Here is a 50527-nt window from a genome sequence, read left to right as displayed (position 1 = left end):
TGGGTATATAACTTTTTGTTACTAACTAATTTGCGTAAACAATAAACACCCATCTATAGTTTGTCAACTTTTGTTACTAACCACTCATTTTTATAAGGTTTTTTTGTCTAGAATTCGAACAAGCATTGTGAATAAGTCAGAGTCATCCGTAAATTTATGCTCAAACCGTATTAAAAACACTACCGAAAACGTTTCTAACAACTCGTTACTTACCCATTGATTGACCACTTGTTATGCGCTAGATTACTTACAAATCAATATTAGGACCCAACCATGATCGTATCTGTCGACATTATTCCATTCAGGCTATCTGGCTGTGCCGATAAGGGATTGGAAGTGTTGTTGATTAAACGTTCAAATCCAAATCGGCCATACCATGGAGTCTGGGCACTACCGGGCGGATTTGTCTTTGATAAAGACTTAACCAGTGAAGGCGGACGCCCGGCCGATGAAAACTTTGAAGCGGCGCGTCGCCGAATTTGCCGTGAGAAAATCCATACCTACCCTCGCCATTTTAGCGAAGCGTTTATCGACGGTGATCCAAAGCGCGATCCAGAAGACTGGAGCTTAAACATTACGCACTACGCCTTAGTCGATCGTAACAATGTAGAGCAAATAAATAATGCAGGTGTACCGGAATGCCAACTTAAATGGTTTTCGCTACAGGCTATTCTCAATGGAGAAGAAACCCTCGCATTTGATCATCAAAAAACCATTGAAAAAGCGTGGCAAAAGCTTCGTGCATCCATTGAATACACATCGGTTCTTTTGTTTGCATTAGACAAAGAGTTTTTGGTTGCGGACATCATTTCTGCTTATCAAGAGTTTGGTATTGATATCAGCCGAATGACGATTAAGCGCCGCTTGATAGATTCAGGCGTACTAAAACCCACTAATAAAGTCGCTTCAACCAACAAAGGCAAAGGTGGAAAACCCGCAATGGTATATACGCTGACTAGCGACGAAGTAACCTTTTTTCAAAACTGTTTGCGTGGATAAACGCAGACAATCAGACAGACAAGGAGTCTGCCATGACTGTTCGAGTAAACTATCAAACTACAGCAGTGATCGACGTTGATCCAGAGAAAGGCTTTAGTGAGTTATGTCCAAATGAACTGCCCGTTGCAGGTGCGTTGGAAATCGTACCGGAGCTTTTGAACAATCATGCCAAAGGCCGATTAAAACTGGTCAGTCGTGACTTACACCCACCAAAAGCAAAGTGGGATGCAGAATCGCCAGCCAACATGCTTGAGCCCGTTGGTTTACCGAATGTGGATATAAAGTGGAACCGTCACTGTGTGCTTGGCACAACAGGTTCTGAGCTGCTAGATGGTTTACCACCCGTGTTGGACTACGATTTTCAAGTTAATAAAGGCATGGATCCTGATGCGCACCCTTACGGTATTTTTTTCCATGATATTGCCGACACCAAAACGACAGGTGCGCATGAATTTCTAAAGTTCAACGGGATTGATACCTTAGTTATCGGTGGCCTTGCCTTAGACTTTTGCGTGAAAAAATCCGTCATGCAAGCGCTGGAACTTGGCTACAATGTGGTAGTTAATCTTGCTTCAACTCGTGCGGTGCTGCCTGATAATGTAGAGAATGTGCTGACAGAGCTCAGAGATAATGGCGCATTATTTGTCGAGAAAGCGGACGACATCATCGTAGAAAAGTTCGCCTAGAAACGATAGTAACCGAGAAGGATTTCACCATGCATCAACATGAAAAATTGAATTACGTTGAATTTGGTTCCACTAATGTCAGTGCGACCAAACAATTTTTTGAGCGTGCTTTTGACTGGAGCTTTACCGATTATGGTCCAGAATATTCTGCATTTTCAGGACAAGGGTTGGATGGCGGATTCTTCAAATCTGAGTTTATAAACCAAACCGCAAATGGTGGCGCACTTTTAGTATTTTATAGCTCAGACATTCAGGCCACTCAGACAAAAGTAGAGCAGCATGGTGGAAAAATTATCCGCCCTATTTTCGAATTCCCCGGCGGCTGTCGATTCCACTTCACTGAACCGAGTGGAAATGAATTCGCAGTATGGTCAGAGAGCCATTAAGTCATCACAAATCAACAACACACCATCAACGTGAGCCCAAGCTAGCCAGATCCGGAACTGGCATTACATTTCTGGTTGACCTCATCCTTGGTTTAATTCACTGTTAGCGCAACAATTAATCGATGAGGCGCTAGACCTCGACCAAGGATGTCAAATGACTGCCGTCAGTTTTTTTCGCTTACTCTGCCTCGCTGCTATTTGGGGTGGCTCGTTTCTGTTTATGCGAGTCGCCGCCAACACATTCGGGCCGGCTTACTTAATCGAATTTCGAGTTACATTTGCCGCCGTCGCTTTGTTATTGATCGCCGTATATTTGAAGAAGAAACTCACGTTAACTGCGCATACTAAACACTTCTTTATTATTGGCTTATTCAATAGCGCAGTTCCATTTTTACTCTTTGCGTACGCAGCCCAGACACTGAATGCATCAACTTTAGCAATATTGAACTCAACCGCCCCAATATGGGGAGCACTAGTTGGCTTTGTTTGGTACCGCAGCCCACTCACAGCGAAATCTGTTCTCGGTATGCTAATAGGCATAGGAGGCGTTGCAGTCTTGGTCGGCTTAGATACTTCAACCATAGGTGAAGAAGCCATGCTCCCTATTGCCGCCAGTTTGATGGCTTCTTTCAGCTATGGCATTGCTACCAACTACACTAAAAATGCGCCACAAGTACCAGCTTTTGACAATGCTCACGGCAGTATGTGGGCGGCGGTTATTTGGGTACTGCCGCTGCTACCATTCTTACCAATGCGTGCAGAACCAAGTCATTTCGAATGGAGCTCTGTTGTCACGCTCGGCGTTGTATGCACAGGGTTCGCTTATTTGCTCTATTTCCGCTTAGTTTCTGATATCGGCCCAGCGTCAGCACTGACTGTCACTTTTCTTGTTCCTGTTTTTGGTATCTTATGGGGCTACTTGGTGCTAGATGAGCCCGTCGGCTCTAACACCATCATAGGAACAATTCTAGTGCTTAGCGGCACTATGCTAGTCACCGGTTTCTCCCCAACAGCAATGCTCGCGAAGCGAAAACGAAGCGTGGCTTAATCAGCCTAATATAACTTCCACACCTCGCTTTTTGATTTGTTCAAGGTCGCTTTTCGGAGCGGCTTTGTCAGTCAGCAGCACTGATATTTCGTCAGTCTTACCAATTGATGAGGGATAAATTTGCCCAAATTTACTAGAATCCGTTAGAACAATATTGCGCCTTTTTTTCGCAATGATGGTTTCTGCAATCTCAGCGCGCATCATGTCGCGGCTAGTAAAGCCAGTGTCTTGATGGAAGCCGTCAATACCCAAGAAGGCCGTGCTGAAATGAATGTTCTCAATACACAACTTAGTCAGCGGTCCGACCAAGCTCTCGCCTTGGTGCTGATACACGCCACCAAGCAAGATAATGTTGGCAGAAGTGTTACGGATGAGATGGGCGATATACGCCGATGGCGTAATAATGGTCACATCGCCGCGCTCAGCCAATGTCCGAGCCAACAACGCATTCGCACTGCCTCCTTCAATCAGCACTGTCTCATTCGGTGCGACCAAATCCGCAGCTTGGTTTGCGAGCGATTGTTTAATATCGAAACGTACTTCTAGGCGGGCATCAATGTCATCACTTTGCAACGCGGTAGCTGCGCCGTGAACGCGCTTTAGGTAGCCCTGTTGCTCCAGAAAGTTCAAATCCTGTCTGATGGTCACACCCGACACGCCAATGATGTCAGAAAGCTCTGTGACTTGAACGCGTTTACGGTCGTTCACTAATTGCAGGATTTCATTTTGTCTTGGGTTCACAGGTTCGCTCCTTATTGATGAGCTTACAGTATACTCACCTGATGTTTCATATGAAAAGAACTTGAAAGTAAAAAGGAAAAAACGCGTGGTCTGATTAGCCAAGCTGTACCTTGCGAATATCGCTCCCATCAACAGATAATAGGGCAACGAAAATGGGATGGAAGAAGAGGGGTTAACTCCCTACATCCCAACAACGATAGAGACTAGGATCAAAGTAATGGAAGAAATTTACTTCGCAGGCGGCTGCCTTTGGGGCGTGCAAGAATTTATGCGCCACCTTCCGGGCGTAATCAACACAGAAGCCGGGCGAGCAAATGGCACAACGGATAACACTCAATCCGAATACGATGGCTACGCAGAGTGCGTGAAAACCCAGTTCGATGCTGAGCAAGTTTCGGTTGAAACTTTAATGGGGTATTTGTTTGAGATAATCGACCCTTACAGCGTTAACAAGCAAGGTGAAGACGTAGGTGAGAAGTACCGTACTGGTGTTTATAGCCAAAACGAACAGCATCTCACCATCGCGAAAGCGTTTATCGCAGCACGACCGGACGCCGACAAGATCGCCGTAGAAGTACTGCCACTCACAAATTATGTGCCAAGTGATGATGAGCACCAAGACAGACTCACAAACTTTCCGAATGATTACTGCCACATCCCATTAGATTTACTACATAAATACAGGGATAACTCGTAACCATTCAGTCAGCATCGCTTTAAAAGGCAAGATGCATATCAGTTTAAATCGATGCCTTCCACTAATGACAATGTCATTTCTGCCGCCGATATTTCCTTACAACCCGACGAGTTTTGTCCGCACCACAACGGTGTGAATTCATCTCGGTTTTGCTTTTCCATAAGCGCTCTTAGTTGAGCCATTTCAATGGAGGCGTATGGGAATTTCGGCGCAAACTTACTGATGTAGCCTAGCTCCGACATCGCGCGATTCACAATGCCTCTCGCTGGTCGGCCCGAGAAAACATTGGTCACAGCGGTATGTTGCGCGCGTTCACTGGCAATGGCATATCGATGTAAAGACGATGTTTTCGCCTCATCACACAACAAATAGGCGCTGCCAACTTGAACGGCACTAGCTCCTAATCTCAACGCGGCTTCCACCCCACTTCTATCAGCGATTCCGCCTGCAGCAATAACAGGCAAATTCACCCGTTTGGCGATTTGTGGTAATAACGCAATCAAACTTAATTGAGTAGTTAAATCATCCGATAAAAACATACCTCGGTGTCCACCAGCCTCCAAGCCTTGGGCGATAATACCGTCAACGCCTTTTGCTTCTAGCCAAAGTGCTTCGTCCACCGTAGTCGCTGACGAAAGGATCTTCCCTCCCCACCCTCTAATTCGAGCTAACAGATCATCGTCTGGCAAACCAAAGTGGAAACTGATCACTGGCGGTGCAAATGGTTCAATCGCGTCAGCAATATCATGATTGAAAGGCATCCTTGTCGGAGCGTTTGGCTGAGCCTGAACGGTTGCATCAACCTCGGAAAAATACGGTTGCAGCGTTTGTTGCCACTTTTCGTGCTTGTTGGCGTCATACTCCGGCATTTCATGGCAAAAGAAATTGAGGTTAAACGGTCGGTTAGTTGCCTGCTTGATAAGTTGAAGTTCTTTTACGATGGCGTCTTTGTTCAGCATTCCACAAGGTAACGAGCCAAGCCCGCCAACATTACTGACGGCTATGGTCATTTGGCTGTCTTGCACACCGGCCATTGGCGCTTGAATAATCGGTAACTCTGTTCCCAAAAGTGTATTAAATACCTTATTTATCATGACCTTTCCTTGAAAACTTAACCTTTACCTGTGATGGATCTGCGCCATCGTTATCCAGACTAGACTTTCACATGATTAACCACTTATAAAGTTAAAGTGATGCATTTGTGCGCTATGCACTTTTGATAGAAATGACAAAGGGAGCCTATGGCTCCCTTAATATGCTGAATAACAAGAATCAGAGTGACTATCGTACGACATCTGATTCAAGCTCTAGCTCTGCTACAGACAGCATGGCAAACTCTTCCTCGGCGGTTGCTGCCACCAATTTGTTGCGGCTGTATAACCCATAATAAACACCACCGATAAGAAACAATCCCATTGTCATGAAAAAGGCCGAGGGATCAAAAGCATAAACACCTGTCATTGCGATCAAAGAAAGCACCAGAGAAATACTCGAAGTAATTATCCCACCAGGCGTTTTATATGGACGAGTTAATTCCGGCTGTTTAATTCGCAATAAAATATGGCTCAAGGACATTAATGCGTACGATACAGTCGCACCGACAACAGCCATCGCCAAGATTAAGTCCCCCTCACCCGTAAGTGAAACCAAGAACCCAAAAACGCCCGGAACCAAAAGCGCACGAGAAGGCACTTTTTTGTCACTGGTTAATGACAAAGTTTGCGGTAAATAACCCGCGCGGGAAAGCGCAAACACCAAGCGACTGTAACCATAAATGATTGAAAAGAAAGAAGCGATAAGGCCAGCCAATCCAAGTAAGTTCACGGCCATTGCTACCGTTGAATTGCCCGTAAGCTTTAGGGCGTCAACTAATGGCACCGCGCTATCGCCTATGACCTTTGAGCCAACCGCACCAGCCAAAAGGACGACTACGATAGTTGCGGTTAGCAATAAAAACAGCATCGCACCAATGATGCCTTTGGGAACATCTTTTGCCGGATTTTTTGCCTCCTCTGCCGCTAAAGGCACACCTTCAACCGCAAGAAACAACCACATTGCAAATGGCAACGCAGCCCATACGCCATACCACCCAAACGGCAAGATTTCTGTTGCCTGAGCCGTCGCCGGAGCAATATCGAATAAGTTGTTAACATCAAAATGACCAATAAGCACAGCAGCAGTAATGAGAATAGCTAGCACAGCCAAACCGCTGATGACCATCATTACTTTGAGAGCTTCGCCAACCCCTGCCATATGAATAGCGATAAAGACGGCGTAGAAAAGTGCGTAAACAACAGGGCCATCGATACCAACCAATTCATTCACTGCTGAGCCAATAAAAATCACTATCGCAGCAGGCGCGAGCGCATATTCAATCAAAACCGATAAGCCAGTGAAAAAGCCACCTGTCGGCCCCATCGCCTGTCTTGCGAAGCTGTAACCACCACCCGCAGCAGGAATAGCCGCAGACATTTCAGCTAAAGACAATACTAGCGTGAAATACATTACTGCCATCGCGATAGCAGCAATAAGAAAGCCTCCCCATCCTGCTTGAGCTATGCCAAAGTTCCAACCGGCGAAGTCACCAGATATAACATACGAGACACCTAAGCCAGCAAGTAAAATCCAACCTGCGGTGCCTCTTTTTAGCTGCCTTTTGGCCAAGTACTCCTGATGTTTAGACATAGTAAATCCTTCTACTTTGATGAAATTAAAAAGTTGTCGCTGTGTTTATCTTCAACGCTTGCGCCACTTGGCTCATTGATATCGGAGCGATCTTTCAGATTCACTCCTGACAGTTGTAATTTTCGAGCCTCTTTGAGCAAGTAAAATGCGCGTTCACAGGCATCGTCATAGTTGAGCCCCTGGGGACGCACATTGGAAATGCAGTTTCTTTGGGAATCTTTAGAGCCTCGTTTAGCCCCCCAAGTGAGATACATACCCATGCTATCCGGAGAAGTTAGACCGGGTCTCTCTCCAATTAAAACCAGCACGGCCTTGGCGTTAAAACATTCACCAACATCATCCCCTACCGCTACTCTTCCTTGCTTTACAATTGTGATAGGTGCGAATTTCCATTGATGTCCATCATCAGCGCTTAAAAGAGAAATCAATCGAGTAACAACAGGCACGGCATGGTTTTGAATTGCGACGGAAGAAAGTCCATCAGCAATAACAATCGCAAGATCAATGTCAGTGTTATGCTCATTTGCTATCAAGTTGAGCGTTTGCCAAGAAGATTCATCGAGCTGCCTTCCCAAATCGGGCCTTTGCAGGTACATAAGCCGGTCACTCACTTGACTGCTCACTACCACTGGAGGTTCTAAGGTATTTTCAAGAATCGAGTAAGAGTCCGACAAACCAGCAACGAGAGACTCAATATTCAAACTGCAATGCACTGCATCCATAGCTTGGGCATGATCCAGCTGAAATGAGAGTAACTCGTTGGTTGGTACACTGTTTCCGCTGCGACCCAGAGCGATCCGAGCAGAGGTGAAGTCGCGTAACTTGCCCCAAGGGTTGTGTGTGACAACTCCAGACTCATCTTGTGGGGACTGAGCAATGGTGATTACTTTACCCATGAGAATACCCCTTATTCAGTTGGTTAATTGCTCCCGAAAACGAGCGAGAGATTTGCTCACTTAACCGAACGTCTTGCACGCTCTCGAAAATCTGCATCTCCATTAACCATTTTTCAAACTCTGGTGCTGGCTTCAAACCGAGTACTTTTCTTGCGTAAAGGGCATCGTGAAATGAGGTAGTTTGATAGTTGAGCATGATGTCATCAGACCCTGGAATACCCATGATGAACGAGCACTCGGCCACACCTAATAGTGTCAGCAAGTTATCCATGTCATTCTGATCGGCATAGGCATGATTGGTGTAACAGATATCGCAACCCATAGGTAAACCAAGCAACTTCCCACAGAAATGATCTTCAAGCCCAGCACGAATGATCTGTTTGCCATCAAACAGATACTCAGGGCCAATAAACCCAACGACAGTATTAACCAACAAAGGATCGAACTGTTTCGCGACAGCATAAGCGCGGGCTTCACAAGTCTGCTGATCGACCCCATGAAATGCATTCGCAGACAGCGCTGTACCTTGTCCGGTTTCAAAATACATCACATTGTTTCCTACGCTACCTCGATTCAAAGACAACGCGGCTTCGTGGGCCTCTTTCAAAATCGACAAGTCGATTCCGAAGGTATCATTCGTCCCTTGCGTGCCGCCTATCGACTGAAAAACGAGATCGACTGGTGCACCCATTTCAATGGCTTCGATCGTGTTCGTGACATGAGTTAACACACAAGACTGAGTCGGTATTTGATAGTGTTGAATCACCTCATCCATTAAGTTCATTAACTTAATAGCTTGAGGTACATTATCTGTTGCCGGATTGATACCGATAACCGCATCGCCATTTCCGTACATCAGACCATCAAAAATGGTCGCTGCGATACCGTTGAGAGAATCAATGGGATGATTCGGCTGTAAGCGAGTAGACAGGCGACTCGGCAAACCTATCGTATTCCGAAAAGCCGTGACAACTTGGCATTTTTTAGCAACGAGAATCAAATCCTGGTTGCGCATAATCTTACTGACTGCGGCCACCATTTCTGGTGTTAAACCTTGACGAATTTTAGCCAACGTTTCACCATCGGCTTCTTCACTCAGCAGCCAATTTCGAAAATCTCCAACCGTTAAGTGCTCAATCGGCTTAAAGGCTTCAAGGTCATGCGTATCGATAATTAGGCGAGTGATATCGTCGCTTTCGTATGGAATAACCGCCTCGTTAAGAAACGTTTTAAGTGGTAACTCAGACAGCGCCATTTGTGCGACTACACGTTCTGCCGCTGACTGAGCACAAACCCCGGCTAACGCATCGCCTGAGCGCTCCGGTGTCGCTTTCGCCATCAAGTCAGCTAATGACTTAAAGGTATAGACTTTACTTCCTTGTTGCCGACGATAAGTTGCCGTCATTGCTCTTCCTCTTCACTATTTGGTTCGCTTTTTGCTGAACTATCAATAAGCTTTAAGAAAGTATTGCCAAATGTGTTCCGTAGCGTTATCAAAAACTGGCAACATTTATAAACCAATAATAAACAATGAGTTATGTAAATACTGCTCCAACATGACTCACAAAAAAGGAATGAGCATCACAAGGATGAGTAACCAAATGCCCCAAACTGCACCAATGCTGTGCATCCATCACACTAAGGATGCAAACCAACAAGCTGCGAGTCTGATAAACTGGCAACAGGAATATGACCAACTCAGCGATGGTCGATTTTTAGGTCAAATTCGAGAACGACGATTTCCCAATTTCCATGTATTTCGTGAAGACAGTAACCGCTCGCTAAGACAGCAATGCAGGGTTGAAGAGGGAGGTATTTGGTTGGGTTTGAGTGCGGAAAATAAGCCGCTACACCTAAATCACAGTCAGTTTAATTCAAGCCAACTTTTGCTTAGGCAAGGTGGCGCTGATTTTGAGTTAATGACACCGGAGCAGTTTTCTATCTATGGAATAGTGCTCGACAAAAACTTCGTTCACATCATAGAAAATCAACTTGAGCTTGGGAGTATCCAAAACAACACATTACACTTAAGGGGTTTGACGGAAAAACACATTCAACAACTTAAATACTACTTAGGCATGTTACTTGGTTCCGCCAAACCAAGATGGTCTGAAACCACACATCAAGCAATCTTAAAAGATATTGTGCTGGAGCTGTTCTCACTCAGTTCACTGCACACGAGCCATCCGATATCAATCTCTCATCGTCAACACGTGATGCACCGTATAAAACAACAGCTACAGGATCTAGACTACCGTACACCGATAACCGTCAGTGAACTGTGTGATGCAGTACACGTCAGTCGTCGCACACTACAGTACACCTTTGAACATTGCTGTAATACTTCCCCAAAGCAGTTCATACATCGAATGCGCCTGAATCAAGTACGTAGAGTGCTACAAAGCCCTGAAGATAATCGAACAATTGCAGAAATCGCTTTTGACTTTGGTTTTTTCCATCTCGGGCAGTTCAGTCAAAGCTACAAGCGGCTATTTGGTGAGACACCAACTGAAACGAGAAAATGGGAGTCCAGCAAATAAGATGACAGGCAGTATATTCTTTCAGATCCTGCGTTGGGGCCATGTTATGCAGTCGCAATGATTTGCTGAAACTTAGCATGAAGCTCTTCAAGTGCCGCTTCAACATCCGGTTCTGCACGGCTCAAGTGCGAGATTAACGTCATAAAATAGCAGTCAAAAATCAGCGGTATTTTTCCCTCAAGGACGGAGCTTCCGTTTACAGATTGAAACAAAGCTTGGTTAAACGACTGATAATAATCCAAATCCCAAATCACCTCTTTCAACAAAGCTCGGCTCAGCTCAACGTTCGCAAAATAGTAGCGATAGTATTTCTCCGTCAGCGCCAAACCAATGTCGATATCGGTTTTACCTTCCACACTGACTAGCGTTTCTTGGCTGATCTGTTGCAGTTGCGCCAGCATCCCTTCGCGCAAAATCGACAGTTTAGTCGGGAAATGGCTAAACACTGTGCCATCGGCTACTCCTGCTTCTCTCGCTATCTGCCTTGTGGTCGTCATGTCATAGCCATTTTGAGCAAAAGATGCCCATGCGGCTTTTAGAATTTTATCTCTGGTTTGTTGTCGCTTCGTCATTGATGTGTCTGCTTAATGAGCCTGAAAGGATCATACCTTGCGTGGTTGAGATTGACAAATTGAGCGCGCTCATTTATAAAATTGAGCATGCTCATTTTATATAAAAACAAAAGGAATCGCTCATGTACGTATTAAACAAACTAGGCCAAGGATTGATTTTCTTCCCGACCATCTTCTGCTTTTCGTATATTTTAAGACCGATATTAATGGTCATCCTTATTCCAGGAGGACTCGCACTTTTGGCGTTAATCGGTGGCGCAGAAGTCAGAGCAGAACTCAAAGCCATGCTGCTTGAGGAGTTTTTTGGCGTTAGCCCATCGCACACCACCTCGAAAAAGGCGTGAGTGCGCTACAAACGTTGGCAAGGCTAAGTAAAAAAGAAAACGCGCAGATATCGAGATCTCAATACCTGCGCGTAGATGTGGTGAAAATAAGACTGGCGTTAGTCAGTATTCATGTTCTGACCAATTCGCCATAAAACGCCGCTAGGGTCAAACAAACAACATTCGCGCATGCCCCAAGGTTGCTCGACCAGCTCAGTCAAACGCGAACCAAATTCCTCATGACCCACTTTGGATAAGTGCTGATGCCAACTTTCTGCGTCTTCTACCAGCAAGTGCATCATGAAGTTATTGCCGTGTTCTGGCTCATAAAAATTCTGTAAAAGAAACGCGCAGCTACCTTGAGAGAAGTATGCTACATCACCGAAGTCCGACGCCATTTCAAAGCCAATCGCCTCATAAAAGCGTTTTGATAGCGCGTAATCTTTCGCCGGAACAAATGATTTGATTTCAACAATATTGAGGTTTTCCATTTCCAATTTCCTAAGCCTTTTTCCATAAAACTGACTGACGTAATCTCGCTCTATGCCTTCTATTCGCCTTGCGTAATCTGCTGTGATGACAGTGGCACACACTCTGCCATTTGCGTTTGTAACCACGTGATAAATTTATGTTCGAGTTCTGTACGCTTTTTATCTTGACTCAATAAAACGTAATTGCAACTTGATGGAGAAAACCCAAATGGTGCGACCAAATTACCACGCTTAATATCGTCCATGACAAAAGGATACGATCCCATTGCGACGCCTAAGCCATCCACTGCGGCTTGTATGCAAAAATAAAAATGCGCGAATGATTGCTGAGTGTTGCCGTTGAAAGTTTCACAACGTGTTGATTGCTGCCAATCCGCCCAAGCATTCGGTCTGGTTTGGCTATTCAACAATCGAGCTGCTTTCAAATTGTCTTTAATGGATTGCCAATACTCAGGAGAAAATACCGGCCCCACCCACTCTTCCACAAGAATGGTTTTGTCGTAATCGTGATGCTGCGCAAAATCGTCTCGACGAATCGCCATCGAAAGCCCAGTTGATCCTAATGTTACCGGGCCACCAGCCGTCGACAAACGAACATCAGCACGGTGTTCATCATTAAACGCGGCCAACCTTGGCATCAACCAGCGCATGGTTAATGTCGGTTCACAAGACACTTCAAGATGCTGATGCTTCTCTTGAATAAGCGTATTCACGCCTGTTTCTAGCGTTTGGAATGCCGTTTCTGTGTATGTCTTGAGTAATTCGCCTTCTGCCGTCAACACGACTTTCCTGCCCTCTTTGAAGAACAAAGGTTGAGACAGATATTGCTCAAGTTGCTTGATCTGCTTACTCACGGCTCCGTGGGTAATGTTCAGTTTGTCAGCCGCTTCAGTGTAGCTTGAAGAACTCGCCGCAACGTGGAAGACATAAAAAGATTTCAGGTGACGCATCTGTGAGTTTTTCTCACCAATATGGGAATGTTTTTCGATTATAGTCAGTAATAAAGACGCCTACAATTCCGCTACATCCCAGACTTCATCATTCAAACAGGAAATCGATATGGAATTTGTAACTCTTGCGTTATTAGGTGTGCTTATTGTCATTAGCCCTGGCGCAGACTTTGTTTTGGTATTAAGAAATAGCTTAAATCAAGGACGAAAAGCAGGCGTATACAGTGCGATTGGTATCAGCATGGCGATCAGCATCCACATCGCTTACTCCATGCTAGGGATCAGTTACTTAATTTCACAAAATGAATGGTTGTTTAATCTCGTGCGCTATCTTGGGGCCGCTTATCTTGTCTACCTTGGGATTAAAGGAATATTCTCCTCGCAGCCTGCGTCAAACTCAGAAACCATTCAACAGAGCGAGTATTCAATGTGGCGATTTTTCATGCAGGGATTTCTGTGTAATTTACTCAATCCCAAGACGATGCTGTTTTTTCTGAGTATTTTTAGCCAAGTGATTTCTCCCGACTCTAGTCAGCAACACATCGCCTTGTTTTACGGGATTTATATGATTGCGCTGCATGGTATTTGGTTTTCTATCGTTGCTGTTTTATTCACGTCATCCCAGCTACAAGCTTTCTTGTTGAAGATTAAGCATCGACTCAATCAAGCATGTGGGGCGGGATTAATCATTTTCGGCGCAATGCTGGGCTTAAAGGTGTAGTGCGCTTGCGGTCCGATTACCCCAGTTCAAATTGATCATTGAACAAGTGGCAGTAATCAAATAAAAATCTACATTATCAATACTTTAAATTAGAAAAAAACAGCCAACGTGCGCTGGCTGTTTCGATACAGTTAATGGATGACCCGAGCGTCCCCTTTAAATAACTGAGACAGATCGATAGTGAATATCGTCACTGTCGGACGTTTAGGCAGAGCATTTTCGATCGAAAACTCTGGCCCAGCTGGAACGAGGGGGAAGTGAATAGCAGTCGGCCACGTTGACGAAGCTTCATTACCGCCCGGCTCAGATATTGAGAAAGAAAACGCAGGTAAACGGGTCATAACACTTACCTCAAATGACTGATTAGCGGGCTCAAGCGAGCCCGCTTAGGTTTTGCAATGTTATTGTTATTTTAACGCTTACTTAATCACTAACGGTTGATGACGTTAGATATCAAGTTCTTTGTCTTCAACGTGGTTGGTGATCATCGCTTCAGTGGTGATCATCAAGCCAGCAACAGACGCAGCGAATTGAAGCGCTGAGCGTGTTACTTTCGCAGGGTCCAAGATGCCCATTTCGATCATGTTGCCGTATTCACCTGTTGCAGCGTTGTAACCGTAATCGGCATCACCCGCTTTGACAGCGTTCGCCACAACAGAAGCTTCGTCACCTGCGTTAGTTGCGATTTGACGAAGAGGCTCTTCCATTGCACGTAGCGCAACTCGGATACCCACGTTTTGGTCATCATTGTCGCCTTTTAGATCCGCCAATTCTTTCGCGATCTTAGTTAGGGCAACACCACCACCAGCAACAATACCTTCTTCAACCGCTGCGCGGGTAGCGTGTAGCGCATCGTCCACGCGGTCTTTCTTCTCTTTCATCTCAACTTCGGTTGCAGCGCCGATCTTGATCACCGCTACGCCGCCAGAAAGCTTCGCAACACGTTGTTGAAGCTTGTCTTTATCGTATTGAGAGGTGGTTGTTTCGATTTGTTTTTCAATCGAAGCCACACGATCAGCAATCGCGCTTGCTTCTGCTGCGCCACCCACAATGGTTGTTGTGTCTTTGGTGATGGTCACTTTCTTCGCACTACCTAGTTGCTCTAACGTTGCTTTTTCGAGCTCTAGGCCGATTTCTTCAGAGATGACCGTACCAGCAGTTAGTACCGCAATGTCTTCCATCATCGCTTTACGGTTGTCACCAAAGCCAGGCGCTTTCACCGCGGTCGCACGCACGATGCCGCGCATGTTGTTCACAACCAATGTCGCTAGCGCTTCACCTTCGATGTCTTCAGCAATGATCAATAGCGAGCGAGAAGATTTCGCTACTTCTTCTAGTACAGGCAATAGCTCGCGGATGCTGCTGACTTTTTTGTCCACCAATAGGATGTAAGGGTTGTCTAGCTCGACGCTGCCATTTTCTTGGTTAGTGATGAAGTATGGCGACAAGTAACCGCGGTCGAATTGCATACCTTCAACCACAGACAATTCGTTGTTTAGACCTTGGCCTTCTTCAACCGTAATCACGCCATTGCGACCCACTTTCTCCATCGCTTCTGCAATGATTTCACCGATCGCGCGATCGCTGTTTGCAGAAATGCTACCCACTTGGGTGATAGATTCTTTGTCGCTGCATGGCTTAGACATTTCACGTAGTTTCTCAACCGCCGCTTCAGTGGCCTTGTCGATACCACGTTTTAGGTCCATTGGGTTCATGCCAGAGGCTACCGCTTTAAGACCTTCATTGATGAAAGATTGCGCCAGTACGGTAGCGGTCGTTGTACCGTCCCCCGCTTCATCATTCGCTTTGGACGCCACTTGTTTCACCATTTGTGCGCCCATGTTTTCGAACTTATCTTTCAGTTCGATTTCTTTCGCTACAGACACGCCATCTTTGGTGATGGTTGGCGCGCCGTAAGATTTATCAAGCACAACGTTGCGGCCTTTCGGGCCTAGTGTCACTTTTACTGCGTCCGCCAGTAAGTTCACACCTTTCAGCATTTTTTGACGTGCGTCATTAGCAAATAATACGTCTTTTGCAGCCATGGTTATCTCCTCAAAAAACTACTACAAAAATAATTACTCAACGATTGCTAACACATCAGATTCGGACAGAATTAAGTATTCTGCGCCGTCAATTTTCTCGGTTTTCACGCCGTAACCGTCATTGAAAATGATTTGGTCGCCCACTTTGACTTCCATCGCAGCGCGTTCGCCATTTTCAAGACGTTTACCTAAACCAACAGCTATGACTTTCCCGCGGTTTGATTTTTTCACCGACTGAGAAGTTAAAACGATTCCCCCTTCAGATTTATTTTCCACCTCTTGTCTTTCAACAATTAGCTTGTCATTTAAAGGACGAATTTTCATTTTTAAGTGCCTCCTACTTGGAACCAAAAATAAAAGACAAAATAAACATCAAGATGGATTTGCGAGTCGACAGCTCGCTTTCGATGAAAATAATAAGGTCGAAAAATGAGAGTTCAAGAGGTGAATTTGATAAAAATTTTTTATTAAATTAAATAAAATTTTCTATCGAATTATCGCATTCACAACTACTTAGCATCTCTTTATGATGGAAAATATGCTCAATCAAATCTAGAGTGGTTACGTACTCTTAAAAAGGATAATCAAACAATGAAAAAGGCCGTATCTCTATTTCTTGCAACGTTGTGCGTTGGCTTCCTCTCACCCAACGTGTCGGCTTCTGAACGCGCTGAACAAGGGTGGCAATTGATTGACAAGGGCGCGATGATTGTCGATGTGCGTACGCCGCAAGAGTTTTCTGAAGAGCATTTGGATAATGCCGTCAACTTCCCTTTATCTGAACTTGATAAACATTTTCAAGACGTCGATAAAGATCAAGCTATCGTGTTGTACTGTCGCAGTGGTAACCGCTCTGGCAAAGCGTATCAATACTTACAATCACAAGGCTTTACGAATCTGCACAATGCAGGTGGCTTAGAAGAACTACAAGACGCCAAATAGTCGTCTCCGTTCTAATATACAAAGTAAAAGCACAGAGCGTGTCGCAAGCGTATTGTAACGCGCTCTGTTTCTAAATACTTATCTACAACAACTCTACTATCTGGGCCCTGCATCAAATTGAGTCAGGTTGTCCGATATCTCGATCCATGGCGCTTTCGATGCGACAAAAATATGGAAATCAGGCTTGTGAGAAGGTGTGTCATCCAAGATACCAAGGCGAATATTGACGATCCCATTGTTCTTTTTCGAATACAGGCTCGATCCGCAGTGGCGACAAAAGCATAGCATGGTATTTTCGCTTTTCTGATAAGTTTGAATATCTTCTTTCCCTTGGATAATAAGCAGTTTATCCAACGCAATACCACCGGCAGATGAATAGTCAGAACCTGTGAACTTGCGGCATTCAGAGCAATGGCAATTTCCCATGTACTTAAATTCATCTGCCACTTCCAACTTTACCTTGCCGCACAGACATGAGCCTTTTAGTACTTCCATTTGAATTCCTTTTTGTTATGAATCTAATTGAATTAGATGGCTATCTCGACACCATGCCATTGCAATACGAAAAATTAAAGACAGGCAATACAGGTTTTCAAAAATGAAACGAAAATGTAAAACATTCCATTCAGAGGGAAGTGCGCTCGACACGTGAAAAATCGAGCTATTTTAGATACAAAAACACCAAGCAATAACGCTTGGTGTTTCCCTCACAGAATGTCGCCTCAGAAAAGGCGCTTTCCGCTGTGCTTAAAAAATGCAGTGTTTAGTAAAGCTGGTCGCTTCGTTTGCAGTCCAGTCACCTTTCGGCTTATCTTTCAGGTTTTCACACCATTGCTCGCTGCCGACACCATCTTGCAGAACACAATGCTTTGCAAAGTCTACCGCGTTGTCTGCTGTCCATTCTGTTTTTGGCTTATCGCGCATGTCGTTACACCAGCCTTCAGTGCCCACTTCATCACTACAAGCGGTCAAAGCAGAAGCCGCCAACATCAGCATGACTAGTTTTTTCATAAATTTAAGGTTCCAGTTGCAAACAATAGTAAAATTAAACTCAATCTCTTCAACACATGCCCATTCAAGTGTCTGAATAAAGGCGTCACTAGCTGAAGTGACTTTTGTATCAACTATAACGAAATTATCAGTCTACGTGTTAAGACACCGAAAAATTATTGAGCGACACTGTGTAAAGCGCGCCATTCTAAAAGCTATAGGCAGCGCGCTTTTGTTAGCTCACCAACCTTAAAAGAGCCAGTACCAAAGCACGCTAAACGCAGCTCTAATGCCATTTGTTCAAAGTGATCGACGACAGATTGCGTGCTGATCGTCGCAGCTTTTAATACTGCACCTGCTTGCCCAATGAGATTAGCACCCAGATGAATGGCTTTCGCCGCTTCAAGCCCATTACGAACACCTCCCGAGGCGATCAAGGGTAATGTAGGATGCAGTGCGCGGATTTGAGCCAAACATGTTGCTGTAGGGACACCCCAATCGCGGAAAAGCTCGGCTGCACGCTGCATTTTCGGATTATCTTGGCAATACCCTTCAACCGCACTCCAGCTTGTGCCACCCGCGCCCGCAACGTCAATTGCATCCACACCAGCATCAATTAATCGCTGCGCAACGTGTCCGCTAATACCAAAACCGACTTCTTTGATAATGATAGGAACCTTCACGCGAGATTTAAGCATCTCAATTGCCTGGAAAACACCAACCCAATTGTGGTCGCCATTTTTCTGAAACGCTTCCTGCATTGGATTAACGTGCACAAACAAGGCATCGGCTTGAATCGCCTCAACCGCACGTTGCGCATTATCGAGTTTACCTTTATCGAGCAATTGAGCGGCTCCAAGATTGGAATACAACGGTACTTCTTTCGCCAACTCACGAATGGTTTTACCCAAGCCCGAATGCTGACTTTCTTCTAAGCTAATCCGTTGCGAGCCCACACCCATGGCAATACCTAATTCACTTGCTGCTTCAGCTAGACGACAATTGATCGTTTCTGCGTCTTTTGCTCCGCCAGTCATCGAGCTAATCAAAAACGGTAGCGCTAATTGATGACCAAGAAACTCTGTCGATAAATCGATCGCGTGAAAGTCACATTCTGGCAGCGCACAGTGTTCAAACTCGACAGACTCAAAACCCGCCGTTTTATGCTTCATGCTCATATCATGATGTAAAACAGCATCTAGGTGTAAATCTTTTCGGTTAGTTTGCGGAGCCATAATGTCACCCTAAAGTAAAACAGTCGCGCAGTATTGCGATCCTTATCAGTAACGTCAATGCGAATTTTGTGAATTTGCCGGATTACTTTTCCGAAACGAGTAATGAATCTCGACTGCCCCTGACATTATAAGAAAAGAAACTCGCTTTCCGTTTTAAACAAGCCGGCAAGTTTCTCTTCAAATTGAGATAATCAGCGTACGATACCCATGATGAAAATGGATCACATTGCTCTGTAGTTTACTTTACGCTGTCCGACAGAATTAGCGACACAACAGTGCTTGTCGTCGTTGGTTCAAACTGTTCGGGATCATCACAGAATTGAATTTTTCCTTTTTCTTCTACATGGAACAGCGGTACAACTGAACTACCTTTGTGATGCGCTAAATAGTCTTGATACGTGAAGTTATCGCTCAATTTCGTGTGTTTAACCTCGGCACCACGACTTAACATACTGGCTAGCTGGGTATAGCTTACATTGCCGCCCATCAGCAATTTACCATGGTACTCCTGAGCCACGGAGTGCTTCTCGCTGCCATTGCCGTTGGTTTTCACTTTTTGTAAGCAGTGAACTTTATCTTCCCCAAACTCGTCGACGAATTGCATGCAAGCCATAATGTTGAAATGCTGATCGGGCGTTAATGCAACCACTTGTCCAACTCCTATCAAGTTCAAGTTGTCGTCCGCGTGACTAGAAATAGGGTTGCCGTAATAGTAATCCAGTCCCAACATACGAACCTGACTGATGTACTCCCAGTTTGAGTCAGTCATTAATACGCGACGGTCATAACGCGACAACGCCTGCCCTATTTCTCTTGCTACTCGGTTAGCACCAATCAACAAGAAGCCGCGTGGTGCTGGCTCTGCAACGCCCAACGTCAGCGCTACAGGACGTGCCGTCGCACTTTGTAACACGACCGTTCCTATAATCACCATGAAGGTCATAGGGACCAGTAAAATCGCTTCATCAATGCCGTATTCGGTCAATTTGATCGCGAAAAGAGACGAAATCGAAGCAGCAACAATACCGCGCGGTGCAACCCAAGACAAAAACAGCTTATCTTTGAGACGCAAGTTGCTGCGGAAGGTTGAAAGAAAAATCGATAACGGACGCGACACTAACTGCATAAATACAAACAACAATAACGCACCGCTACCTAGCGCAGCAAAATCATCCAGACTGATTCGAGCCGCAAGGAAGATGAACAATCCGGTGATCAGTAAAATGGTTAAATGCTCTTTAAAGTGCAGAATTTGCTGAATATTGATGTCTTTAGCGTTTGCGAGCCACATACCCATTACGGTGACGGTTAGTAACCCAGCTTCAGACTCAATGTGGTTAGAGACCGAAAATACACCTAGAACCACCATCAAAACCGCAAATGGCTGCAAATATTCCGGTAGCCAAGAGCGACGCATGATCGTCGCAACTGCATAGCCTGAGGCCGCACCTAGCATGACGCCGACAGCAATGATCGTCCCAAACACTTCGACGCTATTTATCGCGCTGTGAGATACGATAAACTCGTAAACCATCACAACAAAAAGCGCACCGAGCGGGTCAATCAAAATCCCTTCCCATCGCAAAATGTTAGCAAGCGTACTGTTAGGTCTTACGGTTCGTAGAAGTGGCACGATGACCGTCGGCCCTGTTACTACGGTTAAGCTGCCGAACAACATGGCAAGCTCCCAAGTAAAGCCGAGGAAATAGTGTGTTGCGATACTGGTCGCTGCCCACGAAATGATCGCCCCGATGGAAACAATGCTCCATACCGAACCACTCACGCCACGAATTTCTTTAAAGTTTAAGGTCAAACTGCCTTCAAATAAAATCACTGCCACCGCTAAAGAAACCAACGGAAAGAGCAAATTACCTAATATCTCATCAGGATTTAACCACTGCATAAATGGCCCGACGATCAGCCCTGCCAACAACAAAAATAAAATCGCTGGCAAACGCAATCGCCAAGCTAACCATTGGCAACCTAAACCAATAACCCCAACCGCTGACAGCACCAGCGCTTCATTACCCACTTGCATCAATAATTACCTGTTTTTGTCTTTTTTCGCGTGAATGCGCTATACCCGAATACATTCAGCCTTACGGTCAAATAGAAACAACCGAACGTGCAAATCAAACGACTGACCTTCGATGACATCGCTATGAAACGCACATGTTTGAAGTCATTTGGCGATCGCATCAGAATTATGAATATAGTTGACCCCCAATGACTTAACGACTCATTTTTGTTCATCAGGTCTTAAAGTGGCACACAAGTGTGCGACTTTGTCGAATCTAAAGAAAGCGCGGAACCTAGCACTATATGAGGCTAAGGCATAGAGCATGAACTAAGCTTTAGCGTAAGTGCTCAAAGTTAAGAATCGTGGGTCACGCGACGTACGCAAGGAGAAATGGATTGTACGTAATACTAGCACTGTTCATGGCGTGTCTCGCCATCCTCATCGGAGTGAAAGCCGCCAACCGAGCTGCACTTTTAGAAAAAGAACTAGCCAAACTTCGTGAGGAAGTCACATCACTACGAGCCAGTGTCCATGGGGGCTCAAACCCACAAGCGCACCAACAATCCAGCATCGAAAAAGACACACCATCTGTAGCGACGTCACCTCACATAGAATCACCACAGAAAAATGTCTCATCCTCTGGGGAACATGATCCAGCTGCCAACCTAGACTTGGACCAGAGCGCTGCGAATCAAGGGTACGCCCAGACAAGAGAAGTGCAACTGGATGTTTTTAGTCAAGAAAATGAGTCATTCCTTCAGAGTAAAGTTCAGAGCCTGCTTAGCAACATTCAAGAAAATTGGTTGGTTTGGGTAGGCGCATTGGCCATGCTGATCGGTGGAGGTTATCTCGTACAGGTGATTGGTAGTCACATCCAGTTTTCGCCATTTATGCGAGTGTCCTTTGCCTTTGTGATCTCATTACTTATGGTGCTTGTTGGCGAGTGGTTTCACCGTAAAGAACAACAGAATCCGCAACGGGCAGCACGAGCCCAAGGCTTTACGTATGTTCCTGCTGCTGTTACCGGTACGGGATTAACGGGCATTTACTGCACCGTCATTTTTGCCTTTGTGGTTTATCAAATGCTAACGCCGAGTATCTCGTTGTTCATCTTGGCTTCAGCGGCATTTTTCAGTTTAGCATTATCATTGCGACAAGGGCCGTTAATGGCCGTGCTTGGCTTAATTGGTGGCTACACAGCACCACTGTGGATTGGGGGTAATGAACCCAACTACTTTTTGTTAGCCGGATACATCTGCGCAATTTCGTTCGCGGCGACCTTATTGATGCAAAAAGTGCGTAGGTCATGGATTACGCCAAGTATCGCGATTCCACATGTCATTTGGATGTTGCTGTTGATTGAGAGTACACCAACAGAACTGTTGTTCTCGTGGCTCGCGATTTATCTCTCCATCACTTTGTATCTCATTTTCGCGGTTCCGAGAATGGGTTGGATGCTCAATCCTCGCTTTCGTCACTATCAAAGCAAGTGGACAAACTCGCCGACCGCTACCGCTCTCGCAACTGCTTTATTGACCTTTTCTGCCGTCACCAGAATGCCGGATCTGAACACTCTACAAATGGCGTACTGTTATACGCTGCTTGTTGCGATCATCTGGCTACCAGCACTTCGTACAGGCTGGTCATTACGTGTATTTTTGCCATCCATTCTCGTCTCAGCAACCGCGCTGATTGTTCTTACCATCGCTTTTAATGCGCTGTATATGTTAGAGCGAGAAGCTAGCATCCTATTCGCATTGGCGGTGAGTATTGCGCTGATCTGCTATCGAACATATTGCCAATCACTTAGTGACCGTTCGCAACTCAGTGGGCTGCTTCTGCTGGTACTGGCTCCCGCGATGAGCTTAATTACGTTGTTTTATATTGACGAATTTATGCAAGGCTACCTGTGGTATTGGACTGCATTCTGCGCATTGATGGCCACTTACTACGTTGTGCTTGGTCAGCGTGCACGTTCGTTGGCATTAGAATGCTCTGCCGTTATGCATGCTTTAATCGTAGGTATCGCTTTTGTTTGGTTGAGTGATACTTGGTTAACAACAGCAATCTCAATACAAGTTGCGATAATGGCCTTACAGGCTCAAGTCGGGTTATTTCGACCTGCGAGTTGGGCGATTAAAGTGGCAATGGGAATACTGGTTATCCGACTCACGCTGCTACCTTTCATACCCGAATGGCAACCGGTAGAAGCTGGGCATTGGGCTTGGGTTCTGGTGAGTTATCTGCCTTCTCTCTTCATCTTGTCTTATGCTCGTTCAACACTAAAACAAGTGGACCGAGAACTGACCAACTGGTTTGAAGGGGCGTTTTTACATGTATTCTTAATGGCATTGTTCACCCAAACTAACTACTGGTTAACGGGGCAATATGGTTACTTGGGGAACATCGACTTCACAAGTGCGGCAGTCTTTGCCAATCAAGCATTAGTTATGGGTTTGGTATACAGCTACCGCAGCCAATTTGCGCAACGCTTAAGCCGTATCTACGAAATCTATAGTTACTTGCTTTGGTGCGCGTTCGCTATATTGATTATTTTGCTTAATACGGCAGAATCGCCGTTGGTGACTGATAACGTCTCGGCACAAGCACTTCCCATCTTTAACATGCTGAGTATCGGCTGGCTGTTACCAGCTTGCATCCTGCTTATCGCAACCTTTAAACGCTGGAATACGTTGCAAGTTCATCGATTTGCGATTGCTAGTCTAGGCTTTTTACTTGCAGCCATTTGGTTGGGGATGTCTATCCGTCAATTCTGGCAAACCACATCGATGATGCTGTATCAGCCAACCAGCATGGCAGAGTTGTTCAGTTATTCAGTGGCTGGCTTGCTCGTAGGTGGATTGCTGACTTGGCGCGGCGTGACCCAACAGGGGCTGATGATGCAGCGTGTCGGTCTAGTGGTCCTTGCCGGTGTCGCACTGAAAGTATTCTTATGGGATGTGAGCTCTCTGGATGGGTTCTGGCGAGCAATAAGCTTCTTAGGCTTAGGTGCATCTTTGATAGCACTTGGATGGCTATTCCAGAAATTGAATCGTTCGGTGGCAAAAGCACTCGAGCCCTAGACGAGTCAAAGAGAGATTCCCGACAGTGCGCTGTTTTCGTTATTGGGGGACGATAACAGTGTAAAGCCGGGAATCATTGGAGTGTTCGTTACTTCAGTAAAGCGACCACGGTATGACGACGCACGTTTGCTTGCGCATTCAATGCCTGAAAAGTCGAAGTAAACTCGCCAGACTTTTGCATGAATCCATCCAGTTTTGCATTCACCTCATTGACTGAAAGCTGTGCGGTTTTGGTTTGGATAGAACGCATTTGAGTATTCAGTTCACCATGAAAAGCTTTCGCCTCCTGCAAGCTCGTTTGAACTTGTTTCAGATGCTGATTTACTTTGGCAATCGTCTGCTTGATGCCGTCGCGTGAGCCTAAATCAAACCCGAGCTCCGCAATACCATCTGGCTCAGACTTTAAGTTCAAAACGTTAGGCTGCCCCGCAGGGAATCGGTGCCCTTCCCCCGTTACCATCACCTTTTGCTGCATTTGTTGATAAGCGTTGTCTCTGGCTTCAAATAAAATGCTGCCATCATCGGCTAATGAGGCTCGCATTCCTAACGCAATCAAGCTGCGATCCAGCATTTTGACCGTTCGCTCACCGTCTGATTGTCCATCAAACTGAATCATCACCGCTTGACCTTGAGGAAAATCCAAACGGATTTGCTCGGCCTTGTCGCTTAAGCGATGAACATTCAAACCTGGAATAGAAAAGCGACGAATATCCGCTTTATCCAGTTTTAAGTGCAGTTCGTTATTTAGGACTTTCTGGCCATCGAAACGTGCTTGCTCAACGACTTTTTGGATGGTGGCTTTAGAACGAACCAATGTATCCTGCAAACCAGGAACATTTTGTACGCCTTGATTAATAGCTTGCGTCAAACCACGTTTAATTTGCGTGAGCTCTTTGCCAATCACCTGCAGCGATTTGGACGCGATCTGAACCGCCGTGGCTTGCTGCTGACCCTGCGTAAGCTGAATACCAGATACAGAGTAGGCTGACGCAGTGTCAGCCTGAATTTGCGCCGGGCGCGGTTTAATTGCCGTACTTGAGTCTGCAGAACGGGTCGGCATGATAGAGGCTTGTTCTTGTCCACCTAAGCGTATGCTATGGGGTCTAACCTCTACTGTACTCATTACCATAAAAAGAACTTCCTAACCTTATAAACGGTCAAACAGCGACAAACCATCGATCTTCACATAGCTTGCTTGCGTTGCTTGCAAAGCGGCCATGTAATTACTCAATCGTACCGACGCTTCACCATAGTCCAGAGCAGAGAGGTCTCCAGATACTTTGTCAACGAACAGCTTGTTTTCACTGTGCGCGCCACCAACAAGATCTAAGTTGTTGTGTCGACCACCAATCTCAGTCATGGTCCCTAGTACGTTTGAAAAAGTATCGTCGATAGCGCTGATACTCGCCTCAACTTCAGCTCTGAAGTTGGCGGTAGGGCTCTCAAACTCTTTGATCAGCGCATCAATTTGGTTAAGCACGTTATGGCCTCCCCCAAGGTCCAATATTTCTTTTGCAGTCATATTGGAATCCATCGTGACGCCTTTAGCAATTGTTACTACGCGCTTGTCACTATTACCTTCAATTACGTAGCTGCCGCTCGCTTTACTTACAGCCGCAGTATCCGTTTTAGTACCAGAGAAAAGGTAGTGCCCTTCTTCATCCTGCGCGTTAAAAGACGACTCAATAGAATCACGGTAACTCTTAAGCTCTGTAATCATACCGCCACGACTTTCGTCAGTAAGAGAGCCGTTCGCACCCCAAAGCGCGATGTCTCGCATGCTTTTTAAGCTTTCTTTGATCGAATCTAAATGGGTTTCTTGACTCGATAGCGTCGTTTTTACGTTTTCAATGTTGTTTTTGTACTGAGCAATCGCACTGGTTTCTCGGTCTAAGTTAAGCAACTTGATCGAAGCCATTGGATCGTCAGACAGCTTGGTTAAGCGCTTGCCAGTAGACATCTGTTGCAGAGCTTCGCCTAATCCCGCGCTATTGCTCTGCAAGCTGTGCAACATCATTTGACTAAATTGATTGTCACTAATTCGCATCTAAACTTTCCTCTTAGAATAACTGCAGAATAGAATCGAGCAGTTGATTTGCTGTGCTGATCACTTTCATGTTGGCATTGTGCGCATTAGCAAACATCATTAGGTTAGCCGCTTCTTCATCGCTGTTTACGGAACTAACATTATCGCGAGCTGCGTGCGCTTGCTTGTTCATGGCTAACTTCGCTTGATAATCAGCATTAGCTTGGCGTGCTTTAATTGCGGTTTGACCCACCATTGAACTAAAGGCATCGTTCAAGCTTACTGAGCCGTAACCTGATACCGCCACTGGCTTGTTGCTTAACTCGATCAATGATTGCAACGCATCTGCGTTACCAGGTGTTCCATCACTTGAGAACGCAAGCTCATCTGGAGTTAGCTTGGTAATATCCAAACTGGCTGCAGGGTTTGCTGGGTCATAGCTGAACAAAGGTTTACCTGGGTTGCCATTTAAGTCTTTGCCAGTCGCAAGCACGGCGTTGTATTCATCCGCGAGAGCTTTCGCCATGTCATTCAGAGCCAGTTGGTTTGGTTTCAACACTTCGGTTTGATAGTCATTAATCGCACCTAATTTGCCACCAAGCGAGTCACCAATCGCAAAACTTTGATTCGAGAACGTGACGTGTAAGTCCGCCAAGTAAGGATCACTCGGGTCAGGAATGGCTTCCAGTTTGCCATGGTCCGTACCCATCACAAGCGGTTGACCAGAGGTTAGTGTGACCTGAACACTGCCGTCATGCTGCTGTGTTGTTTTGATTTCAATGGTTTGAGATAACTCACCGATTAACCTATCTCGTTCATCCATTAACTGTGATGGGTTACCACCTGTACCTTGCATCTCTACCAGTTGCTTGTTCACCTTCGCGATATTTTCCATAAGGCTATTCGCGTGGTTAAGCGCTGCATTACGTTGATCGCTCATGTCTTTATGTTGATTGTATAAAGATTCGGTAAGCGTATTAAAACGGCGGGCCAAAGCTTCAGATTCGTTAATGATCTGCTGGCGGTAAGGTATGGATTCCGGCTTAACGGTCGCATCGTTAAGCGCAGCGTTTAGCGAGTCCAAGCCAGCCGATATACTGAAACCATCGGCACCAAGCGTATTCTCCAGCTGACTCATGTTACTGGTGTATCCAGATGCGTATGCCGCCATACTGTTAGTCGACCACGTTTGCTTAATCAGAAATTGATCAGTAACGCGGCGAATGCTAGTGACTTCTACCCCTAAACCTGGACTTAAGCGATTGGCTTTACCATCATCGACAGACGCCATCAACGCTTGTTGACGACTGTAACCCACGGTATTCACGTTTGCCACGTTTTGCGCGGTTACGTCTAGGGCCACACGGTTCGCGCCTAAACCTGAAAGGGCAATATTAACTAGGTTCATTTACAGCTCCATTTTTCTGATCAACGGCTGAGAAAACGCGGTAGTCATACCGGCCTCACCGAATACCTGTTTTACAGAGGCGACGGCTTGAGAAGCGGTATTAAATAGGCTTGAATTCTTCTCCACCTCTTTAGAATCTACTTGTGAGATAGATTCAGAATTCGAAGCTTTACCATCGTTAGCGGATGAGATGTTGCGCGCAGCATCGAAAGCAACCTCACGCATAGACGGGCTCAGCTGCTGGATGAGCATATTGGCAATGCCTGAGCTCTGTTTCTTTGCTAGTTCCATCGCCAGCTGACCGTCATACATATCACGGAATACCCCTTGTTGCTGACTGGCAAACGGGCTGTCTTTATCAGCAAGAGCATCACTACTGCTACGCATTTGGCGTAACACCATTTGTAGGAACATTGCCTCAAATTGACCTGCGACGACTTCAAGTGCTCCTTCTTGATCACGACTATGCTTGATGTTAGCCAATGCACTATTGTCGTGATAAAGCATCGAATTTAACTGAGTTTGTTCATTGGTACTGTCTAGCTTCATCCTTAACTCCTTATATCACGACCAATTCAGCGTTCAATGCACCTGCTTCACTCAAAGCTTGCAGGATAGACATCAAGTCTGTAGGCGTGGCACCTAAACTATTTACCGCATTAACTATGGTGTTAAGTTCCGTGCCTGGAGGCCAAATCACCATCTGAGCGAGATCTTCATTCACATCAAGGTCCGTTTGGTTAACGACTTTCGTATCGCCATTTGCAAACGCATTAGGCTGACTAACTTGTTGTGATTCAGAAATTCGCACGGTTAAGTTACCGTGACTTACTGCTGCTTCACTCACTTTGACACTCTTACCGATCACTACGGTGCCAGTGCGAGAGTTAAAGACAATACGAGCAGGTTTACGGCCTTCAACGACGCTCATTTCTTCAAGCATCGACATCATGACGACACGTTGCTGTGTATCTTTTGGTGCACGCATATCAATGCGCGCTTTATTGATCGCAACTGCAACGTTAGGTCCAAAAGTGTTGTTAATTTCACGCGCAATATTTTTTGCTGTAGTGAAGCTAGGCTTGCGCAGGTTTAGGGTGATTTCATCACGTTGGTTGAAATCGGTTTTGATTTCTCTCTCTAAAGTCGCACCATTCGGAACGCGACCCGCCGTTGGTGTGTTTACTTCTACTTTGGAGCCACTTCGCCCCTCTGCAGATAAGCCGCCCACAACCACGTTACCTTGCGCAATCGCGTACACTTCGCCATCAATACCACGTAAAGGCGTTAGCAATAACGTACCACCGCGAAGGCTCTTTGCATCACCGATTGAAGACACAACCACATCCAACGTTTGTCCTGGGCCTGCCATTGGGTCAACGGACGCTGTCACACTCACAGAAGCCACATTTCGTAGCTTAGGGTTCATACTGTCATCAATTTGAACCCCAAACTGACGTAGCATGTTGGTAATAGATTGAGAGGTAAATTTCACTTGGTTTCGGTCACCTTGGCCGGCTAAGCCAACTACCAAACCATAACCAACCAGTTGGTTTTCTCGAATGCCGCGAACATCGACCAAGTCCATGATCGGAATTTCCGCTTCAGCACGTGAAGTGCCTGGTAGTCCCAAGGTCAACACCAATAGGAGAGACATAAAGAAAGATTGCATTGTCTTCATTAGAAAGGTACCCATGGGCTGTTGAAGAACTGAGTTAGCCACCCGGCTGCGTTGCTGTCAGCTAGCGCTCCGCGACCTGCGTAGGTAATTCTTGCATCAGCAATTCGTTGAGAAGAAACTTGGTTACTGCGGTTAATATCATCCACACGGACGATACCGGTTAGACGAATAAACTCGTCGCCTTGATTCAGACGAAGCCATTTTTCACCGCTGATACGCAATACGCCATTAGGTAATACTTCGTGTACCGTTACCGTAATGGCACCTTGAAGCTTGTTGCCTTGTGAACTTGATGCACTGCCATCGAAGTTACGTTTGCCATCCACGCTAACCCCTAACTCATCGATAGTTTTCGTGCCTATGGTCGGCGCCACAAAGTTAATTGCTGAACTTTTACCGAACTTAGTACCCGCATTTTTACTCGATGAGGTTTCTTCTGATAGTTGAACCGTTAATACATCGCCAACTCGGTAAGCACGACGATCCTGGAACAGGGTCATCGTGTATTGGTGACGATAAAGGCTACCAGATTGGGTTTCCGGCAGCGTGTAATCGAGCGTTGGTGGTGCATATTCCTCAGCATTCGGCTCAGGCGGAATAAATTCCTGACGGCCAGCACATCCCACCAGCAACACGGCGGCTACTGCCCAACTCTTAGAAAGCCATTTCATTGCTTTTTCCTTCATCATCACCAATTTCATACTTACATTGATTGCGAAACAAACTTCAGCATGTCATCTGCAGCAGAGACCACTTTCGCATTCATCTCATACGCACGTTGAGTGGTGATCATGTCGACCATCTCTTCTACTACTTGTACGTTTGACCCTTCCAGTGCACCTTGCTTGATAATGCCGGCACCATCAGCTCCTGCAATCAGCTCATCAGCTGGACCGCTGGCTTCCGTTTCACGGAATAAGTTGCCACCCATGGCCTCTAAGCCGGCTGGATTGATGAATTTTGCAAGTGTAATTTGACCAAGCTGCTGAGGTGTTGGATCGTCTGCTGTTGTTGTAGTCACTGTGCCATCAACACCCACAGAGAAAGAGACCGCATTGTCTGGGATCTGGATTTGAGGCTCTAAAGGCAGGCCCTGACTGTTCACCATTAAGCCTTCTGAGTTTCGATGGAACTGACCATTACGTGTATACATGATCTGTCCGTCCGAGTTTTCTATTTGGAAGAAACCCTGACCCATTACAGCAAGATCCAACTCTTGCGTTGTGTTTTGGGTATTACCTTGCGTGAACACTTTTTGTGTGCCAACAACGCGAACACCGCTACCTAGCTGAATACCACTTGGTAGTTCGTTAACTTGGTCTACTTGTGCGCCTGGTTGACGCTGAATGCTGTAGAAAAGATCTTCAAATACGACTCGGTCACGCTTAAAGCCAACCGTGTTTACGTTTGCTAGGTTGTTAGAAATGGCAGTCATCTTCGTGTCTTGCGCTGCCATGCCTGTCTTACTTACCCATAATGCTGAATGCATTTTTTACTCCTTGCGGGGCGAGACTTAGCTCGCCGCCATTAATTTGTTACCAGCTTTTGCTAGAGTTTCCGCCGTTTTCATCATGCGAACTTGCATTTCAAAGTTGCGCGTCAGCGACATCACACTAACCAATTCATCAATAGCAGATACGTTACTGCCCTCAATGTGCTCAGGAGAGAGTTGCACGGTTTCATCTGCCGCGAATGGCACGCCATCTACGCTGTGCAGCAAGCTATCGCTCTCTTTTTGCAGTTGATTAATTTCCGGTTTAACCAACTTCAAAGTGCCTGCCACAATTTCTGCGCCGCCACCTGGTGGGATCACTGAGACTTGACCACGCTCGCTGATTTCAATCTTTTGATAATCCGGCACAACCAAAGGACCATTGTCACCGAGGACAGGGAACCCATTGATTGTTAGAGCGCCAAAAGTATCGACCTGAATATTGCCTGCACGGGTGTAAGCTTCGTTACCCGCTGGGGTTTCTACAGAGAGATATCCCTCCCCCATAACCGCAACGTCCAACGGACGTCCTGTTTTCACAATATCGCCAGCGTCGAAACGTGTTGAGGCAGAGTTGGTCACAACCATAGTGCGACCATCAAAACCTGGGCCTTGCATCTCTACACTACGCACACGCTCCATATCCGCTCGAAAACCCGCAGTATCAGCATTTGATAAGTTGTTTGAACGAACGTGCTGCGCTTTAAGAACTCGGCTGGCACCCGACGTTGCCGTAAATAACAAACTATCCATGCAAAACTCCCATTACACCGCGTTAAACAAAGCTTGAGTAAGCTTGTCGCTGGTAGAAATTGTCTTTGCGTTTGCTTGGTAGTTGCGTTGTGCAGTCATTAGAGCAACAAGCTCGCTGGTTAAGTCAACGTTAGAACCTTCTAATGCACCCGGAGTTAGGTCACCCATCGTACCTGAACCCGGAACACCCATAATTGGAGCACCTGAGCTAAAGCTTTGAGTCCATGATGTTCCACTCACTTTCGCTAAGCCTTGTGTGTTTGCAAAATCAGCAAGAACAACCTGACCTTGTAGCTGTGATTGGCCGTTAGTGTAAGTCGCGTAAACCATGCCGTTACCTTCAACGCGTACACCTGCAAGTTCACCTGATGTGTAACCGTTAGGACTATTAGTACTTACGCCAAAAGCTGCACCAAATTGCGTGCTGCCTTTCAGGTTAATGTCTACACTCATCGCGTTCGCGCCTGCAGCAGGGAATGAAACATTAAACGGCGCAGTTGGTGCTGAAAGCGAGCCGTCTTTACCAAACGTTACAGGCACAGTTGCTACTGGCGTCGTACCGCCATCTACTTGAACGTTCACTTCCCACGAGTTAGAAGCAGTCTTAGTAAAGTACTGAGTTACCGTGTGCGAGTTACCCAGTGAGTCGTAGACTTTTGTTGTGTAAGACGAGTTAAATGAGCTTGGATCTTTTGGATTGAATGGCGTTACGGCTTTATCAATAACAGACGCGCTTGCGTCGAAGTTCGCAACAAAATCTAAGCTGTCTGTTGCTTTAGCATTCAGTGAGGAAGTCGATACCTGAATATTACCCACAGAACCTGTCATTAGGTTGTTGTTGCTATCGACACTGTAACCTTGAAGCTTTGCACCGCTGTTAGCCGTAACAAAGTTGTTCTTATCCGTTGAGAACACACCTGAACGTGTGTACAACATTTGACCCATATTATCTTTAGTAACAAAAAAGCCACCGCCATTAATAGCTAGGTCCATCGCACGGCCAGTTCCTGTGATACTGCCGTCTTTGTCGAAGTTCTGTGAAATTGACGCGACTTCCACACCACCAGGTTGCATGCCGTTATATACAGCGGAGAATTCTGTGCGGCCACCTTTAAAACCATACGTTGATGCGTTGGCAATGTTGTGACTGATTGTGTTTAGCTCTGTGTTGGTCGCGTCCAGACCACTTAGTGCGATGTTAAAACTCATAAATAGACCTCTGATTTCCGTATTTGGTTAAGCACCAAACTGAGTGATTTGATAGAAAGGAACGTTGCCAACGCCATGGACATTGACTAATGCTGCGCCACCGGTATTAGGAATGCGCACTTGCTCAACAGTGCCTGCCATCAGCACATTTGGACTTGCTTGCCCTTCTTGCACTTCTACGGCCACTGAGTATTTGCCTGGTTTAAGACCAAGTTCTTCAGGATTAATTGAAAAGTCGACGTCACCTTTGCCGTGAGCACCTAGTGGCACTTTAGTTGATTGACCAAATTCATCTTTAACAACTAACGTGACTTGGTTTGAGCTATGAGCGAGTTCGATTTTTCCGTTTTGTACGTCTTCACCAAGCTGAAATTCATCCGCATTGACGTAAACCGTTTGCCCAACAAGGCCTGCTGTTGACAGCACTTGCATGTTGTCCAGTAACACCATGCTCTGTTGCATTGTCTTAGACATATTCTCGGTACTTTGTACCTGCGAGAACTGAGCCAATTGACCAACGTATTCCGTACCATCAAGGGGGTTAAGTGGGTCTTGGTTTTGAATTTGAGCCACCATCAAAGAAATAAACTCATTCTCCAATGAAGAAGCACTGTTCATGTCTTTAGGGTTTGGTGAGATACCGTTGCTGTCTTTTGATTTTGTATTTACTGGAGCGTCAGACGATAAAGGGGTGTATTGTGCAATACTCATTAGCTACCCTGCCCTAATCTAAGCAGACCTTGCTGCATACTTTTTACATTGGCTAATACTTCAACATTCGTTTCGAAGCTGCGTGTTGCGGACATCATGTCTGCCATTTCAGCAACTACATCAATATCTGGGTAAAACACATAGCCTTCATCATTAGCCAGTGGGTTGTTCGGCTCAAAACGCTTCTCTGCATCTCCAGCATTTTTAACAACGTCAACAATGCGAACTTCTGCATTGGGATAAGCTCCATTTTCTGTTGTCATTTGCGTTTTTTGGTACACAGTCGCAAATACTGGCTTAAGCGCTTTATAAGCATCTTCTGGATTTGCAGATACTGCATCTGCGTTTGCTAGGTTACTGGCTACCGTATTAAGACGCACAGTTTGTGCTGTCATCGCGGAACCAGTGATCGAGTAAATATCAGTGAATGACATAATTAACGTCCCTCAATCGCTTTCGCTAAGCCATTAAATTTCATGTTGAGAAACGTCAGGCTAGTTTGAAAGTCCATGTTGTTTTGCGTGAATTTTGCTTGTTCAACACCAAGCTCTACGGTGTTGCCATTTTTGCTATTCTGGTAAGGCACCGAGTATTGGGCCTGAACCTGGAACTTTGGCACCGGTTTGTTCACACCACCTGCCGTTACTTGGTTCATTACGGTGGTGAAACTTAGGTCTTTCGCCAAATACCCAGGGGTGTCAACATTTGCTAGGTTACTGGCGAGGACTTTGGTACGCTGAACGCGAAAATTAAGTGCCTCTGGATGTACTCCTAAAGCATTTTCAAATGTGATCGCCATGCATCTTCCTTACAGTTGGCTCGAATACGCCAACATACAAACAAGATACGTGCCATAAAAAATAGCCATATATATCAATGATTTACAAACAAGGATGGAAGCCAAACTTCCGGTTCTCGGAAAGCATTAAAAACAAGAGGAAAGTGTCTACTTCCTCAACAATAATGCTGACGTTACTCGCTTTGACATCAGAACAAGCATTCGCCAACACCAATGACAAAACCCTAAGCGTTGAAGAGATAAGGTCCGTTGTAGCAACGGATTTCGAACAAGAGGTGGATCGCGTAGCGCTCTCCAATCAGTGGGGGGAGTACAAACTAGACTTCGACATGTGGGTGCCCGGTTCAGCCAATCACTTGCCAGAATGTGAATCGCCTTTAGTTATCACAGGTCGTGACAACAACACGTTGCCAGTCGGTAACCTCAAGCGCTCAGTCAGCTGCGACAATATCGCATCACCATGGCGAATTAACGTTACGATAAAGTCTTCGCTGACTCTGCCTGTTTTGGTCGCGACAACCACGGTTGGCCGAAATGAAGCCGTAACGGCTAAACACATAAAGCTTGAAACCCGAACCATCTCTCGCCAAGACGATTTTTATACTCGCCCCGAGCAAGCAGTAGGCTTAGAAACCTCTCGTCGTTTGCGGGCTGGACAAGTGGTTAATCCATCCAATTTGTCGGCCCCACCTCTAATCGAGAAAGGCAATGAAGTCATAGTCATTGCGAGCAAAAATGGATTTAGTGCCAGCACAAAAGGAGTCGCCTTAGAAGATGGAGCGAAAGGGCAACAAATTGACGTGGAAAACCCAAGTTCGGGCAAGGTCATAAGAGCAGTCGTAACTGGATTAAACCAGGTTCATACTCAATTTTGATTTTTTGACTCGGGGTAACATTTTTTAATTTTGGCTCTCGTCAGTAACACTGAACTTCGAGTACAAAAAAAATATTTAATGTTTATCACATTCTAACCGCCTACTTAATTTAGAACATGATGATGAGGACCACAGCATGAAAATCGACAAAGTCGCGGGCGGTCATGTCCCACAAACAAAATTACAGCAAGCAAGCAAACAGCCTGTCGACGTCGTCGAACAGAGCAAAGTACACGAGCCTGCATTTCAAGCGAATACCGTAGCGATAGATCGCGCTCAAGCTGAAATGGCATCACTACCTGATGTTGATATGGAAAAAGTAGAACAAGTACGCAACGCATTAGCGCGTGGTGAACTTAGCCTAGATACAAAAGTGCTATCCAAGGCAATCATGCAGTTCCATACAGGTCACGAGTAATAAAACGCTAGGAAGACATCATGGCAAGCGCAGTATCGCAGCGAATTCAACAATTTGTTCGCTCTATATCTGAGGATATTAAGCTTTATCAACAACTGCTTCCTTTGCTTCAGCAGCAAAAGGTATTGTACTTAAAGTTTGATGGAGAGGCACTGAACGACAATGTTCAGAAACAAATGCCGATACTCAATAAACTCAGCCGCTCCGCCAATGACAGAAGCCAGTGTATGCGAGCGCTGGGGTTAGCGTGTAATGACGCCAGCGTAAAACGAATTTTCAATGCTTTGCCTGCCCAAATAGGTATGCAAGCTAGAAAACAATGGGCGCTATTGGAAACGTTGGTAAGTCAGTGCCAACAATACAATCAGAGCAATGGCCACAGCTCTGCGGCGTTCCATGAGTTGGTCAGTCAACTCAAACAACCTGTGCAACACACTTATGAAGATAAATCGTTCTAAACGATGTTCGTCTTGCCTACAGATTCAGTCGCCATCTCGGCTGAGTACTGTAGGCCTTTTTATTTTTATTGCCTTTCTGTCCTACCTTCCATTCACATGCCAGGCAAAACCAAATGCTGTCGATATTCAAACGCAGTATCAAGTATTAGCCCCATACAAACCACAAATTGCCAAGCGTCTCGATTCATCCAAACCGGTAATTAACCACATTTTCAAACAGCTTCAAAACCACTCATTACCAAATAGCCTAGCCTTAGTGCCAATGTTAGAATCTTCTTACAACCCCAAAGCCGTTTCTCACGCTAACGCCGCCGGACTTTGGCAACTGATACCAGCCACAGCGAAACGTTTCGGATTAACGATAAATACAAAACAAGACGATCGCTTTGACACAGAAGCTAGCACAACGGCCGCGCTCAAGTACCTGGCGTTTTTATACAACAAATTCGATCAAAATATGGCTCTCACTTTAGCTGCATACAATGCCGGAGAAGGACGTGTTGCACGTGCTATTCAGCGAGCAGGAAGTCGAGATTTCCAACAACTCACGCTGCCTAACGAGACTCGCCAATATGTCAGCCGCTTCTATGCATTGGAAAAGTTGATAGATATCGGTCAGTTACAATCCTCATCATTTCAACCTTTACTCTTATTTGCTCCAGACGCTCCTATGATTTCACAACCGCTGGTCGACTTTAGCCGACTGCCTCCGCTAGTTAATTTGTGATAAAAGCTACGACAGAGCTCAATGTCAGAGAAACGTAAAATCACAAGATCCTGTTCGGCGAATTTGAAAACTCGTGATCTCTATGCAAACGTGTGCAAAAAAGTTGAGGTAAGGTATCTCAAAGATAAGAAAGAGTAGTGGTTTACTAAAAAGCGCCCCAATTGCGCTTGGCAATTGGGTAGATATGCGTCACATTGCGTTTGCAAAAAAACATGAAAACCAATGGTCAGACCTAATAATTATTTACACACTAAATTTAAAACAGCTATTGTTTTCATAGTTCGAAACAAATCTAACATATCAAGATGACGCTTCGCTTGCGCGTCTGGAATAAGTCCGGGTTCCGGGGGGGAGTCCGGACTTTTTTATTGCTCTAAAATCTTTGCCCACAATAGAGCCAACAGAAGCTAAGTCGTAATGATGCAAACTAGCTGTTTATAGTAATTCTTTAGAAATCAACTGAAGTAAAAACGTTTCGCGCTCAATGCTCATGCCTTTTTTCGGGCTTTCTGCCATCGTTTTTTCATTGTGTGCAATTGCTTCGTGTATGTTCATCCATACCGGGCGCATTCCATTTTTAACTTCGTAATCTTCATACGCCGTTTCGCCTAGCTCACGTTCGATTTTACATGTATAACAATACGACACCATGTGCATCACGTCAGCGTCATCCTTGTACCACGGACGAAACTCCTCAAAGATTCCGAAAGGCTTAATACCATGTATATTTTGGGCGCCCGTTTCTTCCTCTAATTCACGGACTAATCCAGCAATGACATCTTCACCATCATCAATACCACCGCCTGGTAGCGTGTAGTCATGGTAACGTTCTGTATAGAGCAACAGCACATCTTCACCATCAAGTACAATGGCTCGCGCTGCATTGCGCTGAAAAACAATTTTGTCATCCAAATGCTCTATGTCTGGATGAACGGTCGATTTTAAATGTCTCATCGAAAATACCACGGTCAATGTTTTGTGCGCATATTACCGAATTTCACACTTTAAATCATTGTTGTAGGCCAGGTACGTTCGAGCGCTTGTCAGGAAGTGATTGATATGACCTTCACAACAATACGCCAAGAACAGAAGTGTGACGTGCTAATCAGCAATAAATGAGAATATCTAAATTCTTATACGTCCCTCTTACTTTTAACATCGATAAGACAATAATCTCTTAAAGTTGCCTATAATCAATACAATACTCGCCCACCCCATGCGGAGATAAAGAATGAAAAAGACAAATTTAATGATGGCTATGGCTGCAACATTGGTACTGGCTGGTTGTTCAACTTACGAGGGAGCGACCCGATCAACTGAGTATACCTCCGTTGCAAATCCCGCAGCCGTATACTGTGTTCAGCAAGGTGGTGAGCTGGATACCGTGTCGGAAAACGGCGAACGTGTCACTTACTGTGTGCTGTCGGACAATGAACGCGTCGAGCAATGGGAATACTATCGCGAGAATCACAAAGAAAATGAGGGTGACAACTACTAATTATTTTTATCGATACGTCACCTTCCCTCTATCACTTAGGAGCCTTTGGGCTCCTTTTTTATTTGATTTATCAAAGTGTTCTTACGTTGTTTTTACATATCTCTGACTTTACCGCACATCGACCCTATATCGAACAGTGTTCTATTCTTGACATTCCCCTGACATAACTTTCCACTTGGACAATAAAATTCCAAACACAGATCACACTAATTCACATTTCTTCCACATTTTCTGGGACAGGTGAGCAAGATGAAAACACAAATAGTAAAAGAAGCCGAGTCAGCCCCAAGCAACGTTGTTACTGAAAAATCAAAGCGCATTATTTATAAATCGAGTTTAAACGCCTTGATGATTGTCGCTATAAGTATTCTCGTTAACCTTAGTCTTCGTCTTGATTATGTCGTGTTGGGATCAAGCCTTGGCGAGCTTTCCGTTACAGAAACGCTCCAGCTTGTGATGCTTGCTATTGCATCATGGTCGTTTTTCAGCTTATCGAAACAACAGCCTCAGCTAAAGCATGCGGCTATTTTGATTGCAGGATTTTTTGCAGTACTGATTATTCGCGAAACGGACTATTGGACAGACATGATTCATCATGGCTCTTGGGTTTTCCCAGCACTTGCTGTCACCGCACTGGCTTGCGCCAAAGCTTACCAAGGTGGTAAAGGTACCATGAACGAAATGGCGACCATTTTAACGGTGCCACATATGAAGCTATTAGTTGGTGCTGTAATGCTATTATTAGTCTTCTCTCGTTTGTATGGTATGGGCAGTTTTTGGCAACAAGTGATGGATGAAAATTACATCCGTGATGTTAAAAATATCTCAGAAGAAGGTATAGAACTGCTTTGCTACTGTTTGATCGCATTAAGCGCCGTCCGTACAAAACGCGAGCTTAATGAATAGACTCAGGATCAAAGCGACGGTTCAATGCAGTCAGTATCGGATGGAAGATACTTAATGCCTTTTCCGCAGCACCTACAGATTCATCCAAGGCCGTCATTTCGACGGCCTTTTTCATTTCTTCAATATCTTGCAAAGCCTCTTTATCAAGCGGGAAAGAGAGCAATTTGTGAATAGCATCTCTTGCGATCATAAGTGGCTTTTTTCGGACAATTGATAAATCTCGGAAAAATACGCCATGCTTTACCCCTTCTAAATAAACTCGGTAGGTTGTGAGTTCATCGAGTAGCAAGAATGTCTCCGCCATAAGCCCCTTATGTGGGTATGGCACGCTAATATGTTTGCTGATATCCAGTGGAATATTGAGAGTCACCCCCATGGATTCGCAATCGGATTTAAGTACTCGTAATAAGCCTTGCTCATCCATCAAATTCTGGATATCAATGATTCGTTCGAGGTGGTAGTCATTAGATAGCAAGATAACCTCAACCGGATGCCCCGACCATAACTCGAACAACCCACTTTTGCACAAAACTTGGGAAACATAACGCATGTTTTGAAACGTGTTCAACGACTCCGTTTCTAAGAGTATATGACGTTCAGGGAACGGATTCACAGAGTCTGCGTTTAGGGTTCTAAAATACGCGTACATCGCCTCTGCTTCAGAAACACTTTGTCCTTGCGTTACTCCGCCACAAAAAATAATCGCCGTTCGCTCTGTCGGTAGTGATGCAGTCCTACAAGACAAAGCTTCGACTCTTGTTATGCCCTCAGAGGTCAACCTGTTATTGACGAGGCGTTTACCTAAAACGATGACGATGTTGTCTAACTTCATTTTAAAATCTCGCGCTTAGTTGACAGTGTTACAAAAATCTTCTTTCACTCCCGACCCACAAGCTTTAACATCTAGTTAACAACACTGTTCTAGAGACCTTTATAAAGGTTCACTGCTAAAGGAAGTCAATTATGCTGTCGATTTTCGATATATTTAAAATTGGTGTCGGGCCATCCAGCTCCCACACTAATGGTCCTATGCTTGCCGGATTCCATTTCACTCAGCTAGTTAGCGACTCTATGGCGAAAGTGCATCGGGTGCAAGTGGACCTTTATGGCTCATTGTCACTGACAGGTAGAGGGCACCATACAGACCGAGCCACGGTCCTTGGTTTGATGGGAAATAAACCTGATACCATCAAAATGAGCAGTGCCAAAAGTGCGCTACAAAATACCATAGACAATAATACGCTCATGCTCGCCGGTACACACCAGATTGAGTTTAGCTACGACCATGACATCGTCTTTCATAGCGACAACCTTCCCCTGCATGAAAATGGCATGACGATTACGGCATTAGACGCTGCTGGAGATCAAGTAGCGTTTGAAATTTATTACTCCATTGGGGGCGGATTCATCGCCACCGCCGACGAACTAGAGAACGGCACGCAACAAGATGAGGTCGCAGTACCATTTCCGTTTACATCCGCAGATGAGATGCTGGAAAAAGCCGAGACGAACGGTTTCAGCTTGGGAGGCATGATCCTCCAAAACGAACTCGCATTTCGCTCAGACGAAGAAATTAACCAAAGAGCAGAGCAAATTTGGAAAGTGATGTCGCTCTGCATGCAACGTGGCTTCGATACGGAAGGGATTTTGGAAGGTGGTCTAAATGTCACTCGTCGAGCACCAAACCTTTTGAAAAAGCTCGAAGCCAACGCTGCAGTTGAAAACGATCCGATGGAGATCATGGACTGGATCAATCTCTTCGCCTTTGCGGTTAGTGAAGAAAATGCAGCAGGAGGGCAAGTCGTCACTTCTCCAACGAATGGTGCAGCAGGGGTGATTCCGGCGGTATTGATGTACTACCATCGCTTCATCAAAGAGCTCGATGTTAAACAGCTAAAAGACTTTCTCGCAGTCGCCGGCGCTATCGGCATCTTATATAAAACTAACGCGTCAATTTCTGGTGCAGAAGTGGGGTGTCAGGGAGAAGTTGGGGTTTCTTCATCCATGGCTGCCGCTGGCTTAACAGCGCTAAGAGGGGGCAGTAACGAGCAGATTTGTATTGCTGCGGAAATTGCGATGGAGCATTCATTGGGTATGACTTGTGACCCGATTGGCGGCTTGGTTCAAGTACCTTGTATTGAAAGAAATGCCATGGGAGCAATGAAAGCGATTAATGCATCGCGTATGGCATTAAAGCGCACAAGTAAATGCTTAATTTCGTTAGATAAAGTAATCGAAACCATGTATCAGACTGGTAAAGATATGAATAAAAAATACCGTGAAACCTCTTTGGGGGGCTTAGCTGTCATTCATATGGCACCGCCATGCGAATAATGGCAAGTGGTCATTGCGCTTAGCTTCTCACCATACGCTTATCTGGTAACTATGATCTGATGATATTACATATAGAAATGCCGCGTTCTTCGCGGCATTTTCTTAACAAGAAACTATTCGATTAATCACGTCGACCACGAAGTTCAATTTTTTGAGTTGCAGCATCCGAATGGATTGTTACACCGCCATAGGCCATTTCATTGCGACCCTTCAGCGTCAATTGAGAATCTGCACGCTCTACGTCAACCTGATTTTTCGTTGCCATCGCCATATCAATCGTGCCCGTGTATGACCCATCGCCAGCAAATGCTACGTTTGTTGAGCAAACCATCAAAACAAGTGCGATTAGTTTTTTCATACATCACCTCTATTATCGTTCTTACTTTCTTTCGGTGGAAAAACTGTAACAACAGAAACGCGCTCATACGAGGAAAGCCATTATTTACCAAATGGAAATCCATGCTAATAAACTGATGTAACCAAGAATAACTTATCGTTACCTTCAATAAATCAGGGATAAGGCAGCAACTTAAATTGACCGAGCGTTGTCTTTTCTTAAGAAATTCAGCGATATGATTTGTCGACAAAAGCCAAGCGAGACAATGTATGAGCGTTAATCTGGATATTCAAAATATTTTGGTATTAAAACGGATGTATGAGTTACGTAACGTCCGGTTAGTCGCAGAATCACTCGGTAAAACGTCAGGAGCAATCAGCAAAAATCTGACAAAGATGAAAACTCAGCTCAATGATCCGCTATTCGTTCAGACCAAAAATGGCTTTGAACCAACAGCTTTTGTGGAAGCGAACATTGCGCATTTTGAGCAAATAATCAACAGTATTGATTCCATCAAACCACAGCATTTTTCACCAGCTCATTTTGACGGCTCAATCACTATTTATGCCAACACATTGTTTTGGGAGTACTTCGGTGACAAGTTTTACTTGGAGTTACTAAAGCACGCTCCAGAAGCAAAATTCTCATGTTTGCGCTGGGGTAGCGAAGCAAAAAAACGATTAATTGACGGTGAAAACGCCATTGCGATTCATTACTTTGATGAAGATCTGCCACAGTCAATTGTTCAGACCGAACTGGGGCGAGGAAAAGCGGTATTTTTTGTTCGACAAGATCATCCCGCTCAAAACTCCCAAGAGCTAGAAGAATACCCTTTTATACTTTTTAAAACGCCGGGATGGAACGACTACCGATACCCTGTGTTGGAAAGGCTCAAACATATGGGTTTTAGAACCACACCTAAAGTGGAAATTGAGCACCCAGCGATGATTCAAAAAGTGCTTCTGCAAACGAATCATTTTGGCATAACGATGAGTGGACATGTTCCTAAGGGTTGCCGAAGTATCGCGCTTCCTGCTGGGCTAGAGCTTGATGTTCGCTACGTGATGAGCTGTCGTCGCTCTCAACAGCAAGCTCCGGTAAATCAGTGGTTATTAGATGTCATTAAGCATGTCGCTCAGTCCTAGACTGATGACTTGCTACTGCTAATAATAGCCAAACCACACATGCGCTCTACTCACTCGCTGAACGAACATTAAAGACTCTGTATTAACCATTGAGCAAAGGTGTTTACGTGTGATTTTTCGGATGCTCGAACCATCATATAATGTGCACCAGAACTTGGCATATTCCAATTTCCAGCCTGGACTAATACGCCCTGTTGCAGCTCATCCTCAACAAGAAAGTCTCTTACCAGCAACACGCCAAGTTGATTCATCGCAGCATGAATAGCAAGCAATGAGTGTTCAAACTCGGCGACGACTTTGCTCACCTTCCCTTGATAACCTTGGTGCGTAAGCCACTCTTGCCAAGATTCATGATAACCGCCAGTACAAATTTTAGGCGCTTTAGCTAATTGCAAGAGGTCATTTATCGGGTTTAAATGCATAAAGCCAGGGCTTGCGACAACGATCCAGTTTTCTTGGGTTAATCGTATGGCTTCTTGCTCTTGCCAATCTCCATCTCCGTTAATAATTTCGATATCCGCAATCGCACTGGCGCTTGGAACTGTATTAGCAGTAGTCGAGATTTTAAAGGAGATGTCTGGGAATTGTCGCTGAAAATCAGCCAATCTTGGCATTAACCACTGAGAGCAAAAGCTGTGAGCGACATGTAAGTTAACTTGCGTATTCTTGGGACGAGTAAATAAATGCTGCGTCGTGGTCGATAATGTTTGAAGCACATGATTAACCACAGGCCAGTATTCTTGTGCTGAGCAGGTCAGCGTAAGGTGCGTGCCCTTGCGCTCGAATAACGTCGCATTGAGCTGTGACTCTAGCGATTTCACCTGTTGGCTTACGGCCGCACGAGTCACATTTAGCTCCTCTGCGGCTTTTGTAAAACTCTGTAGTCGCGCCGTGGCTTCAAAAGCTCGGAGCAAATTGAGCGGCGGTAAACTTTGCATATCATTCTCCCAAGCACTTGGCTGTCATGCTATGAACTGGTGATGACAAATTGATGAAGGAGCTGAGTTTACGTATGTTGAGCACATGTCAAAGCGTCCCGATATAACTATGTTTCTACACAACTACTGAGTTAGTTAAGCGGGATCAAAAAAGCCAGCGTGATACACGCTGGCTTTTGGAACTTTATCTTAAGCAGGAATTATTCTGCTTTCTCAGTGGTTTGGTATTCAAACGTAGGAACAACCACTTCAACACGACGGTTCATTTGACGACCTTGACGTGTCTCGTTGCTTGCCACTGGGTTAGCTTCACCCATGCCTTTCACTGTCATACGCTCAGCCGCAATACCTTTTGCTTGGAACTCGTCAGCAACGGCTTTCGCACGTTTTTCTGTGAGTTGCTTGTTGTAAGCAGCAGAACCTGTCGTATCGCTGTAACCCGTGATCTCAACTTGAGCTTGTGGGTAAGTATTCATCAAATCAACGGTACCAGAAAGGTTCGACGCGTCTTTCACTTCTGCACTTTCTAAGTCGAATTGTACTGTCGCTGTTGTTTGAGCAGGGTAAACGTGATCTACAATGCGTGTTGCAGGACGTGCTTCTACCACCTCTTCAACGGCTTTTTCTTGAACGACTGGCTCAGAACCAAACTTGTAGTTGAAACCGATACCGAAGAAATCTGAATCCATGTCTTCAATTACATCATCAGACATATCTTGGTAGCGTTGGTATTCAGCACGTAGGCTCCAGTTGTAGTTGATTTGGTATTCAGCACCCAGAGAGCCAGTTGGTACGAAATCTTTCTCGTCACCAGCCATCATGTATGCAGCACCAACTTTCGCGAATAGATTCCAAGAATCCGTTAGCGGTAGGTTAAATTTAGGAGCAAGCGTCAACGCCCAAAGATCACCATCAACGGTGTTTAGGCCAGGCTTTTTGAAGTTTGCAGTGAAGTCACCAAGGTAATCAACACCATACTCTGCTGCAACGTACTTGTTGAAGCTGTAGCCTAAGTGCATAGATGCTGCAAAACTGTCGTCGTCACAAGGTTCGTTTAGGTAACACGCATCGTTTAGAGAGTTGTAACCTACTTTACCGCCCATGTAAGTGTCAGCAAGTGCAACGTTTGAGATCACACCACCAGCAAGTACAGTAGCCACTGCTATAGCGATTTTTTTCATTATTCTTTTCCTTTTTCTTGTACACAAAGCAACACACCGCGGCAGCATACTGCCGTAAAATATGAAGCCGTAACTTTCTCTTTTCTTCGAATAGAAATAGCTAAATAGCGTAGGAAAGAATCAAAAATGATATTCAAACGCCAATGACGTAAAACGGAAAAAGGTAACCTCAAGACCATCTATTCATGAGCTTCATCCGCATACCCAACCGAAAAATAAAGTTCGTTGCGTTGGTTTAGCCATAGTCAATTCGTTGCGGAGAATATCACAAAGAAGCCAACTTTCTGTGACGCAAATCACCATAAAAAGCCACTTTCTCAAATTTAAGAATCATCATTTAAGCTTGTGAATGGCAACAAATTTTTACAGGGGAGCGTGGATATGGAGAGCACAAAAAAACAGCTCATTTAAAATGAGCTGTTTTCGAAATAATGAAAAAGCGTTAACTCGTCGCGCTAAATTTTATCCGCTACGGTTAACGTTGCAGCTAATACATCTTGTCCAAACAAGACACTACGCTCAGGAGACCAACCGTAAAGTGGATCTGGGTGATTGTTGTTATCTTTAAATGGCATTTCGATTGTGTAAGACAAGCATTTGAACTGCTCTGCAACCCAATTTGAACCCACAGTCAAATTCGCTTTACCAGGCTCATCTTTATCGTAACCAATCTCATCTTGGAACTCTGGCGTAATAGTCAATAACGCTTGCTTAAATGATGCCTCTAAAGCGGCAAGATTTTCATCGTAAGAAGGAATACCTTCTGAGCCAGCGACGAAGTTATACGGAATCGCTTCATCGCCATGGATATCTAAAAACATGTCAACACCCGTTTCCAGCATGCGCTGACGCACAAGGTAGACTTCTGGGCTCTTTTCCATTGATGGCGTTTGCCATTCACGATTTAGGTTTACACCTACTGCGTTGGTACGCAAGTGACCGCGAATACCACCGTCTGGGTTCATATTTGGTACGACGTAAAGCACCGCTTTTTCAAGCAATGCACGCGCAACCGTGTCGTTTTCATCTAACAGACGTTGGATCATACCTTCCATGAACCATTCCGCCATTGTCTCACCTGGGTGCTGACGTGCAATCATCCAGATTTTCTTTTTGCCTTCTTCTGGCTCACCGAAAGTAAGCAAGCTCATGTCATTGCCATCTAGCGTATGACCAAGCGTCTCTAGTTGGCAGTGGTGCGCGCTTTGTGCCATGTGTAACAAGTCTAAATGACGATCGTACGTGTATGGCGCAAAGTACGCGAAGTAAATTGAGCTGCGCTCAGGGATTACAGTGAAAGTCAGCGTGTCGCCATCGAACTCTGCCGGTAGTCGGAACCATTCTTCACGATCGTAAGACGCAACCACATCGTAACCTTGCCATCCTTCTGGATAAGCCGATTTAGCCAAATCAAGCAATTTGATGGTGTGTGATTGCTCGACTTCTGTCTCAAGACGGAAGTGGAACCACTGGTAGAATTCCGACATATTGTCGTTAGGAATTTTGAGTTGGATGTCGTTTTTGTCGTCCGCTTTCACTACGTGAATGCTGCCGCTATCGAAGTTGCTGAATACTTTCATTTTATGACTCACCTTTTAAATCTGAGCTTGAAAGACAGAGGCTAACACAAGGCCTCATCGCGCCCCAATGACTTTCACTGCAAACTGTCTCGTTTGTGGCTAAAGTCTTCAGTTTAGTCAAGCTTATCCGCTTTGCCTGCTGGTCCCGCGAGTTTTGCTAGCCACTTATCCCAGATAAACGGCGTTTTCTCGTTATCTTCTGCTTCCTCTTTTCGACGTACCGCGTTGCGTACCATCATTGCTCCCGTCCAACGGAATGGCTCTGGCGGGAAATGCCCCAACGGTCCTTTGGCTAAACCACTGTTCGTCCACTCGTTATCGATTCCCAATATCAATGAAGATAAGATCTTTCCGCCCATTCGAGTCTGCGCTACACCATTGCCTGAATAACCAAATCCGTAAAAGATATTGCTCTGTTTATCTAGCTCGCCGAAAAAAGGGAAACCAGTAGCAGAACGATCAGAGCCCCCCGTCCATGAATAAGCAAACTCCTCTCCTCTCAAATGAGGAAACAACTTATCGAACGACTTGCGCAGTAGACCTTGGTAGCGTGTTGGCTTGTTAAACATTGCGTCGACTTGGTTATTGAAAGAAAACTGATTGCCGCCTTTCCCCAACATCAAACGGCCATCTGGCGTATCTCGGTAATAGTGGACGAAGATACGTGAATCCAACACGCTAGAACCTGCCTGCCAACCAGATAGAGGTAGTGCGTCACCAAGCGGCTTGGTGATCACCATGTCGGAAGATACCACCACGATACTGTTTTTGAACTGTTTAAACTGCTCCACCATCCATGCATTTAATGCCAATACCACCTGCTGCGCTTGAATGTTTCCTTTAGGTGTACAGACAATGGCAGGTTTTCCATAATCTAGACGCGTCATCGGCGTGTTCTCATAAACTTCTACACCCAGATCAATAGCAACACGGCGTAACCCCCTCACTAATAATGCAGGTTGAACGCTGGCTGCAACTGGAGAGTGAAAGCCTTCTATATGTCGAGGTGAACCCGCATTGGCACGCAGTTCCTCCACCGAGCAACGACGCCAACTGTTCACTTCTAATCGCTTTAACTCGTCCACAACTGGCTGCATTCCCCCAGTTTGAGCCTGATTGGTTGCAGTGTAATAAACCCCTTTTAACGATAATTGCGCATCGATGTTGTGCTGCTGACAAAAGTCGTCAATCTCGAGCACTGCTTGTTCCGACTCTTTTACTAACCAAGCAGCATGTTCTTCACCGAATAACCGTTTCAATGTCGGGAACTTGGTAGACCAAGTCAACATACAACCGCCGTTTGCGCCCGATGCACCACTGCCACAAAGGCCTTTTTCAATCACGACTACCTTTTTTTCCGGAGATTGCTGCTTAATCATAATCGCGGTCCAAAGTCCGGTGTATCCGCCACCAACAATCGCAACGTCACTATTAATGTTCTGCTGTAACGGTTGTGGCGTTTCTGGTTGCTCAGCTTCAATTGCCTGCTTGAACCAATATGAATGATGTGTCATCGGGTATCCTCGTTAGTGCGTTACATCCATTTCCGCAAACACTTTACAAACGATGATGACAATCAACGAGCAAGAAAATCTAACGCTGAGCGATAGAAAATGTTGCACTGAGAGTGTGAAAATTTTCGCTTTCGACAAAAACAAAATGGGGAGCTCGTGGCTCCCCAAAACAAACAGCAAAAAATATTAGTGGTAAACAATTCAAGTCCGTCTTACTGGTTAGTATTTACCGGTATCACGCATGCGGTACTCGTATTGAACATTGAGAATAGGCTGGTAAACAACTTGCCCGTCACTTTGCAAGAACTCATTTACCATGACTTTTGAGTCAGTGATAGAAAACGATTGGCGATCAACATACGTTGTAAGGCTCGTAAACTCATCACGGAGTTGTCCAGATGATTTATTTTGGTAGCTTTGGATCATGTCTCGGCCCATTTCATAAGCCGCTTGTTTGCTATCCATTACGTCGCCATGGATAGTTTCGGTATCGTTTGTCCACTGATAACCACCAGCAAGAGCCATAGAAGGTGCAGCAATCAGAGCAATCGTACTTGCTAAAGTTGTTAAGCGTTTCATAAACCTCTCCTTACTTACCTTTACATCGGGCCAAAATTGGCTCGATACTTATAAGGTACGTATAAAGACCTAAAACACGTCAAAACAATTTCAAATAATGTTCAATTTTCGTTCAACTTATTTCACATTAACTTAGCAACTCAACGTCATATTCAGCCGACATTCGCATTTTCTTTCTTTTGAACAATGGGTTTCAACCTGACACTTCCTTACCAAACCATACAATACCTAAGGTCAATTTTCTCTTAGAATTCCAGCAAAAGAACAGTGTTCAAAACCTTACACAAACGTCGGACACAGCAAAAACCACCTCTTTTCAGTCGTGCTTTGCATTCCTCCTTTTCGGGTTCTTCGCTGCTCGTCCGTCGGTTCTTAATTGTCGCTATTGAGCACAAGTTAATCTGGAGTGAAAATGACCGCGAACAAATCCATTTTTTACCATAGCAAATCGATTTACTCAGATGATTATGCTGATGTCTACAAGCCAATTTGGACCTACAGAGCTAAGTTCATCTTACGTGCGCTTTATTACAAACGTGCGTTTAAGCACCTTTCAGACAATATTGAATCGTCATTGTTAGAGTTGCTTTGTACACGTACGCATCGATTTTTAGAGAAGCCGTTTCGTCCGTATATCATCAAAAACAACTCAGCGTTCGATCGTTCTAACTTGGTGGTTGATCACTATAAAACGATTTCAGAACTGTTTTCTAAACAAACAATCGAAGAAATCTACACAGACTCGAAAGGCCTAACATTAGCCTCTTTTGAAATTGACGAAATCCTGTACTCGGTGAGATTAGTATACGAAGCACGTTATCAAAAAGAAGGCGATATGAGCCTAGTGCTGCACAGCGCTGAAGATGGCAACTTCTACACGCTCTCTTTTACGCTCGGTCACATCGAATCTGGACGCAGCATTATGATTGGCGGCTTACAAGGACCGCGAAGCAGTGAAGAAAACAACGCGAAAATTAAAAAGCTAACTCGTAAGCTTTACGGACAGAGACCAAAAAGCTTGATGGTGAGCTTGCTCACTTTGCTCGCACAAATTTGGGAAGTGAACACGATTCTAGCAGTGAAAACGCAGTCCCATACTTACGCAGCTAAGCGCTACAGCAAAGGGCGAATCAAAACAGATTACGATGCACTCTGGCAAGAATTAGGCGGCACCGAATACAATCGTCATTTTTACTCAATTGATGTAAATGCACCCCGTCGAGATATCGAAGGCATGTCGCGCTCTAAGCGTTCGATGTATCGTCGCCGTTATGAATGGCTAGACAACACCAAGATCACTTTCGAACAAATATTAAAAGGCGAGCAAGCTAAAAGCTAAGGAGAAGCGTTCATGCGTTATTCATTCATTACTGCTTTAGTGTTGTCGGCTTTTTCTTTGTCAGCCAATGCAGAAACCAGTGAGCACATCATAGGTACAAACATTGGCTATGGCGATGTGAACTACGATGCTCCGACAAGCAAAGAATCAGGCGACATGTTCTTAGGTGAAATATATTACCGCTACATGCCAACACATAACTTTGGTATCGAAGCAGGTTATAAAGGCGCGTTTGACGGTATCGGCTCGATACTCGTGAGTCCGATTTCAGAAGTCACCGATACGAGCTTCTCCGGACCTCGCTTGAGTGGCTATGCTAGCTATCCTCTGGGTTCAGGTTTCGAACTGTACGGCAAGGCAGGTGTCACTCTCTACACTCTCGAATACACTTATAAAGTGAACGGTCAGAGCAAGAACATCGAACACTCAAGTGTCGGAGGTGAAGCGGCTGGCGGTATCGGCTGGAGCTATAAACACTTTGGTTTGAATGCAGAATATGTGTACTCAAAAAACAGCGATTTTGACTCTAGCGGCGTGATGTTTGGTGCGCAACTGCGTTTTTAAACAAG

Annotated in this window: 55 protein-coding genes; 20 read left to right on the top strand and 35 right to left on the bottom strand. The window is 45.2% G+C overall.

Translation table 11 applies throughout. The annotated features are described in order from the left end of the window. Positions 1-273: 273 nt before the first annotated feature. The 4 genes from R7F07_RS16910 (at position 274) to R7F07_RS16895 (ending at position 3119) form a co-directional block, all read left to right on the top strand. A complete protein-coding gene (locus R7F07_RS16910; RefSeq protein WP_005373953.1) occupies positions 274-999 on the top strand; it encodes an NUDIX domain-containing protein in 726 nt (241 codons plus the stop codon). A gap of 32 nt (positions 1000-1031) precedes the next feature. Further along, a complete protein-coding gene (locus R7F07_RS16905; RefSeq protein ID WP_033906301.1) occupies positions 1032-1685 on the top strand; it encodes an isochorismatase family protein in 654 nt (217 codons plus the stop codon). 29 nt (positions 1686-1714) lie between these two features. Further along, complete coding sequence (locus R7F07_RS16900) at positions 1715-2071, top strand: VOC family protein (RefSeq protein WP_042523322.1); 357 nt, start codon at positions 1715-1717, stop codon at positions 2069-2071. 154 nt (positions 2072-2225) lie between these two features. Further along, positions 2226-3119 carry a DMT family transporter gene (locus tag R7F07_RS16895; RefSeq protein ID WP_005373960.1) on the top strand — a complete coding sequence of 298 codons (894 nt, stop codon included), beginning with the start codon at positions 2226-2228 and terminating at the stop codon, positions 3117-3119. On the opposite strand, the gene R7F07_RS16890 is transcribed toward R7F07_RS16895, so the two are convergent. Next, positions 3120-3860, bottom strand: a complete 741-nt coding sequence (locus tag R7F07_RS16890) for a DNA-binding transcriptional regulator YciT (protein WP_017635127.1) — start codon at positions 3858-3860, stop codon at positions 3120-3122. A 217-nt stretch (positions 3861-4077) separates the two neighbouring features. Here R7F07_RS16890 and R7F07_RS16885 point away from each other — a divergent pair, with 217 nt between their 5' ends. After that, on the top strand, positions 4078-4557 hold the full coding sequence (locus R7F07_RS16885) for a peptide-methionine (S)-S-oxide reductase (protein ID WP_005388723.1): 480 nt from the start codon (positions 4078-4080) through the stop codon (positions 4555-4557). 38 nt (positions 4558-4595) lie between these two features. Here the strand turns inward: R7F07_RS16885 and R7F07_RS16880 are convergent, their stop codons facing one another. The 4 genes from R7F07_RS16880 to R7F07_RS16865 all read right to left on the bottom strand — a co-directional run bounded on the left by R7F07_RS16880 (position 4596) and on the right by R7F07_RS16865 (position 9543). After that, complete coding sequence (locus tag R7F07_RS16880; protein ID WP_225496493.1) at positions 4596-5651, bottom strand: NAD(P)H-dependent flavin oxidoreductase; 1056 nt, start codon at positions 5649-5651, stop codon at positions 4596-4598. A 187-nt stretch (positions 5652-5838) separates the two neighbouring features. After that, positions 5839-7242, bottom strand: coding sequence for an ethanolamine permease (gene eat / locus R7F07_RS16875; RefSeq protein WP_149192166.1), 1404 nt, complete (start codon positions 7240-7242; stop codon positions 5839-5841). A gap of 11 nt (positions 7243-7253) precedes the next feature. After that, positions 7254-8138 (bottom strand): ethanolamine ammonia-lyase subunit EutC, encoded by an 885-nt coding sequence (gene eutC / locus R7F07_RS16870; protein ID WP_171344256.1) that lies wholly within the window; start codon positions 8136-8138, stop codon positions 7254-7256. Continuing rightward, positions 8131-9543, bottom strand: a complete 1413-nt coding sequence (locus R7F07_RS16865; protein WP_213876823.1) for an ethanolamine ammonia-lyase subunit EutB — start codon at positions 9541-9543, stop codon at positions 8131-8133. Before R7F07_RS16865 ends, eutC begins: the two co-directional genes overlap by 8 nt. Before the next feature lie 184 nt (positions 9544-9727). Between R7F07_RS16865 and R7F07_RS16860 the strand changes: the two genes are divergently transcribed. Then, a complete protein-coding gene (locus tag R7F07_RS16860) occupies positions 9728-10678 on the top strand; it encodes a helix-turn-helix domain-containing protein (protein ID WP_213867554.1) in 951 nt (316 codons plus the stop codon). A 44-nt stretch (positions 10679-10722) separates the two neighbouring features. Here the strand turns inward: R7F07_RS16860 and R7F07_RS16855 are convergent, their stop codons facing one another. Continuing rightward, the gene (locus R7F07_RS16855; protein WP_005373975.1) at positions 10723-11250 is read right to left on the bottom strand and encodes a TetR/AcrR family transcriptional regulator; all 528 of its coding nucleotides are present in this window, start codon (positions 11248-11250) and stop codon (positions 10723-10725) included. 122 nt (positions 11251-11372) lie between these two features. Between R7F07_RS16855 and R7F07_RS16850 the strand changes: the two genes are divergently transcribed. After that, a complete protein-coding gene (locus R7F07_RS16850) occupies positions 11373-11594 on the top strand; it encodes a hypothetical protein (RefSeq protein ID WP_017635120.1) in 222 nt (73 codons plus the stop codon). 98 nt (positions 11595-11692) lie between these two features. Here the strand turns inward: R7F07_RS16850 and R7F07_RS16845 are convergent, their stop codons facing one another. Together R7F07_RS16845 and R7F07_RS16840 are read right to left on the bottom strand one after the other, a co-directional pair. Further along, complete coding sequence (locus R7F07_RS16845) at positions 11693-12064, bottom strand: VOC family protein (RefSeq protein ID WP_005373979.1); 372 nt, start codon at positions 12062-12064, stop codon at positions 11693-11695. A gap of 59 nt (positions 12065-12123) precedes the next feature. Next, positions 12124-13014 carry a LysR family transcriptional regulator gene (locus tag R7F07_RS16840; RefSeq protein ID WP_005388706.1) on the bottom strand — a complete coding sequence of 297 codons (891 nt, stop codon included), beginning with the start codon at positions 13012-13014 and terminating at the stop codon, positions 12124-12126. Between the two features lie 109 nt (positions 13015-13123). Between R7F07_RS16840 and R7F07_RS16835 the strand changes: the two genes are divergently transcribed. After that, the gene (locus R7F07_RS16835; RefSeq protein ID WP_017635118.1) at positions 13124-13735 is read left to right on the top strand and encodes a LysE family translocator; all 612 of its coding nucleotides are present in this window, start codon (positions 13124-13126) and stop codon (positions 13733-13735) included. A gap of 131 nt (positions 13736-13866) precedes the next feature. Here the strand turns inward: R7F07_RS16835 and R7F07_RS16830 are convergent, their stop codons facing one another. From R7F07_RS16830 to R7F07_RS16820, 3 genes are all read right to left on the bottom strand, one after another. Then, positions 13867-14076 (bottom strand): hypothetical protein, encoded by a 210-nt coding sequence (locus tag R7F07_RS16830; protein WP_005373984.1) that lies wholly within the window; start codon positions 14074-14076, stop codon positions 13867-13869. Positions 14077-14181: 105 nt separating this feature from the next. Beyond that, positions 14182-15780, bottom strand: a complete 1599-nt coding sequence (gene groL / locus R7F07_RS16825; RefSeq protein ID WP_005388702.1) for a chaperonin GroEL — start codon at positions 15778-15780, stop codon at positions 14182-14184. A 33-nt stretch (positions 15781-15813) separates the two neighbouring features. After that, the gene (locus R7F07_RS16820; RefSeq protein WP_005373989.1) at positions 15814-16104 is read right to left on the bottom strand and encodes a co-chaperone GroES; all 291 of its coding nucleotides are present in this window, start codon (positions 16102-16104) and stop codon (positions 15814-15816) included. A gap of 267 nt (positions 16105-16371) precedes the next feature. On the opposite strand from R7F07_RS16820, the gene R7F07_RS16815 reads away from it, so the two are divergent. After that, on the top strand, positions 16372-16722 hold the full coding sequence (locus R7F07_RS16815; RefSeq protein WP_225496497.1) for a rhodanese-like domain-containing protein: 351 nt from the start codon (positions 16372-16374) through the stop codon (positions 16720-16722). Positions 16723-16818: 96 nt separating this feature from the next. On the opposite strand, the gene R7F07_RS16810 is transcribed toward R7F07_RS16815, so the two are convergent. The 4 genes from R7F07_RS16810 to R7F07_RS16795 form a co-directional block, all read right to left on the bottom strand. Further along, positions 16819-17217 carry a GFA family protein gene (locus tag R7F07_RS16810; protein WP_005373991.1) on the bottom strand — a complete coding sequence of 133 codons (399 nt, stop codon included), beginning with the start codon at positions 17215-17217 and terminating at the stop codon, positions 16819-16821. A gap of 252 nt (positions 17218-17469) precedes the next feature. Continuing rightward, complete coding sequence (locus R7F07_RS16805) at positions 17470-17733, bottom strand: DUF3012 domain-containing protein (RefSeq protein ID WP_005373992.1); 264 nt, start codon at positions 17731-17733, stop codon at positions 17470-17472. Between the two features lie 194 nt (positions 17734-17927). Then, complete coding sequence (gene fni, locus R7F07_RS16800; protein ID WP_225496508.1) at positions 17928-18947, bottom strand: type 2 isopentenyl-diphosphate Delta-isomerase; 1020 nt, start codon at positions 18945-18947, stop codon at positions 17928-17930. 238 nt (positions 18948-19185) lie between these two features. Beyond that, entirely contained in the window at positions 19186-20985 is a 1800-nt protein-coding gene (locus R7F07_RS16795) for a sodium:proton antiporter (protein WP_318110540.1), read from the bottom strand. A gap of 401 nt (positions 20986-21386) precedes the next feature. Here R7F07_RS16795 and R7F07_RS16790 point away from each other — a divergent pair, with 401 nt between their 5' ends. Beyond that, on the top strand, positions 21387-24050 hold the full coding sequence (locus R7F07_RS16790; protein ID WP_395233742.1) for a DUF2339 domain-containing protein: 2664 nt from the start codon (positions 21387-21389) through the stop codon (positions 24048-24050). A gap of 88 nt (positions 24051-24138) precedes the next feature. On the opposite strand, the gene R7F07_RS16785 is transcribed toward R7F07_RS16790, so the two are convergent. The 12 genes from R7F07_RS16785 to flgB are packed head-to-tail and all read right to left on the bottom strand — an operon-like array spanning position 24139 to position 34129. Beyond that, the gene (locus tag R7F07_RS16785) at positions 24139-25179 is read right to left on the bottom strand and encodes a flagellin (RefSeq protein WP_005373996.1); all 1041 of its coding nucleotides are present in this window, start codon (positions 25177-25179) and stop codon (positions 24139-24141) included. An 18-nt stretch (positions 25180-25197) separates the two neighbouring features. Further along, a complete protein-coding gene (gene flgL / locus R7F07_RS16780; RefSeq protein ID WP_005373998.1) occupies positions 25198-26097 on the bottom strand; it encodes a flagellar hook-associated protein FlgL in 900 nt (299 codons plus the stop codon). A 13-nt stretch (positions 26098-26110) separates the two neighbouring features. Further along, positions 26111-27484: a flagellar hook-associated protein FlgK gene (flgK, locus tag R7F07_RS16775; RefSeq protein ID WP_005374000.1), complete on the bottom strand. Its 1374-nt coding sequence runs from the start codon at positions 27482-27484 to the stop codon at positions 26111-26113. Continuing rightward, the gene (locus tag R7F07_RS16770; RefSeq protein WP_005374002.1) at positions 27485-28033 is read right to left on the bottom strand and encodes a rod-binding protein; all 549 of its coding nucleotides are present in this window, start codon (positions 28031-28033) and stop codon (positions 27485-27487) included. Positions 28034-28043: 10 nt separating this feature from the next. Continuing rightward, complete coding sequence (locus R7F07_RS16765) at positions 28044-29180, bottom strand: flagellar basal body P-ring protein FlgI (protein WP_086026720.1); 1137 nt, start codon at positions 29178-29180, stop codon at positions 28044-28046. Then, positions 29165-29836, bottom strand: a complete 672-nt coding sequence (flgH, locus tag R7F07_RS16760; protein ID WP_017635111.1) for a flagellar basal body L-ring protein FlgH — start codon at positions 29834-29836, stop codon at positions 29165-29167. Before flgH ends, R7F07_RS16765 begins: the two co-directional genes overlap by 16 nt. A 32-nt stretch (positions 29837-29868) precedes the next feature. Next, the gene (flgG, locus tag R7F07_RS16755; protein ID WP_005374008.1) at positions 29869-30654 is read right to left on the bottom strand and encodes a flagellar basal-body rod protein FlgG; all 786 of its coding nucleotides are present in this window, start codon (positions 30652-30654) and stop codon (positions 29869-29871) included. Between the two features lie 24 nt (positions 30655-30678). Then, the gene (gene flgF, locus R7F07_RS16750) at positions 30679-31410 is read right to left on the bottom strand and encodes a flagellar basal-body rod protein FlgF (protein ID WP_005374009.1); all 732 of its coding nucleotides are present in this window, start codon (positions 31408-31410) and stop codon (positions 30679-30681) included. A 12-nt stretch (positions 31411-31422) separates the two neighbouring features. Then, complete coding sequence (gene flgE / locus R7F07_RS16745; protein ID WP_005374010.1) at positions 31423-32619, bottom strand: flagellar hook protein FlgE; 1197 nt, start codon at positions 32617-32619, stop codon at positions 31423-31425. Positions 32620-32646: 27 nt separating this feature from the next. Then, positions 32647-33330 (bottom strand): flagellar hook assembly protein FlgD, encoded by a 684-nt coding sequence (gene flgD, locus R7F07_RS16740; protein WP_171342656.1) that lies wholly within the window; start codon positions 33328-33330, stop codon positions 32647-32649. Then, a complete protein-coding gene (flgC, locus tag R7F07_RS16735; RefSeq protein WP_005374012.1) occupies positions 33330-33764 on the bottom strand; it encodes a flagellar basal body rod protein FlgC in 435 nt (144 codons plus the stop codon). The genes flgD and flgC overlap by 1 nt, the downstream gene beginning before the upstream one ends. A 2-nt stretch (positions 33765-33766) precedes the next feature. Next, the gene (flgB, locus tag R7F07_RS16730) at positions 33767-34129 is read right to left on the bottom strand and encodes a flagellar basal body rod protein FlgB (RefSeq protein ID WP_005374013.1); all 363 of its coding nucleotides are present in this window, start codon (positions 34127-34129) and stop codon (positions 33767-33769) included. 77 nt (positions 34130-34206) lie between these two features. On the opposite strand from flgB, the gene flgA reads away from it, so the two are divergent. The 4 genes from flgA to R7F07_RS16710 all read left to right on the top strand — a co-directional run bounded on the left by flgA (position 34207) and on the right by R7F07_RS16710 (position 36607). Then, positions 34207-35004 carry a flagellar basal body P-ring formation chaperone FlgA gene (gene flgA / locus R7F07_RS16725; protein ID WP_171342657.1) on the top strand — a complete coding sequence of 266 codons (798 nt, stop codon included), beginning with the start codon at positions 34207-34209 and terminating at the stop codon, positions 35002-35004. Between the two features lie 136 nt (positions 35005-35140). Continuing rightward, positions 35141-35422, top strand: coding sequence for a flagellar biosynthesis anti-sigma factor FlgM (gene flgM / locus R7F07_RS16720; protein ID WP_005374016.1), 282 nt, complete (start codon positions 35141-35143; stop codon positions 35420-35422). Positions 35423-35442: 20 nt separating this feature from the next. Further along, positions 35443-35880 (top strand): flagellar export chaperone FlgN, encoded by a 438-nt coding sequence (flgN, locus tag R7F07_RS16715; RefSeq protein ID WP_005374018.1) that lies wholly within the window; start codon positions 35443-35445, stop codon positions 35878-35880. Then, positions 35861-36607: a lytic transglycosylase domain-containing protein gene (locus tag R7F07_RS16710; protein WP_042523341.1), complete on the top strand. Its 747-nt coding sequence runs from the start codon at positions 35861-35863 to the stop codon at positions 36605-36607. Before flgN ends, R7F07_RS16710 begins: the two co-directional genes overlap by 20 nt. A 435-nt stretch (positions 36608-37042) precedes the next feature. On the opposite strand, the gene R7F07_RS16705 is transcribed toward R7F07_RS16710, so the two are convergent. Continuing rightward, positions 37043-37561 carry an NUDIX hydrolase gene (locus R7F07_RS16705; RefSeq protein WP_005374021.1) on the bottom strand — a complete coding sequence of 173 codons (519 nt, stop codon included), beginning with the start codon at positions 37559-37561 and terminating at the stop codon, positions 37043-37045. Positions 37562-37838: 277 nt separating this feature from the next. Between R7F07_RS16705 and R7F07_RS16700 the strand changes: the two genes are divergently transcribed. Both R7F07_RS16700 and R7F07_RS16695 read left to right on the top strand, forming a co-directional pair. Continuing rightward, a complete protein-coding gene (locus R7F07_RS16700; protein ID WP_005374023.1) occupies positions 37839-38105 on the top strand; it encodes a DUF333 domain-containing protein in 267 nt (88 codons plus the stop codon). A gap of 249 nt (positions 38106-38354) precedes the next feature. Further along, complete coding sequence (locus R7F07_RS16695; RefSeq protein WP_005374025.1) at positions 38355-39011, top strand: hypothetical protein; 657 nt, start codon at positions 38355-38357, stop codon at positions 39009-39011. Here R7F07_RS16695 and R7F07_RS16690 read toward each other — a convergent pair. Next, positions 39001-39843, bottom strand: a complete 843-nt coding sequence (locus R7F07_RS16690; protein WP_171342658.1) for a YdcF family protein — start codon at positions 39841-39843, stop codon at positions 39001-39003. The two genes, R7F07_RS16695 and R7F07_RS16690, sit on opposite strands and share 11 nt — an antisense overlap. A 131-nt stretch (positions 39844-39974) precedes the next feature. On the opposite strand from R7F07_RS16690, the gene R7F07_RS16685 reads away from it, so the two are divergent. After that, entirely contained in the window at positions 39975-41345 is a 1371-nt protein-coding gene (locus tag R7F07_RS16685) for an L-serine ammonia-lyase (protein ID WP_017819764.1), read from the top strand. Between the two features lie 121 nt (positions 41346-41466). Here R7F07_RS16685 and R7F07_RS16680 read toward each other — a convergent pair whose 3' ends face one another. Beyond that, positions 41467-41703 carry a hypothetical protein gene (locus R7F07_RS16680; protein WP_171342659.1) on the bottom strand — a complete coding sequence of 79 codons (237 nt, stop codon included), beginning with the start codon at positions 41701-41703 and terminating at the stop codon, positions 41467-41469. Positions 41704-41951: 248 nt separating this feature from the next. On the opposite strand from R7F07_RS16680, the gene R7F07_RS16675 reads away from it, so the two are divergent. Then, positions 41952-42827, top strand: coding sequence for a LysR family transcriptional regulator (locus R7F07_RS16675; RefSeq protein ID WP_047102796.1), 876 nt, complete (start codon positions 41952-41954; stop codon positions 42825-42827). 68 nt (positions 42828-42895) lie between these two features. On the opposite strand, the gene R7F07_RS16670 is transcribed toward R7F07_RS16675, so the two are convergent. The 5 genes from R7F07_RS16670 to R7F07_RS16650 form a co-directional block, all read right to left on the bottom strand. Next, the gene (locus R7F07_RS16670; protein ID WP_053349355.1) at positions 42896-43765 is read right to left on the bottom strand and encodes a LysR substrate-binding domain-containing protein; all 870 of its coding nucleotides are present in this window, start codon (positions 43763-43765) and stop codon (positions 42896-42898) included. Positions 43766-43965: 200 nt separating this feature from the next. Next, positions 43966-44946 carry an OmpA family protein gene (locus R7F07_RS16665; protein WP_171342660.1) on the bottom strand — a complete coding sequence of 327 codons (981 nt, stop codon included), beginning with the start codon at positions 44944-44946 and terminating at the stop codon, positions 43966-43968. Between the two features lie 455 nt (positions 44947-45401). Beyond that, positions 45402-46526, bottom strand: a complete 1125-nt coding sequence (locus R7F07_RS16660; RefSeq protein WP_170893074.1) for a carboxypeptidase family protein — start codon at positions 46524-46526, stop codon at positions 45402-45404. A gap of 113 nt (positions 46527-46639) precedes the next feature. Beyond that, a complete protein-coding gene (locus R7F07_RS16655; protein WP_171342661.1) occupies positions 46640-48040 on the bottom strand; it encodes an FAD-dependent oxidoreductase in 1401 nt (466 codons plus the stop codon). 219 nt (positions 48041-48259) lie between these two features. Continuing rightward, positions 48260-48619, bottom strand: a complete 360-nt coding sequence (locus R7F07_RS16650) for a DUF3316 domain-containing protein (protein WP_017819758.1) — start codon at positions 48617-48619, stop codon at positions 48260-48262. Positions 48620-49031: 412 nt separating this feature from the next. Between R7F07_RS16650 and R7F07_RS16645 the strand changes: the two genes are divergently transcribed. Then, positions 49032-49958, top strand: a complete 927-nt coding sequence (locus R7F07_RS16645; RefSeq protein WP_005384371.1) for a VirK/YbjX family protein — start codon at positions 49032-49034, stop codon at positions 49956-49958. Positions 49959-49970: 12 nt separating this feature from the next. Next, positions 49971-50522, top strand: coding sequence for an outer membrane beta-barrel protein (locus R7F07_RS16640; protein ID WP_005374044.1), 552 nt, complete (start codon positions 49971-49973; stop codon positions 50520-50522). Positions 50523-50527 lie beyond the last annotated feature (5 nt).

It is taken from the genome of Vibrio sp. YT-16 (assembly GCF_033337405.1).
Lineage (GTDB): Bacteria > Pseudomonadota > Gammaproteobacteria > Enterobacterales > Vibrionaceae > Vibrio > Vibrio alginolyticus.
This window is presented reverse-complemented; position numbering and strand designations above follow the sequence as displayed.

Coding starts and splice junctions, on each gene's coding strand:
- flgB (WP_005374013.1), bottom strand. CDS start 34,129: ATGGCGATCACATTTGAAAATGCTTTAGGAGTACATCCAGAGGCACTT.
- flgG (WP_005374008.1), bottom strand. CDS start 30,654: ATGCATTCAGCATTATGGGTAAGTAAGACAGGCATGGCAGCGCAAGAC.
- R7F07_RS16655 (WP_171342661.1), bottom strand. CDS start 48,040: ATGACACATCATTCATATTGGTTCAAGCAGGCAATTGAAGCTGAGCAA.
- flgL (WP_005373998.1), bottom strand. CDS start 26,097: ATGCGAATTAGTGACAATCAATTTAGTCAAATGATGTTGCACAGCTTG.
- R7F07_RS16885 (WP_005388723.1), top strand. CDS start 4,078: ATGGAAGAAATTTACTTCGCAGGCGGCTGCCTTTGGGGCGTGCAAGAA.
- R7F07_RS16860 (WP_213867554.1), top strand. CDS start 9,728: ATGAGTAACCAAATGCCCCAAACTGCACCAATGCTGTGCATCCATCAC.
- R7F07_RS16835 (WP_017635118.1), top strand. CDS start 13,124: ATGGAATTTGTAACTCTTGCGTTATTAGGTGTGCTTATTGTCATTAGC.
- eat (WP_149192166.1), bottom strand. CDS start 7,242: ATGTCTAAACATCAGGAGTACTTGGCCAAAAGGCAGCTAAAAAGAGGC.
- R7F07_RS16845 (WP_005373979.1), bottom strand. CDS start 12,064: ATGGAAAACCTCAATATTGTTGAAATCAAATCATTTGTTCCGGCGAAA.
- R7F07_RS16765 (WP_086026720.1), bottom strand. CDS start 29,180: ATGGGTACCTTTCTAATGAAGACAATGCAATCTTTCTTTATGTCTCTC.
- R7F07_RS16790 (WP_395233742.1), top strand. CDS start 21,387: ATGGCGTGTCTCGCCATCCTCATCGGAGTGAAAGCCGCCAACCGAGCT.
- R7F07_RS16810 (WP_005373991.1), bottom strand. CDS start 17,217: ATGGAAGTACTAAAAGGCTCATGTCTGTGCGGCAAGGTAAAGTTGGAA.
- R7F07_RS16650 (WP_017819758.1), bottom strand. CDS start 48,619: ATGAAACGCTTAACAACTTTAGCAAGTACGATTGCTCTGATTGCTGCA.
- flgD (WP_171342656.1), bottom strand. CDS start 33,330: ATGAGTATTGCACAATACACCCCTTTATCGTCTGACGCTCCAGTAAAT.
- R7F07_RS16820 (WP_005373989.1), bottom strand. CDS start 16,104: ATGAAAATTCGTCCTTTAAATGACAAGCTAATTGTTGAAAGACAAGAG.
- R7F07_RS16680 (WP_171342659.1), bottom strand. CDS start 41,703: ATGAAAAAACTAATCGCACTTGTTTTGATGGTTTGCTCAACAAACGTA.
- R7F07_RS16640 (WP_005374044.1), top strand. CDS start 49,971: ATGCGTTATTCATTCATTACTGCTTTAGTGTTGTCGGCTTTTTCTTTG.
- R7F07_RS16665 (WP_171342660.1), bottom strand. CDS start 44,946: ATGAAAAAAATCGCTATAGCAGTGGCTACTGTACTTGCTGGTGGTGTG.
- R7F07_RS16690 (WP_171342658.1), bottom strand. CDS start 39,843: ATGAAGTTAGACAACATCGTCATCGTTTTAGGTAAACGCCTCGTCAAT.
- R7F07_RS16670 (WP_053349355.1), bottom strand. CDS start 43,765: ATGCAAAGTTTACCGCCGCTCAATTTGCTCCGAGCTTTTGAAGCCACG.
- flgM (WP_005374016.1), top strand. CDS start 35,141: ATGAAAATCGACAAAGTCGCGGGCGGTCATGTCCCACAAACAAAATTA.
- R7F07_RS16770 (WP_005374002.1), bottom strand. CDS start 28,033: ATGAAGCTAGACAGTACCAATGAACAAACTCAGTTAAATTCGATGCTT.
- R7F07_RS16660 (WP_170893074.1), bottom strand. CDS start 46,526: ATGAAAGTATTCAGCAACTTCGATAGCGGCAGCATTCACGTAGTGAAA.
- flgK (WP_005374000.1), bottom strand. CDS start 27,484: ATGAACCTAGTTAATATTGCCCTTTCAGGTTTAGGCGCGAACCGTGTG.
- R7F07_RS16865 (WP_213876823.1), bottom strand. CDS start 9,543: ATGACGGCAACTTATCGTCGGCAACAAGGAAGTAAAGTCTATACCTTT.
- R7F07_RS16705 (WP_005374021.1), bottom strand. CDS start 37,561: ATGAGACATTTAAAATCGACCGTTCATCCAGACATAGAGCATTTGGAT.
- flgA (WP_171342657.1), top strand. CDS start 34,207: ATGATTTACAAACAAGGATGGAAGCCAAACTTCCGGTTCTCGGAAAGC.
- R7F07_RS16710 (WP_042523341.1), top strand. CDS start 35,861: ATGAAGATAAATCGTTCTAAACGATGTTCGTCTTGCCTACAGATTCAG.
- R7F07_RS16900 (WP_042523322.1), top strand. CDS start 1,715: ATGCATCAACATGAAAAATTGAATTACGTTGAATTTGGTTCCACTAAT.
- R7F07_RS16895 (WP_005373960.1), top strand. CDS start 2,226: ATGACTGCCGTCAGTTTTTTTCGCTTACTCTGCCTCGCTGCTATTTGG.
- flgN (WP_005374018.1), top strand. CDS start 35,443: ATGGCAAGCGCAGTATCGCAGCGAATTCAACAATTTGTTCGCTCTATA.
- R7F07_RS16850 (WP_017635120.1), top strand. CDS start 11,373: ATGTACGTATTAAACAAACTAGGCCAAGGATTGATTTTCTTCCCGACC.
- flgC (WP_005374012.1), bottom strand. CDS start 33,764: ATGTCATTCACTGATATTTACTCGATCACTGGTTCCGCGATGACAGCA.
- flgH (WP_017635111.1), bottom strand. CDS start 29,836: ATGAAATGGCTTTCTAAGAGTTGGGCAGTAGCCGCCGTGTTGCTGGTG.
- R7F07_RS16685 (WP_017819764.1), top strand. CDS start 39,975: ATGCTGTCGATTTTCGATATATTTAAAATTGGTGTCGGGCCATCCAGC.
- R7F07_RS16675 (WP_047102796.1), top strand. CDS start 41,952: ATGAGCGTTAATCTGGATATTCAAAATATTTTGGTATTAAAACGGATG.
- R7F07_RS16795 (WP_318110540.1), bottom strand. CDS start 20,985: ATGCAAGTGGGTAATGAAGCGCTGGTGCTGTCAGCGGTTGGGGTTATT.
- R7F07_RS16805 (WP_005373992.1), bottom strand. CDS start 17,733: ATGAAAAAACTAGTCATGCTGATGTTGGCGGCTTCTGCTTTGACCGCT.
- R7F07_RS16840 (WP_005388706.1), bottom strand. CDS start 13,014: ATGCGTCACCTGAAATCTTTTTATGTCTTCCACGTTGCGGCGAGTTCT.
- R7F07_RS16815 (WP_225496497.1), top strand. CDS start 16,372: ATGAAAAAGGCCGTATCTCTATTTCTTGCAACGTTGTGCGTTGGCTTC.
- flgF (WP_005374009.1), bottom strand. CDS start 31,410: ATGGATAGTTTGTTATTTACGGCAACGTCGGGTGCCAGCCGAGTTCTT.
- R7F07_RS16905 (WP_033906301.1), top strand. CDS start 1,032: ATGACTGTTCGAGTAAACTATCAAACTACAGCAGTGATCGACGTTGAT.
- R7F07_RS16785 (WP_005373996.1), bottom strand. CDS start 25,179: ATGGTAATGAGTACAGTAGAGGTTAGACCCCATAGCATACGCTTAGGT.
- R7F07_RS16700 (WP_005374023.1), top strand. CDS start 37,839: ATGAAAAAGACAAATTTAATGATGGCTATGGCTGCAACATTGGTACTG.
- flgE (WP_005374010.1), bottom strand. CDS start 32,619: ATGAGTTTTAACATCGCACTAAGTGGTCTGGACGCGACCAACACAGAG.
- R7F07_RS16910 (WP_005373953.1), top strand. CDS start 274: ATGATCGTATCTGTCGACATTATTCCATTCAGGCTATCTGGCTGTGCC.
- eutC (WP_171344256.1), bottom strand. CDS start 8,138: ATGGGTAAAGTAATCACCATTGCTCAGTCCCCACAAGATGAGTCTGGA.
- R7F07_RS16855 (WP_005373975.1), bottom strand. CDS start 11,250: ATGACGAAGCGACAACAAACCAGAGATAAAATTCTAAAAGCCGCATGG.
- R7F07_RS16645 (WP_005384371.1), top strand. CDS start 49,032: ATGACCGCGAACAAATCCATTTTTTACCATAGCAAATCGATTTACTCA.
- R7F07_RS16830 (WP_005373984.1), bottom strand. CDS start 14,076: ATGACCCGTTTACCTGCGTTTTCTTTCTCAATATCTGAGCCGGGCGGT.
- fni (WP_225496508.1), bottom strand. CDS start 18,947: ATGGCTCCGCAAACTAACCGAAAAGATTTACACCTAGATGCTGTTTTA.
- R7F07_RS16880 (WP_225496493.1), bottom strand. CDS start 5,651: ATGATAAATAAGGTATTTAATACACTTTTGGGAACAGAGTTACCGATT.
- R7F07_RS16695 (WP_005374025.1), top strand. CDS start 38,355: ATGAAAACACAAATAGTAAAAGAAGCCGAGTCAGCCCCAAGCAACGTT.
- groL (WP_005388702.1), bottom strand. CDS start 15,780: ATGGCTGCAAAAGACGTATTATTTGCTAATGACGCACGTCAAAAAATG.